Genomic DNA, 54754 nt, shown 5'->3' with positions numbered 1-54754 from the left:
CACGGCGCAGACGGATCGTCCGCGCCGCTCCGTCCGCGGTGACGCGTTGCAAAATGTGATCTCGCGCAAGGTCGAAGCAACCAAGCCTTGTACTAGCTGAGTCTCCTGAACCGACGGGAGACGTCCGACATGGCCACGACCATCGCCCCCGGAGCCGCTCCGGCCTCCGCCCTGCCGCGCTACACCCGCACGGCGCAGGCGCTGCACTGGCTGACCTCGGCCCTCGTCCTCGCCGTGCTGCCGCTGGCCTGGGTGGCCACGAGCCTCGCCCGGGACGCGGCGGCCAAGCCGGTCCTGTTCCAGTTCCACAAGTCGGTCGGGATCACGATCTTCGCGCTGGTGGTGGCGCGCCTGCTGTGGCGCGCCTTCAACCCGCCCCCGCCGGAGGCGAACGTGCCGGCGGGGCTCGCCTTGATCGGACGGGTCAATCATTGGCTGCTCTACGCGGTGTTCCTGCTCATGCCGGTGAGCGGCTTCCTGCTCAGCGCCTTCAACGGCAGCACGACGCAGTTCTTCTACCTCTTCCCCATCCCCGGCTTCGAGAAGAACGAGGGGCTGCGCACCCTCTTCCAATCGATGCATCTGGCCGGGCAATGGGCGGTCTACGCCCTGGTGTTGCTGCACATCGCCGGCACGGCGTGGCACGTCGCGATCCGCCGGGACGGCCTGCTCGACCGGATGCTGCCGGAGCAGCATCCGGAGCGTAACGCGCGCCGGGCGACGGGCCTCTGAAGGCCCGCAGCCCGGCCGGTCGCTCCCGCGCGGGCTCAGCCCTCGCGGCCGGCGCCCATCGTCGCCTGCATCCGCGAAAGCTGCGCGATGTGCCGCCGGATCAGTGGGATCGTGCTCGCCGCGATGCGGCGCAGCCCGGGGTCCTCGCCGGCCTGCGCGTAGGAGCCGTGGATGGCGAGCGCCTCCTGGTGTCCCTGGAGCGAGGCGTTGACGAACATGGCGTCGTATTCGGGGCCGCCCGGCATGCCGGAGAGCCGCGAGAGGATCTGCGCCTTCTGCTCGTCCGTGGTCATGCCGCCGGGCGGAGGCGCGCCGAGCACGCCGCCGACCACGCCTCCCACGGCCCCCGCGGTCGCTCCCGCGACGGCGAGCGGCGCGGCCACCAGGCCGCCGACGAGCCCGCCCGGTCCGGGAGGCGCCCCGGCCGCCATCGGTCCGGCCGCGCCGAGATAGGGGTCGAGCTTGCGCGCGACGTCGACCTGCTCCGTGACCTCGGCCCGGCTGAACGCCTTCACCCGCGGATTGCGGGTCTTGGCGTGGGCGTCGCGGGCCGTGTTCTCGAGGAACAGGCCGCCCTTCGTCGCCATGGCGAGGTAGACGGGCGTCGGAACGGTGCCGCCCGGCGCCGGCTGGGCCAGGGCGGTGCGGGTGACGGCCAGCGCCGCCGTCGCGGTCAGCAGGGTCGTCAGAAAGTCACGGCGATGCATGGGTTCGGGTCTCCCGGTCCGGACAACGACTCCCGAGCCCCGGTTTTCATCTGCGGCGCGGGCGTGTGACGCCGAAACCTTGGCGAAATCGGCAATGTTCCGGCCCTCTCTCCCCGGATGAACATCATCGAATACGCTGCACTGACGCTCGATCCGTGGTCGGGAGCAGTGGCCGCGCGCCCTTGATCCAGCTCAACGCTCGGTTGGCGTCCCGGCCCTAAGGATCGTCGGGCGGCTCGGGCTGAGCCGCCTGACGGGAGTCGGTCCATGAATCTCAGATCTCTCCTCACCCTCGGCGACCGTTTCAACGGAACGTCGGCCAACGGCCGGTCCGTGATGCTCCCCCTGCAGCGCGGGGCCGACGCGATCTTCGGCGATCTCCGCTCCGGCCTGCCGCAACTCCTGCAGGACATGGCCGTGCCGCGCATGGACGTGGTCGAGAAGGACGGACATCTCGAGGTGACGGCCGAACTGCCCGGCCTCACCCGCGACGACGTCAAGATCGAGCTGGCCGACGACACGCTCATCATCAGCGGCGAGAAGCGGCAGGAGAACCTGTCCAAGGATTCCCGCAAGATCATCGAGCGCTCCTACGGCGCCTTCGTGCGCAGCCTGGAACTGCCCGCGGGCATCAAGGCGGAAGACATCGAGGCAAGCATCGACAAGGGCGTCCTGACCGTGAAGCTGCCCATGGCCGCGATGAAGCCCACCGAGGCCAAGCGCATCGAGATCAAGGCCTCCTGAGGCGTCTCACGACCGGCCCCGGTCGCCGCCGTGCGGCCGGAGCGCATCGAAACGAGGGCCGGGGGGAAGCCGATCCGAGCGGATCGGGCACGGCGCCGGCCCGCTCCAGGATCGGAGATGTGCCATGACCTTCGCCAGCATCATGGTGGCCGTCGATCTCGGCCCGCAGGTGCGCCACCGCGTGCGGCTGAGCGGCCACCTCGCCGACGCCTTCCAGGCGCGTCTCATCGGCGTGGCCGCCGAGACGCCGGCCTACGCGGTCCCGCCGGTGGGCCCGACGCCCGGCAGCGCCTTCGCCCTGTCGGCCTCGAGCGAGGCCGTGCTGCAGGATCTCAAGCGGGCGCACGCGGCCTTCGAGGAGGCGGCCGGGCCGCGCGCGCGGGTCGAGTGGCGCTCGAACCTCGAATTCCCCCTGCCCTTCCTGATCGCCCAGGCCGCCGCGGCCGACCTCGTCGTGGTCGGGAGCAAGGACGAGGCCGGCGCCGGGCTCTTCGCGGTCGATCCGGGCGACGCCGTGATGCATCTGGGCCGGCCCGTCCTCGTCGTGCCCCCGGAGGTCGATCATTGCGACGCGCGCCACGTCGTGGTGGGTTGGAAGAACACCCGGGAGGCGCGCCGGGCCGTTCGCGACGCCCTGCCCTTCCTCAAGCGGGCGGCGCAGGTCGTCGTCCTCTCCGTCGACGAGGGCGACGGGGCGGCGCAGGTGCGGGACGTCGTGGGCTTCCTGGAGGCCCACGCGGTCCCCGTCACCGCCCTGCAGCGGGAGAGCGGCGGCGCGCGGGTCGGGACGGTGCTGGTCGAGGCGGCCGCCGAGCACGGGGCCGACCTCGTCGTCACGGGCGCCTACGGCCACACCCGCCTGCGCGAATGGGCCTTCGGCGGCGTCACCCGCGACCTGCAGGCCGGGGCGCCGATCTGCTGCCTGATGAGCCACTGAGAGCCCGTTCGACCTGAGCGCTGTCCCTCGACTCGCTTCGTGGCCGCATTCTGAACAACCGCCGCGGACGGGATGTCCGCATGTTTCCCCGCTCCCCCGGCCGGATTGCTCGCGCGCGCAGAGCCGTCCTACGCCCGTACGGCTTCCGGCCGATCCGTTCGGCCTCTGTCCGTCATTGCGTCGCTGACGCGCGCGATGACGAAAGCGGGCCAAATCCGAAGCGAATATCCGGAAACGGTCTCAATGGCTCATCAGGCAGCAGACGGAGGTCGTGCGCAGCATCTCGCTCGTGACGCCGCCGAAGATCCACTCGCGCAGTCGGCCGTGGCCGTAGGCGCCCATCACGATCAGGTCCGCCCCCTCGCGCTCGGCGAAGCGCAACAGGGCGTCGGCGGGGCCGAGGGCCGGGCGCGCCAGCAGGTGCGTGGTGGCCTCGCAGCCATGCCCCACCAGATAGGCGGCCGTGCCCTCGGCGCCCTCGTGGCGCGCGTCCGGCCCGACGGCCACCACGAAGGCCCGCTCGGCCCGGGTCAGGAACGGCAGGGCGTCGTGCACGGCCCGGCGCGCCTCGCGCGTCTCCTTCCAGGCTACGACGATCCGCTTGCCCGAGAGGTGCGCGAGGCCCGGCGGGGCCACGAGCACCGGCCGGCCGACCGCCATCAGAAGGGCGCCCGAGGGCACGGCCAGCAGGCCCGGATCGCCGTCCGCCGGCCCCTGGCGGCCGACGACCACGAGGTCGGCCCCGCGCGCCCGCTCGACGAGGAAGGTCAGCGGCGCGGCCAGCGCCGCTTGCCAGTCCGTCCTCGGCGCCGCGCCCGCCGCCCGTTCGAACAGGGTCCCGGCCTGCGCGATCTGCTCGCGGGCCAGGCCCTCCTCCTCCTCGAAGATCCGCTCGATCGCCAGGCCGTCGTCGGCGAGCACCGGCGCCAGGATCTCGCGCGCGGCCACGCCCGTCAGCGTCGCCCCGAACCGCTCGGCGAGGGCGGCGGCCAGCCGGACACGGTCGGCCGCCGCGTCCCCGAGGTCGAGCGAGACGACGATGTTGGAGAGTGTCATGCCGGCCTCCCGAGCCCGGTCGCGCGCCTCGTTCCGCTGGCGGGATTTCCGACGAGGCCGGACAGCGCGCGTCCGGCCCGCAAGGCCAGCGCCTCGTTGCCGATCTCGGGCGCCTCCGGGTAGCGGACCTCGATCTGCCCGAGCACGGTGCGCACGCCGCGGACCCGGAAGGCGACGCGCTCGGCGATGCATTTCTCGGCGAAGTTCCGGACATCGCCCGTCAGCGTCACGACACCGTCCTCGACGCTCACGCCGATCCGCTCCGCATCGATCAGGGGCGCGTTCCGCAATTCGGCGAGCACGTGCCGGCGCACGGTGATGTCGTCCATCGCCCGTCTCCTCGGTTCGATCGGGGATGCGGGGCGCCGGCACGCGGCGCCGCGCCCGGACCCGCGGGGATGCGCCGCCCCGGGATCGTCCGGCGCGCCCGACCCGGCCGACCCGGCCGACGGGATCCATCCTGCCGCGACGCCCCCGGAGCGCCTTGATCCACCTCAAGGGTCCGCGCCTTGCCCGGAGCCACAGGCTTCCGAGAGCGATGCCGCCCCGGGGTTGCGGTGGATCAACGCCGCCGCCTCCGGGACAGGACAGCATCGCGGGAGACACGCACCCGGAGCCCGTCATGACCCGGCCCGCCTCCACCGCGCTCGCAGGCATCCGCCGCCCCCTCGTCGGCCTCGTCGCGGAGCGCGGTCAGGGGCTCGACCCGATCCGCATGGCCGTGATCCATCCTTGCGACGCCGTCTCCTTCGTCGGGGCGATCAAGGCCTGGGAGGCGGGCCTGATCGAACCGGTGCTGGTGGGGCCCGAGGGCAAGATCCGGGCGGTGGCGGGATCGGTCGGGGTCGGCCTCGACGGGATCGAGATCGTCGATGCGCCCCACAGCCACGCGGCGGCCGAGGCGGCGGTGGCGCTCGCCGCCGCCTGCGAGGTCGCGGCCCTGATGAAGGGCGCGCTCCATACCGGGGAGGTGATGGCTGCTGCCCTGCGCAAGGGGACGGGCCTGAGGACGGAGCGGCGCATGAGCCACGTCTACGCGCTCGACGTGTCGCATCATCCCCGCCCGCTCTTCGTGACGGATACGGGCGTCAACATCGCGCCCTCGCTCGACGACAAGCGCGACATCGTCCAGAACGCGATCGACCTGTGCCACGCCCTCGGCATGGCCGAGCCCAAGGTCGCGGTCCGCTCCGCCATCGAGACCATCACGCCCCGGATCGCCTCGACCCTCGACGCCGCCGCCCTGTGCAAGATGGCCGAGCGCGGCCAGATCACCGGCGGCATCGTCGACGGGCCGCTCGCCCTCGACAACGCCGTGTCCGGGCTGGCGGCGGCGACCAAGCACATCGTCTCGCCCGTGGCCGGCCAGGCGGACGTGCTCGTCGCCCCCGATCTCGTCTCGGGAAACATGCTGGCCAAGCAGCTGATCTACCTCGCCGGAGCCGACGCCGCCGGTCTGATCCTGGGCGCGCGGGTGCCCATCGTCCTGACCAGCCGGTCCGATGGGGAGGAGGCCCGGGTCCTGTCCTGCGCCATCGCCCAACTCCTCGCGCAACATCGCAGCCGGCTCGCCTGAGGGCGCCCGGCGTCCAGAAGGCTTCGAAAGGGCTTCGCGAGGGCGCCGAGGGGCTTTGATCCGGATCATGGCGCGGCGCGGGGGGCGCTCCATCCTCGCGGCATGAGCCCGTCCTCCCCTCTGCCTCAGCCCCAGTCCTCGCCCCAGCTCTTGCCCGACGCCGACGGCGCCCCGCCCGCGGGCTGGCACGCCCTCGACATCGAGGCCGTGCGCCGCCGGCTGGCCTGCGGTGCGGAGGGCCTCACGAGCGCAGAGGCGGCACGACGCCTGCGCCGCCACGGTCCGAACCGCCTGCCGGAGCCGCCGCGGCGCGGGCTCGGGCGCATCGTGCTGGCCCAGATCGCGAGCCCGCTGATCCTGCTCCTGCTGGCCGCGGCCGTCGTCGCCACCGCGCTCGGCGACCTCAAGGACGCGGCCTTCATCGCGCTGGTGCTCGTCATCAATACGGCCATCGGCACGGCCCAGGAGGCCAGGGCCGAGGCCAGCGCCGCCGCCCTGAAGCGCGCCATCCAGGCCTCCGTGCGCGCCCGGCGGGACGGTGCGGTCCGGCGCATCGACAGCGCCGAACTCGTGCCCGGCGACACCGTGCTGGTGGAGGCGGGCGAGCGCGTCCCGGCCGACCTGCGGCTGGTCTCCGGGGTCGAGGTGCAGGCCGACGAGGCCTCGCTGACCGGCGAATCCCTGCCCGTGGACAAGCGGGCCGGGGCCGTCACGCCGGAGGGGACGGCTCTGGGCGACCGGCTCGGCATGCTGCACGCCGGCACGACGCTGCGGCGCGGGCACGGCGAGGGTCTCGTGGTCGCCACGGGGCGCGACACCGAGATCGGGCGGATCGCCGAGGCCCTGGCGGAGCCGGCCACCCGGCCGCCGCTGATGCGTCGCCTCGACCGGTTCAGCCGGGTTCTGGGGCTGATCACGCTCGGGCTCGTCGGCCTGATGATGGCGATCCAGGTCGCGGCGGGCACGCCCCTGCGCGAGACGTTCTTCGTCGCGGTGGCGCTCGCCGTCTCGGTCATCCCCGAGGGCCTGCCGGTCGCCGTCACCGTCGCCCTCTCCATCGCCAGCCGCCGCATGGCCCGGCGGCACGTCATCGTGCGCCAGCTCCCCGCCGTGGAGGGGCTCGGCGCCTGCACCGTCGTCGCGACCGACAAGACCGGGACCCTGACGCTCAATCGCCTCACCGCCCAGCGCGTCTGGCTGCCGGGCCTGGGCGAGGTCGCCCGCGACGGCGCCGCGTCCCCGGGCGAGGGGCTCGCCGCCCTCGAACGCTCCGCCGTGCTGTGCAACGACGCGACCTTCGACCCCGCCCTGGGCGAGGCGGGCAGGAGCGGCGACAGCGTCGACGTCGCCCTGCTCGAACGCGCCCGCGCCGACGGCCTCGACCCGGCGGCCCTGCGGTCGGCCTGTCCGCGGCTGGCCGAAATCCCATTCGCGGCCGAGCGCCGCTACGCCGCGAGCCTCAACCGGGACGGCGACGGCCTGCGCCTGCACGTGAAGGGGGCCGCCGAAGCCCTGGCGCCCCTCTGCCGCGGCTGCGCCGCTGCCGACACCCTCGCCGCCGCCGAGCGGATGGCGGCGCAGGGCTACAAGGTGCTGGCGATCGCGACCCGGCCGGTGAGCGGACAGGCCCACGCGCACGCCGCCGACCTCGAATCCGAGCTGTCAGACCTGACCCTCCTCGGCCTCGTCGGCTTCATCGATCCGCTCCGGCCCGAGGCGAAGGAGGCGGTGGTGGCCTGCCGCCGGGCGGGCGTGGCCGTGAAGATGGTGACCGGAGACCACGCGGCCACGGCGCTCGCCATCGCCCGGGATCTCGGCATCGCCGGGGCGGAGGGCCGCGCGGTCACCGGCGGGGATCTGCGCGCCGCCGCGGGCGATCCGACCGCGCAGGCGCGGCTTGCCGAGGCCGCCGTGTTCGCCCGGGTCGAGCCGGCGCAGAAGGTGGAGATCGTCGAGCTGCTGCAGGCGGCCGGCCACATCGTGGCCATGACCGGCGACGGGGTCAACGACGCCCCCGCCCTGAAGCGGGCCGATCTCGGCGTCGCCATGGGGCGCGGCGGCACCGACGTGGCCCGCGACGCGGCCGACCTCGTGCTGACCGACGACAACTTCGCCTCCGTGGTGGCCGGCATCGAGGAGGGGCGCGCGGCCTACGCCAACATCCGCAAGGTGATCTACCTGCTCATCAGCACGGGCGCGGCCGAGGTCATGCTGTTCCTGCTCGCGGTGGCGACCGGCCTGCCGGTGCCGCTCACCGCCGTGCAGCTGCTCTGGCTGAACCTCGTCACCAACGGGGGCCAGGACGTGGCGCTGGCCTTCGAGCGGCGCGAGGCCGGGATGCTGGAGCGGCCGCCCCGGCGCCCGGACGAGCCCATCTTCGACCGGCTGATGCTGCGCGAGACGTCGGTCTCGGGGCTCTATACGGGCGCGGTCGCCTACGCCGTCTTCGCCCTTGCGCTGGCGCAGGGCTGGAGCGAGGAGGCGGCCCGCACCGGGCTCCTGTTCCTCATGGTGCTGTTCGAGAACGTGCACGTCTTCAACTGCCGCTCCGAGACGCTCTCCGCGTTCCGGGTGCCCCTGCGCCACAATCGCTGGCTGATCGTGGCCGTGGCGGCGGCGCAGGCCCTCCACATCGCCGCCGCCTACATCCCGGGCCTGCGCGAGGTGCTGCAGATCGAGCCGATCTCGCCGGGCCTGTGGCTGCTGCTGGCCGCCCTCGCCCTCTCGATCCTGCCGGTGATGGAACTCGACAAGGCCCTGCGCGCCCGCGCCGAGCGGCGGGAGCGGCAACGGCGGCGCCCAGTAAGGACCTCCGGCCACTGACGGCCCCGCCCGGCCCGGCCCGGCCGCGGCGGGGCTTCTTTCCTGCCGGCCTTGAGCGCGCTGCCGCCGCTTCCACGGGGTGCTCCCGCCTTCAGCGCCCCGGCGGCCATTCGGGATGGTGCGGTATCGCCTCGTCGTCGACGAGCCAGGGCACCGCGTGCGCGGTCCAGATGTGCCGTTCCGGCCGCTGGCCGGGATCGGCGTCGAGGGTCGCGACCCGCACGAGCACGTGCGGCTGCGCCGGGCGGTCCGCGATGAGGTGTGTTCCGCAGGTCCCGCAGAACCAGCGGATCTTTCCCGGGGAACTCTCGAAGGCCCGCAGGCTGTCGGCCCCTTCGAGCCAGCGGAAATGGGAGCGCAGGACGCCCGCCGTGGTGGCGTAGGCACTCGCATGGGCCTTGCGGCAGGTCACGCAATGACAGTGGGTGATCGGCAGATCGAGCCGGTCGATCGCGTAGTGCACCAGCCCGCACAGGCAGCTTCCGCGCATCCGTCCCTCCCGTCCCGCCATCGGCCCTTCGGCCGTTCCTGTGTCCCGTCCCGCGAAAACTCAGCTCGGCCAGAGCACGATCTCGATGACATCGGGTTCGACGGGTACGCTGTCATCCCGGCTGCCCTGGAATTCCATCCAGCTGACGCGGACCGTGACCGTTTCCGTTTCGACGACGAAGTGGGGCCCGCCGGGCAGCGGGTAGGGCGTCGACGGGCTCGAGAGGGTGAAGCGTCGCGAGGGGAAGCGCGCCTGGATCGTTTCGACCTGCGTCCAGGGCTTCCCGCTCATCGGTTCGGCCGGCGGATGATCCGGCTCGGCATCGTAGAGGGCGATGCGGAGGTGCTGTTGCAGGCAGCCTTCCGTGTAGACCACGAGGCCGGCCGCGGGAGCGACGACGCGGCGCGTCTCCATCTCGGGCGTGATCGTCTCGGGCGCCAGAAAGGCCTCATCCTCACCGTCGATCAGGTAGAACTGCCCGTAATCGGCCTGCCATGCGAAGGTCGCCCAGCCGCGTCGCTCCATCCCAAGCTCCTATGTCCTGAAGGGCCGCTCAGGCCCTTCCATTGCCGGATCGCGGCGCCGCACGTCCTCGTCCGGTCCAGGATGGCCGATTGGCGGATGCGGCGTCCATCGCTTCCGCAGGCCCCTCCAGGCCGACGCTTGCCGCGCGGACCTCAGCACCCGGTCACGGCGTGCGTTCCGCGCCGCGGCGTCGGGCCGGGAGACGCAGCGCCGTTGTCCGGCTTGCGCTGGATCAAGGCGTCCGCGGGCCGCTGCGGCACTCTCCCGGCCGTGGACCGGACATGGGGGGAGAGACGGGAATGACGATGCCTGAGGCCGGCCTTGCGGGAATTCGCGACATCCTCGTGAGCGTCACCGAGGAGGGCCACGACGACGAGCCCCGCAACGCCCTCGCCTACGGGCTCTCCCTCGCGGGCGCGGCCGGCGCCCACCTCACCGTGCAATCCGCCGCCCGCCGCCTGACCGCGGTGGGCGGATCGGGGTGGTGGGTCCTCAACGACATCGTCGCTGCGGAGAACCGGCGCCTGGGCGCCGTGGCGCGGGCGGTGGCCGAGCGGGCCGCCGCGGACGCGGCGCAGGCCGGGGTGACCTGCACCACCGAGGCCCCCGCCCTCTCCCATCCGAATCTCGTGGCGCGGCTCACCGCCCGGGCGCGCCTCGCCGACCTGACCGTGCTGGATGCCGAGCCGCGGGAGGTCGATCTCGACCGCGATCTGATCGAGGGGATCCTGTTCCGCAGCGGGCGCCCCCTCCTCGTGGTCCCGCCGGGCTGCGACGGCTTCGCCGCTCGGCGGATCGTGGTGGCCTGGGACGGCAGCGCCCAGGCGGCCCGGGCCGCCAACGACGCGCTGCCGTTCCTCCGGGCGGCCGAGGCGGTCGAGATCGTCTCCGTGGTCGGGGAGAAGGAGCTCTCGGATTCCGCCGCCGGGGCCGAGTTCGCGCCCCACCTGTCCCGCCACGGCGTGAACGTCTCCGTGAACAACCTGCCGGTCGTGGGCGGCGTCGCGCGGACCCTGCGGGGTCAGGCCGGCCTGTTTCGCGCCGACATGCTGGTGATGGGCGCCTACCGGCATTCGCGCCTGCAGGAATGGCTTCTCGGCGGCGTGACGCAATCGCTCCTGGCGAGCAGCCCGGTGCCGCTCTTCCTCGCCCATTGATGCCGGGCCGCCGGCCGACCGGTCGTCGGCTCGCGCCTGGATCACACGGGAATCACGCCTCGACCAACCGTTGCAGGCGCCCGCGCTGGAGCGTGACCGACCGGGTGCCGGAGCGTAGCAGCGCCCGCTCGCTCTCCAGCTGCGAGACCGTCCGCGAGACGGTCTCGAGGGTAAGCCCGAGATAGTCGGCGATGTCCCGTCGGGTCATCGGCAGGTCGAAGTGGCCGGGCCGGCCAAGGCGGCGGTCGATCTCGAGGAGGAAGGCCGCCACGCGTTCCAGCGCCGAGCGCCGGCCGAGCAGCAGCACGAGATCCTCCGCGAGGCGCAGGCTGTCGGTCGCCACGCCCCAGAGCCGGCAGGCCACATCGACCCGTTGGGCCGCGACGCGCTCGATCTGCCGCCGCTTGAAGATCAGGACCCGGACCTCGCACAGGGCCTCGGCGGTGTGCCGGTGCGTCCGGCCCTGCTCGAACCCGAACAGGTCACCCGGCAGGTGGAAGCCCGTGATCTGCCGGCGCCCGTCGCTGAGCACCCGGTGGGTGCGCACCCCTCCGTCGAGGACCCTGTAGACGAACTCGGCCGCCTCGCCCTCGCCGTGCACCTCCTCCTCGCGCAGATAGGCGAAGGGCGTCCCGGGCAGGTCCGGGCAATCCGCGAAGAGGCAGCCGCCGTGGAGCTCCGCGGCCGGTGCGCGGGGGGCGGCCTTCATCGCCGGGAAGGCCGTCGGACCAATCGCGTCGGGCATCCTTGTCTCCACTCCCGCCGATCGGAGACACCGACCGGACAAGGGCGAACCTGTCGCCCGCCGCCGCCGCCGACAGTCCGGGTGGGCGCGTAAGATAAACTACGTAGGGTTGTTTTTTTAGCGCGCGATCCCGCGGCTTCGCCCCGCCCTGGGCGCCGTGCGGAGTTCCGCCGCCTCCGGTTTCAGACGAGGCCGGCCAGCACCGCCCAGCGCACCAGTTCCTGCAGGCAGCCGGCCTGGGTCTTGGCCATGAGCTTGGCCCGGTAGATCTCGACGGTGCGCGGGCTGATGTCGAGCGCCCGGCCGATCTCCTTGCTGGTGCCGCCCGCGACCAGCTGGTCGAGAACCTGCCGCTCGCGCTCGCTCAGGGTCGCCACCCGGCGCAGGAAGGCCCGCAGGACGGGGTCGGTCGCCGCGACCGGGCCGCCGCGCTCCATCGCGGCGCGCAGTGCCTGCAGCAGCGCGTCGCCGTCGAACGGCTTCTCGATGAAGTCGCAGGCGCCGAGCTTCATCGCCTCCACCGCCAGCGGCACGTCGCCGTGCCCCGTCATCATGATCACGGACAGGGTGTGACCGGCCCTGCGCAGGTGGCGCAGCAGCTCCAGCCCGTCGAGGCCGGGCATGCGGATGTCGGTGAGCACGCAGCCCACGGCGGGCGCCGCGAGCCGGTCCAGCAGGTCCGTACCGGCCTCGTAGAGCGCGACCTCGAAGCCGGAGGTGTCGAGCAGGAAGGCGACGGAATCCCGCATCGCCGGATCGTCCTCCACCACGTGCACGAGATTAGCCGGCATGGAGGCTCGCTCCCTCGCGCGCGGTCGGCAGGGTCAGCCGGAAGGTCGCGCCCCCGGCGCGGTTGCGCTCCACCGTCAGGCGGCCGCCATGCGCCTCGACGATGGACCGGCAGATCGAGAGGCCGACGCCCATCCCGCCGGGCTTGGTCGTGACGAAGGGCTGGAACAGCCGGTCCGCGACCTCCTCGGCGATGCCGGGGCCGGTATCCGACACCGCGATCTCCACGCTCCCCGGGCCGAGGGTCCGCGTCTCGACCGTCAGCTCGCGCCGCGCGCTCTGCAGCATGGCCTCGCGGGCGTTGCGGATCAGGTTGACCAGGACCTGCTGCACCTGCACCCGGTCGGCCAGCACGGCGCTGACCTGCGGGTCCAGGGCGAAGTGCGCGGTGATGCCCTGCTCGCCGGCTCCGACCAGGGCCAGGGCGCTGGCTTCCTCGATCAGCCGCGTGACCGGCTCGATCCGCTTCTCCGTCTCGCCGCGGGAGACGAACTCGCGCAGGCGCCGGATGATCTGCCCGGCCCGCAGCGCCTGCTCCGCGGTCTTGTCGAGCCCCTCCCGCGTCCGGGCGATGGCCTCGGGATCGGGGTCCGCCAGCAGCCGGCGGCAGCCATTGGTGTAGTTGGCGATGGCCCCGAGCGGCTGGTTCAGCTCGTGGGCGAGCGCCGAGGCCATTTCGCCCATCGCGCTGAGGCGCGAGATGTGGACGAGTTCGGATTGCAGCTCCCGCAGCCGGGCCTGGGTCCATTGATGCTGGGTCAGGTCGTTGATGAAGCCGGTGACGAAGACCTGCTCGCCCGAGCGCATCTCGCCGAGCGTGATCTCCACGGGGAAGGTCGAGCCGTCCCGCCGCCGGCCCGTGACGACCCGGGTGGTGCCGATGACGCGCCGCTCTCCCGTGCGCCGGTAGCGCTCGATGTGGCCCGCATGCGCGCCGCGCATCGGCTCGGGCATCAGCACGCTCACGTTGCACCCGGCGATCTCCGCCGCCGGATAGCCGAACAGGCGTTCGGCGGCCGTGCTGAACGAGTGGATGAGCCCGTCCGCATCGGTGACGACCATGGCCTCGGGCACGGTGTCGAGGATCGACTGCATGTGCGCCTCGCGGGCGCGCAGGTCGGCCTCGGCCTTCTTCTGCTCGTCGATGCCGAGGATCACGCCGCTGTGGCGCGCGGGCCGTCCGTCGGGCCCGAGCCGGACCTGCCCGCGCGAGCGCAGCCAGCGGATTCCGCCCTCCGGCCGCACGACGCGGAACTCCACCTCGTAGCCGCCGCCCTCCCCCAGCGCGCGCCCGATCGCGTCGGAGCGGGCCTGGCGGTCATCCGGATGCACCAGGGCCTGGAAGGCGGCGAAGGTGGCGAGGCGCTCGGCGGGCACGCCGAGGAGCCGGCCGCAGGTCGGCGAGAGGGTGACCTGCCCGGTCGGAAGATCGAGCGACCAGATGCAATGTCCCACTTCGTCCAGCGTCTGCCGGAGATCGTCGAGCATCATCTGAGCATCTCCGGCCCGTGCGAGGCCGATCACATCGATGGCGTTCGTCACCGTTTCCAACCCGAGTGAGGGACCAGAGCCTCGACAGGGAAACAATACCACGGGTGGTGCTGTGGGATACGATTACCGCGCGCAAGATGTTCCCTGCCTCTACACGAGGATCGGTCGCGCTTCGCGTGAATCGACGGCCCGCACGGGCGTGGTTTCGCGCGCCGGGCCGCTTCCTGCCTTGCGCCGGAGCCGTCCCTTGCCCTGGAGCCGTCCCTTGCGCTGGATCAAGGCCGGCCGCATGCGTTCGGCCGATCCTCGCATCCGATCAGACCGGAGACGGCCCATGTCCGAGACTGCCCCTTCCCCGCTCGCCACCCTGCGCGACATCCTCGTCGGCAGCACCGTCGAGAGCGGCTACGAGAAGGCTTCGGCGGCCATCGGCTACGGCCTGGGACTGGCCCGGGCGGCCGGCGCCCACCTGACGGTCCAGTCGGCCTCCTGGCGCCTGTCGGGCGACGACGGCTGGCTCGCCGATTTCGACAGCAAGGAGACGACGATCGTCGACCGCCGCCTCGACGCGCTGGCGCGTGCCCTCGCGCAGGATGCGGCCGGGGCGGCGGGGCTGGCGGGAATCGTCTGCACCACGGAGACGCCGAGCCTGTCCTACCCGGAGATCGTGAACCGTCTTGCAGAGCGGGCGCGCCTCTACGACCTCACGATCCTGGATGCGGGGCAGAGCAGCTACGACCTCGACCGCGAGACGATCGAGACGGCCCTGCTGCGCAGCGGGCGCCCGGTCATCGCCGTGCCGCCGCAGCACGCGACCTTCTCGGCGCGGCGGATCGTGCTCGCCTGGGACGGCAGCGCACAGGCGGTGCGGGCGGCCAACGACGCGCTGCCGCTCCTGCGCGCGGCCGAGGCGGTGGAGATCGTGGCGGTCCTCGGCGAGGCGGAGACCGAGGGCGCGATGCCGGGCACCGAATTCGCGCCCCACCTCGCCCGGCACGGCGTCACGGTCAGCGTCGACACGCTGGCGCTCGCGGACAGCGTCGCCGACACCCTGCGCGCCGGGGCCGTCCGGTTCGGGGCCGAACTGATCGTGATGGGCGCCTACCGGCATTCCCGCGTGCGGGAATTCTTCTTCGGCGGCGTCACGCGCTCGCTCCTCAAGAGCAGCCCGGCCCCGCTCTTCCTCTCCCACTGACCGGTCCGACGGCCCGGTCGCGGGGGCAGAGCTACCAGCAGGCCCGCGGCAGGCGCCGCTTCCAGCGCTCGGCCCGGCCCAGCCGCTCGCTGCCCTCGCGATCCATGCGCCGCCGGACGATAGCGGGCGGGGACGTCGGCTCGGGCTCGGGCGCGCGGGGCTCGACGAGCGGCCGTGCGGCGAGCGCCAGTTCGGCGACCTGACGCTTGGCGACGGGCGGCTCGGTGAGCGCCGGCTCGGCGACGGGGGCAATCGGCACCTTGCGGGGTCTGCCGCGGCGGCGCGGGGCCTCTCCGGTCGGGACGGGAGCCGGGACGCGGCGGACGCGCGGCAGAACCTCCGCGTCGACGACGGGCTCCGGCTCCGGTTCCGGCGGGGGCGGAACGAGGAGGTTGGGGAGAACCCGACGCTGCTCCGCGGCGACCTCGGCCCCGGAGGCGGCTCCGGTTTCGGCCGGTTCGAAGGGCGGCCAGGGCATCGCCGCGGCTTGGCCCGCGCGCTTCGAGGAGGCCGACGGCACCTTGGAGGGGATCGAGACGAAGCGGTTCTGTCCCGTCGACTTGGCCTCGACGGTGAACGGCCGCCGAACGCGGTTGCGCAACATACGTGTCCTGATGTTCGAGAGCTTGTGTCGTGCTCCGTGAGCACTCCCAATCTGCACATGCATAATCGCGAACAATTGTCGAGCGGTAAAGCTCGAAGAAGAGACGCGGGAAAAATCTCGCCCCAGGTCGTGGGGCCGTCGATCGAACCTTCGGCGGGCCGGCGGCAGAGCGTTTGCGCAAGCACCTGCAACGTTTCGGTCTCCGATGTCTCGGCCTCGTGTCGCCGCGCCTCAAGCGAGCGGCTCGCCCCCGGTCTCCAGGGCCCGCCGGACGAGGGCGTAGGTCAGGTCGCCCTGAACGAGGCTGTCGGCGATGAAGCGGTCGAAGGCCGCCATCCAGCGCGGCGTCAAGTCGATGAAGGCGTTGCGCGGCCCGGAGCGCACCAGGAAGGCGATCAACGATCCGTCGTTCACCAGCGGCGTCACCGCCTCGAGTTCGGCGGACGGCAACATCGTGCTCAAGGGGGCGAGAACTTGGGTGCGGTCTTCACGGCGATCAACGACGCCAATACCGGCCCTGCGGCCACCGGTGTCAGCGCCGGTGTCGATCCCGACAACGCGGGCAAGATCGAGCTCGCCGGCAAGGTCGACGGCTCCGCCTTCACCGTGCAGTCGAGCAACGCCGTCTCCAGCGGCTTCTCGGGCATCACCCAGCAGATCAACGACAACCAGGGCGCGGCGCAGACCGTGACGGTGAACGGCACCGCGATCGAGATCGCGGCCTCGGCCACGCTCGATCAGGCGATCGCGACCATCAACGCCAAGAGCGCGGCGACCGGCGTGAGCGCGGGCAAGGACACGGCCGGCACCGAGCCGACCTTCACGGGGAGTGCCCACGGCTCCGCCTTCACGATCAAGGGCTCGGAGCACAACACGCTGGGGCTCGCCAGCGCTGAGGCCTCGGTCGCCGGAACCTTCGATCCGGGCCAGACCCCGTTGATCTCGACCCTCGGCTTCCGGGGCGGCGACAGCTTCTCGGTCAACGGCCAGATCGTGAACCTCACGGCGACCGATACGATCGGCTCGCTGGTCCAGAAGGTCGGTGCGGCCGCCAACGGCGCGGTGACGGCGGGCTACGACGCGGCGACCAACAAGTTCAGCTTCACGGCGGCCGATTCGCGGACCGCGGTGCAGCTCGGGGACGGCTCGACCGCCACCGCGAAGGTCGCCAATCTCGGCTTCACCGCGACCGACTTCGCGGCGGGGTCCGGCGCGCCGTCCTCGCAGAGCGCGCTGGCCGGCAAGTCGATCACCGTCCAGGTCGGCAGCGGGGCGGGCATGAACACGGCCACCATCACCTTCGGGACCGCCCCGGGCCAGGTCTCGACGCTGGCCCAGCTCAACGAGGCGCTCGCCCCGGCCAACGCCCAGGCGCTCTCGACCCGCAACTCGCTGGCGATCTCGGCGCTGTCGCTGGCCAACCAGTCGCAGCAGGGCATCCTGCAGCTCCTGCGCTGATCCGCCTCCCTCCCCGGCGGCCGCGACGGGCCGGCTCCTTCCCGGAGCCGGCTCGTTTCCGTTGGATCGCCGCCGCCATGCGCTCCGAACGGGGATGTCGGGGAAACTTCGGGCGGGCCGGCGCCTTACTCCAGAGGACGCCAAGGAGGTTTACGATGGCAGGCACGGAAACGGACAGAGAGGCGATCGGCTCGCAGCCGCCCGGCCGCCCGCTCAGCGAGGGCCGCAAGGAGGGACCCGAGTCCGACGAGCTGCCGGATCTCGGGCCGACCGGACCGGCCTCGGCGGAAGCCGACAAGCCCGGCCCCCATACGGGCGGATATGATCGGCAATCGCCGGACCGGTCGAGCGACAACGCGAAGGGCGGCTACGGCGCGGGCTGAAACGAGGCCCGCGGACGTGCGCCGCCAGGCTGCTGCGGGAACCGGCCGGCGCGTCCCGGAAAAGGCTCCCGCGCCGACGGGGAGCGGGTGCTTCGTACGAGACGCTTGTCCCCAGGCAGGGCCGTCGTGGAAACGGGGGGTAAGTCCCTGCGATGCCGTGCGTCGCATTGCCCTTGTCCACTGCCTGTCCCCATATGGGAACGAAAGGCGAACGAGCGCCTTTACCGATTCGGTCAGGAGGGATGGGCGCAGATGGCACGCTACCGCTTCCACGCGACGAACGGGTACGAGTGCGTGTTCGACGCCCGGGGCAAGGACATCCGGGTTCCCGAGCGCCTGCCGCGGCGGGCGGACGAGGTGGCCCGGGCCGTGATGGACAGCCTCGCCGACCGGGAGGACTGGTCGGACTGGCATGTCAGCGTGCACGACCTCCGGGGACGGCGCGTGCTGGTGCAGCCCTTCATGGCCGAGGCGACCGGCCTCGCCCGGACGGGCTGACCCGCACCGAACCGCCCTCCTCCCGGAGGGAACAGCCCCGGGCTGGATCGGGCGCTGTGGCCCGGCCCCGACCCGGTCGCCCATGCAGCGGGGGCCATTGTCTCCGGCGGCCCCCGGTCCTTCAGCTCAGCGGCTTCCGCTCGATCCGGAGGACCCGCCCGCACCGTCGCCCACCCAGGCAGCGGTGCCCGCCGCCCGCAGGCCGGCGGCAAAGACCAGGGCAAGGTTTCTCGTGACCATCTCCTATCCCGCTTCCTCGCCGCCCCGGTGTCCGGGCGGCTTTGCGTAACGTCGGGCGCGGGGATGGCGTTCAGGGCCGCGCCGGCCTCTCCCTGCCCCACGGGCAAGTTTCGGCCTTCGGCGCAAAGGAAAGGGCCGGGAGCGGCACCACGCTCCCGGCCCTCGCCCGTCCGGTCCGGCCCTCTTGCCGGGCTCAGCGGGCGCCCGCGCCTCCGGCTCCCGCGGCGGGGGCCCCCGGCGCCATGGAGTTGCCGGGCGCCATCGCTCCGCCGGCGCCGGGGCTCGAGGGCTGGGTCGTGACGGTCGAACCGGTGGTCGCCCCGCGCTTCTGCGTGTCGGCGGCCGAGGAGCTGGTGGTCGATCCACCCGTCACGTTCCCGCCCGAGCCGTTGCCCCCTGGTGCACCCTGCGCCCAGGCCGGGCCGGATACCGAAAGGGCGAGGGCCGCGGTCGCGATGATCGTCGTGATACGCATGGCGTCTTCCTTCTTTGCGTTTCCTGTGCGGGTTCAACCCGCTTGATCGGTCAATTGTTCGTTCGGGCCTCGGGAATCGACCGGATCGGCCCCGGCGCGGCTCGATCGGCCAAACGTCGCGTCACGAAACGCTCGCGGCCCCGGTCTCGGCAGGGTAGGAGACCTCCGTGGCCGGGCGTTGCGCCCAGCCCGTGAAGGGCAAGGTCGATCGGTCATCGGCGTCGATGCGCCAAGGCTCCGACAGTCTAAATTCCTATCTTTCTGTTGCGGAGGGCTCGGCGGGCCATGCTCAGCATTCCCTCAGGCCATGCACAATATTGACTCTTTTTGAGCAAATCGTCAGCATTGCTGCGACGCAACATCAATTTCTGATCTTAAAATTCCACCTATGTCGGCTTCCGGGCAGAAAACGTCGCCGCGGGGCAAGCCGCAGGGGCCGCCGCGACTAGCTTTTGATCATCCTGGATAAAGGCATGCAGAGCCGCGGGCGCCGAGCAGCGATTGGCGGAATGCGCTACTCCGAAGAGGTTGGACGCAGATGGGCCGCATTACCTTAGAGGGTGTCAGCAAGATCTTCGGCGCCAACCATGTCGAGGCCGTCGATCTGATTTCTCAAGGAAAGCGCAAGGCCGAGGTGGCCGAGGCCTGCGGTGCCGTCGTCGGATTGTGCAACATCTCCTTCGAAGTCCACGAGGGCGAGATCCTCATCCTCATGGGGCTCTCCGGGTCGGGCAAGTCGACGCTGCTGCGGTGCATGAACCGCCTGGTCGAGCCGACCTGCGGCCGCATCCTCGTCGACGACGTGGACGTGACGCGGCTCGGCCGAAAGGATCTGCTGGCGTTCCGCCAGAAGACCTTCGGCATGGTGTTCCAGCACTTCGCGCTTCTGCCCAACCGCACCATCCTGGCGAATGTGGGCTTCGGCCTGGAGATCAGGAACGTTCCCGCCCGGCAGCGCACCGACTGCGCGATGCAGGCGATCGAGCTCGTCGGGCTGAAAGGCTGGGAGAGCAAGTATCCGCATGAATTGTCCGGCGGCATGCAGCAGCGGGCGGGCCTCGCGCGAGCGCTGGCGGCGGATGCCGACATCCTCCTGATGGACGAGGCCTTCAGCGCCCTCGACCCGCTCATCCGCCGCGACATGCAGGCGGAGCTGCGCGAATTGCAGCGCAAGCTCAAGAAGACCATCGTCTTCGTCTCGCACGACCTCGACGAGGCCGTGGCGCTCGGCGGCCGCATCGTCCTCATGAAGGACGGCGAGGTGGTGCAGATCGGCCAGCCCGAGGAGGTCGTGGCCCGCCCGGCGACCGAGTATGTCCGCCGCTTCGTGGAGCATATCGACCTTGCCGCGGTGATCCGGGCCGAACACGTCGCGGATCGGGCCGCCATCGTCCTGGCGCCGACCCAGACCGTGGCCGAGGCACGGGTCCGGACCGCGCAGGGCGGCGCCGGGGCCTGGCTCGTGGCCGACGGCGACGGCCGCTTCGTCGGCCGCGTCCGCGCCGACAGGCTCGCCGCCGTCCGCCCGGGTGACGCGCTCACCGGCCTGCTCGATCTCGATCCCTGCACCGTGGAGGCGGGAGCCCGTCTCGATGCGGTGCTCGGCCGGATCGCCGCCGAGGACATCGTCGCGGTCGTCGCCCCGGACGGGCGCTTGATCGGCCCGATCACGAGCCGGGACGTCGTGCGTGCCCTGGCCGCGCGTCCGGGCGCGCAGGGGCCGCAGGACGGCCTCCCCTCGTCACAATCCAACCCGGCAGGAGCGGATCGATGGACTGGAACGTCCCCAAATTTCCCCTCGACATGCTCAGTGACGACGCCCTCGACTGGCTCACCGAACATGGCTCTTGGCTGACCCGCGCCGTCAGCCGCACCGTCTCCGACTGGATCGAGACGCTGACCAACGGTCTCGTGGCGGTGCCGCCCTGGCTGGCGATCGCGGTGGCCGCGCTCGTCACCTACAAGATCGGCGGACGCAAGGTCGGGCTCCTGACCCTCGCGGGGCTGCTGTTCCTCTGGAACCTCCGGCTCTGGCAGGCGACGGTCGAGACCCTGGTGCTCGTCATCCTGGCGACGCTGGCGGCGCTGGTGATCGGCATCCCGGTGGGGATCTGGTTCGCCCTGAGCCGGCGGGCCTGGCGGACGTTCTCGCCGGTGCTCGACATGATGCAGACGCTGCCGAGTTTCGTCTACCTGATCCCGGCCCTCCCCTTCTTCGGGCTCGGCGCGGTCTCGGCCTGCTTTGCCACCATCGTCTTCTCCGTGCCGCCTGTGATCCGGCTCACGGCGCTCGGCATCCGCAACGTGCCCTCCGAACTCGTCGAGGCCTCGGACGCCTTCGGCGGCTCGGCGAGCCAGAAGCTGTTCAAGGTCCAGCTGCCGCTGGCGCTGCCGACCATCATGGCGGGCGTGAACCAGACCATGATGCTCGCCCTCTCCATGGTGGTCATCGCCGCGATGATCGGGGCCGGCGGCCTCGGCCGGGCGGTCTGGCAGTCGATCCAGCGCCTGGAGGCCGGCGCCGGGTTCGAGGCGGGCATCGGCATCGTGATCGTGGCGGTCATCCTCGACCGTTCCACGCAGGCGCTCGCCGCCCGCGCCCGCCCGCACGGTGCTTCCTAGATGAACATCCCGGAACGAATGCCTGATTACGATTGCGTACTCTTGATAAAATAATTAACATATGTTGATATATAGGGGTGATTGGCGCTCACATGCGAGCTCGACGCCTCAAGATCGGCCCTCATTGTTGACCGGCCACACCGTGGTCGGGTCGAAGGGCCGAAAGCGCGTCACGGGTCTCATCGTGGCGCCTGTCGGGAGCGACGGCCGGTGCGGCGGCCGTCGCATTCTCCCCTGCGACTGCGTCGGCATGTCCGGCGGCTGGACGCCCGCCGTCCACCTATTCTCGCAGTCCCGCGGCAAGCTCCGCTACGACGACGCCATCGATGCCTTCGTGCCGAACATCTCGGCCCAGGCCGAGCGCTCGGCCGGTGCGGCCCGCGGCGCCTACGACCTCGCGGCCTGCGTCAACGACGGCTTTGCCGCCGGTGCCGCCGCCGCGGGCTCGGACGAACGGCAGGAGGTCAGGGCGACGCCGACGCTGACCGGCTTCCAGCCGGTGCGGATCATGCCGACGGACGCGAACCCGACCAAAGTCCGCGCCTTCGTCGATTACCAGAACGACGTCACCGCCAAGGACATCAAGCTCGCGGTGCGCGAGGGTTTCCAGTCGATCGAGCACGTCAAGCGCTACACCACGACCGGCATGGCGACCGACCAGGGCAAGACCTCGAACATGAACGCGCTCGGCATCGTCGCCGGGCAGCTCGACAAGGCGCTGCCGGCGGTCGGCACCACGACCTTCCGTCCGCCCTACACCCCGGTGACCTTCGGCGCGCTCGTGGGCCCCGCCCGCCACGCCCTGTTCGATCCGATCCGCACCACGCCGATCCACGAATGGGCGCAGGCCCACGGCGCCCTGTTCGAGAACGTCGCCCTGTGGCGGCGCGCCTGGTACTTCCCGAAGGCTGGCGAGGACCTGCACGAAGCGGTCGCCCGCGAGTGCAAGGCGGTGCGCGAGGGCGTCGGCATCTTCGACGCCTCGACGCTGGGCAAGATCGAGATCGTCGGCCGGGATGCGGCCGAGTTCATGAACCGCCTCTACATCAACCCCTGGACCAAGCTCGCCCCCGGGCGCTGCCGCTACGGGCTGATGCTGAAGGAGGACGGCTACATCCTCGATGACGGCGTCGTCGCCCGCGTCTCGGACGAATGCTTCCACGTCACCACGACGACCGGCGGCGCGGCGCGCGTGCTGGCGCATATGGAGGACTACCTCCAGACCGAGTGGCCGGAGCTCGAAGTCTTCCTGACCTCGACCACCGAGCAATGGGCCGTGATCGCGCTCCAGGGCCCGAAGGCCCGCGCCGTGATCGCCCCGCTCGTCGATGGCATCGACCTCTCGCCGGAGGCTTTTCCGCACATGGCGATGCGGACGGGCACGATCTGCGGCGTGCCGACCCGGCTGTTCCGGGTGTCGTTCACCGGTGAGCTCGGCTTCGAGATCAACGTGCCCGCCGACCACGCCCGCGCGGTCTGGGAAGCGGTGTTCGAGGCGGGCCGGGCCCACGGCATCACGCCCTACGGCACCGAGACGATGCACGTGCTACGCGCCGAGAAGGGCTACATCATCGTCGGCCAGGAGACCGACGGCACGGTGACCCCGGACGATGTCGGCATGGCCGGCATGATCCCGAAGGCCAAGGGGGACTTCGTCGGCAAGCGCTCGCTGGCGCGCCCCGACGTGGTGGCCTCGGGCCGCAAGCAGCTCGTCGGCCTCATGACCGATGATCCGGGGCTGGTGCTCGACGAGGGCGCGCAGATCGTCGCCGACACGGCTCAGCCGATCCCGATGCGCATGCTCGGCCACGTCACGTCGAGCTACTGGAGCGCCAATTGCGGCCGCTCCATCGCGCTGGCCCTGGTCGAGGGCGGGCGCGAGCGGATGAACGGCCATCTCCACGTCACCACGCCGGACGGCTTCACCCGCGTCACCGTCTGCGAACCGGTCTTCTTCGACGTCCAGGGGGAGCGCATCAATGCTTGAGACCCGCTACCGCGCCGCCCGTGCCCTGCCGCTCGGCCCCCTGCCCCGCCCCGCCTCCACCGGCTCGGGCGTGTCGGTCCGGCCCGCAGGCGCCGAGGCGCGCTTCTCCCTGCGGGCGCGGCTCGGCACTCGAGCGCTTTCCGACGAAGTGGATACCGGTTCGTCGAAAGAAAGCGCGGCACAACAAAGGCTTAGAGACGCGTCCCGACCCAACGTGGTCGGGCGCAGCTCTAGCGCCGTGCCGAAGCTCGCCGGGCTCGCGCTCGACGCGCCGATCAACACGGTCGGCACAGCCGGCGAGGTCTGGCTCGCCCGGCTCGGGCCCGACGAGTGGCTCGTCGGCGGTTCCGAGGCCGATGCCGACCTGCTCCAGGGCCGCATCCACGAGGCGCTCGCCGGGCTGCCGCACTCCCTGGTCGACGTCTCGCACCGCAATGTCGGCATCGACGTCGCGGGGGCGCAGGCGGCAGCCGTCCTCAATGCCGGCTGCCCGCTCGACCTGTCCGAGGCCGCCTTCCCGCCGGGCCGCGCCACCCGCACCCTGCTCGGCAAGGCCGAGATCGTGCTGATCCGCGCCACCGACGCACCGCTCTACCGCGTCGAGTGCTGGCGCTCCTTCTCGACCTACGTCCACGGCTTCCTCAACGAGGCCGTCTTCGGGGTCGAAGGATCCGCCGCGCATTGATGCGGGCCGGGGGCGAGCCCATCTCGTCGCTGATGGCCCCCGCGCGGCCCCGGCACCCTGTCGTGACGCGCGCCTCCCCCGAACTTGCATTGGCGTGAGGGCGAGGCGCCTTCTTTGAGAGAGCAACGGACCCGATGATCAGCACCTTCGATCTGTTCAAGATCGGGATCGGTCCGTCGAGCTCCCACACCGTCGGGCCGATGGTCGCCGCGCGCCGGTTCCGCGAGACTCTGCTCGCCCGCGGCGGCGTCGCCCGGATCAGCGCCGAGATCTACGGCTCGCTCGCCTGGACCGGGCGCGGCCACGGCACGGATGTGGCGATCCTGCTCGGGCTCATGGGCCACGCGCCCGCCACCATCGATCCCGACCGGACCGCGCCGCTCGCCGACGAACTGCGCCGCACCGGCGATCTCGGCATTCCGGGCGTCCAGTTCGAGCCCGAGCGCGACCTCGTCTTCAACTTCAAGGACATCCTGCCGCTGCACACCAACGGCTTGCGCTTTCGCGCCTACGATGCCGGGGATGCGCTTCTCGAAGATCAGATCTTCTACTCGGTCGGCGGCGGCTTCGTCGTCACCGCGGCGGAGGCCGAGGCGGCGTCCACCGGGGATGCGGGGCAGGAGCCGCCCCCGCTCGCCTTCGGCAGCGGGCGCGAACTCCTCGACCTGACGCTGCGCACCGGGCTGACCATCCCGCAGATCCAGCTCGCCAACGAGTTGACCCTGCGCACGCACGAAGGGATCGACGCCGGCCTCGACGCGATCCGCGACGCGATGTTCGCCTGCATCGAGCGCGGCCTGCGCATGGACGGCGAGTTGCCCGGCGGCCTGCGGGTGCGGCGCCGCGCCAAGCGGCTCTACGAGTCGCTGGAGGCGACCAAGCTCGCCAACAGCCGCCCAGCCCACGAGATCATGGACTGGATCAGCCTCTACGCGCTGGCCGTCAACGAGGAGAACGCCTCGGGCGGCCGTGTGGTGACGGCGCCGACCAACGGCGCGGCCGGCATCGTGCCGGCGGTGCTGCGCTACACCCGCGACTTCTGCCCCGACTGGAGCGACGAGCGCGGGCGCGAGTTCCTGCTCACCGCCGCGGCCATCGGCGGGCTGATCAAGGCGCGCGCCTCGATCTCGGGTGCGGAGGTCGGCTGCCAGGGCGAGGTCGGCTCGGCCGCGGCGATGGCGGCGGCGGGGCTGACCGCCGCGCTCGGCGGCTCGGCCTTCCAGATCGAGAACGCCGCCGAGATCGCGATGGAGCACCATCTCGGCATGACCTGCGACCCGATCGCGGGCCTCGTCCAGGTGCCCTGCATCGAGCGCAACGCCTTCGGCGCCAACAAGGCGGTGGTGGCGGCCTCGCTGTCGCTCCGCGGCGACGGGCAGCACCGGGTGAGCCTCGACGAGGTGATCGAGACCATGCGCCAGACCGGCCACGACATGCAGGCCAAGTACAAGGAAACCTCGCTCGGGGGGCTCGCCGTCAACGTCGCCGCCTGCTGAGGCCCCGCGCCCGGCTGGGAGGACGGCGCGCGGCGTGCCCTGCGGCACCCGTCAACGAGGCTCGCGCGGCCTCCGCTGCACGAAGCGCCGATCGGACCCGTGTCGGCCCTTTCCCGATGACGCCGGCACTCGACCGATCCCGCAACCCCTCTTCCGGTCTCCGGAAGAGGGGTTTTCGCACGAGTTCCGGTCTCCAGCCGGTGCGGCTCGCCGCCGGCAACATGCATTTGAACAAGCAGCCTCATGCAAAATAAGTGAGCAATTCTCTAATTTCCGGGCTTTCCTGCTCAATGCATGCGCAAGGAGCAAGTCTGCTCCCAAGCTTCCGCGCTCCTCGGAGGACAGAAGAAGGATCATATGAGTTCCGACGCGGGCCGTCCTCGTCTTGATCAACGACGGCGCGATCGAGGCTCATCTCATGTTCGGCAAGGTTTTCGAAAGTGTTCGCGCCCAGCTCCGCGCTCGGGCGAACGAAGAGGCCCTGATGGACCTCAGCGATGCGGCTCTGGCCGATATCGGGCTGAGCCGGGCCGCGCTGCCGGGTCTGCGCTCCCGCATCGAGCCGGCTCCGGTCGAGGCGAAGGCCAGCGAGCCGCTGTTCATGGCCTTCGCCTTCCCGATGGCCCTTCAGCGCGCCTGAGGACCTTCAGGCCGCCGCGCTCTCCGGCAGGGCGACGGTGGCGGGCTCGTGCCCCTCGGCCCGCAGAACCTCCACAAGGTCGGCCGGAACGAGCGAGAGGGTGCGCGTGCTGACGAGCGGGTGAATGTTGACCCGCGTCTCCTCCAGCAGGCTGTCCTGAAGGAACACCCGCACGCTGCCCGGCGCGGCGTTGAGCGCCGCGAGCGGCGACACGGCCCCGCTCTCGACCCCGAGTTGCTCGCGCAGGGCCTCCGGGCTCGCGAAGGACAGCCCGCCGCGCGCACCGAGCACGGCGCGGAACGCCTTCAGGTCGACCCTGGCGTCGTGCCGGAGCGTGAGAAGGAAGTAGGTCTTCTTCCCGTCGCGCAGGAACAGGTTCTTGGTGTGGGCGCCGGCGATGTCGCCGCAGATCGCCATCATCGCCTCGACGGTGAGGACAGCTTCGTGCTCGTAGAGCTTGTAGGCGATGCCGCGCTCGCGCAGCCGCGTCAGCAGGTCGTCCGGGCTCAGGGGCATGGGAGGGTGTTCCGTCCTTCTCAGGTCTTCGATTTTGCGGCTCCGGCCGCAGCGAGCACGCCGATCTGCCGGAGATAGGCCAGGATCTCCCGGGCGGCCTCCTCGGGATCGGGCTGGATCAGGAGCCGACCGCTCGCGGCCGAGCCGCCCTCGCCGGTGGCCGCCTTCAGCCGCTCCGCCGCCGAGCCCCCCGCGGGCGCGCCCTTCACGATCTTCGGCCGGCGGCGATAGGGCCGCTCCTCGACCGCCACGGTGGGAGCCGCGATCGCGGCCGGCGTTGCGGCGAGCGTCGCTACGCTGCCGCGGCGAGCCCGGCCGAAGGCGTAGGCCAGCGGGGCGGGCGCATCGGGGTGGCAGGTGACGACGACCGGCCCCCGCACCGAGACCCGGCGCAGGGCGCCGCGCCCGAGGCTCTGATCGAGGCGCAGGCTCCCCTCGGCCTCGCGCGCCGCCGCGACCACGTCGGGCACCAGGGGTATGGAGAGGGCGCGGGCCAGCGCGTAGGGCACGAGCCCGCTCTCGTCGCCGCCCTGGCTGCGCCGCCCGGCCAGGATCAGGTCGGGGCCGGTCTCGGCGAGCCGCGCGGCGAGGGCCGGCACCGGGTCGTCGCCGGCCGCGATCCCGACATGCTCGATGCGGGCCAGCCCCTGGCCCAAAGCCTCGGCGAGGGCGGCGGCCTCCGGTCCGGCATGCAGGCCGACGGCCTCGCCGAGCCCGGCGGCCATCCGGATCGCCTGCGCCTCGACCCGCGGCAGAACGGACGCCCCGGAGACGGGATGCAGCCCGGCGGAGAGAAGGACCGCGATTCTCATGGCGCCGTCCCCTCCCCGGCAGGCTCTCTTGCCGTCGCTTCCGCCGCCTCTTCCGCGAGCAGCCGCAACAGGGCCGGCATCACGGTCTGGGCGTCCTGCACCACGGCGAGGCCGGCCCGCTCGATCATCGCCGCGTGCAGATCGGTGTTGACCGCGACCACGTGCTCGCAGCCGGCGACACCCTGGAGATGCTGCGGTGCCCCGGAGATGCCGAGCGCGAAGTAGCAGGTCGCCGCGAGCACCGTGCCCGAGGCGCCGACTTGGGCATGGCGCGGCATCAGCCCGGCATCGCACAGCACGCGGCTGGCGCCCGGCGTCGCGTGAAGCGCGCTCACCACGTGGCGGAAAGTGTCGAGATCGCTGAGGCCGTTGCCGGCCGACACGACGAATTCGGCGAGCGAGAGCGGCACGGTCGCGGGGTCGGCCGGGATGCGCGTCGCCGAGAGGATGCTTTTCGCAGGCGGCGGCGGGGCGGAGCCCTCGAAGGGCAGCGCGCGCGCCTCCCGCGGCGGGCCGGCATAGTCGGCCACCGCATCCGGCGCCACGGTGGCGAGGCGGGGCGGGGTGAGGCTCTGCTCGACCCGGCGCCCCCGGGCCGGGCGGACGAGACCCTTGGCGGCCACGGCCTCGGCATTGGTGAACAGCGCCTCTCCCAGGCCCACCGCGACGCGGCGGGCGAGATCGCCGCCGTCGAGCGATTCCGGGAACAGGACGTGGCGCGCCCCGAGATCCGCGAGCGCGGCCTCGATGCGGGCGGCGCGGGCCGCCGGGTCGTAGCCCTCTGCGGGCTCGAGCCGGAGCATCCGGTCGGCGCCCGCCGCACCGAGACCCTCGCACGCCCCTTCGACGATGACCGCGACGGCGCCCTCGCGTCCGGCGAGCGCGCGCGCCGCACCGATCACCTGCCGGTCGTGGCCCGAGAGGCGGCCGCCGGGGGCGTCCGGCACCACCGCGACGAGGAAGGCGGGCGCCTCGACGACGAGCGTCTTCGGCGCCTCGGCCGCGGGCGCGGCTCGGGGCGGAGTGGTGACGGCCTCGCCGACAGAACGGCCGCGCTGGCTGAGATCGTAGCGCGCCCGCGCAAGGCCCCCGATGCGCTGCGCCTCGCGCTCGGCCCGCGGGTCGCGGCGGGGCCGGCCGGAGCCGGTCGCGCGGCGGGTGCGGTCGTAGCGCGGGCGGGAGCCCTCGCCGGCGACGAGGGAGACCGCCCGCTCGGCCCGCGGATCGCGGCGCGGGCGGCTCATCGTCCCGCCTCCACCGCCTGGAGCAGGAGTTCGGCCACGTCGCGGATCTCCGCCCTGCGGTCGGTCACGCCCTCCAGCATCGCCGTGCAGGAGGGGCAGGCGACCGCGACGATGCCCGCACCGGTCTCGGCCGCCTGGGCCATGCGGATGTCGGGGATGCGCCGCTCACCCGGCACGTCGCTCACCGGCGCGCCGCCACCGCCGCCGCAGCACATCGCCCGGCGCCCGGACCGGGTCATCTCGCGGCGGGTGACGCCGATCGCGTCGAGCACCGCGCGCGGCGCCTCGGTCTCCCCATTGTAGCGGGCGAGGTAGCAGGGGTCGTGATAGGTCACCGAGAGGTCCGGCAGCCGGCCGGGATTGAGCTTGCCCGCCCGGATCAGCTCCAGCAGCAAGGCGGTGTGGTGCACGACCGTGTAGCGCCCGCCAAAGGCCGGGTACTCGTTGCGCAGGGCATGCAGCGCGTGCGGGTCGGCGGTGACGATCCGCTCGAAGCGATACTTGGCCAGCGTCGCGATGTTCTCCCGCGCCAGCGCCTGGAAGGTCGCCTCGTCGCCGAGCCGGCGGGCGAGATCGCCGGTGTCGCGCTCCTCCGCCCCCAGCACCGCGAAATCGACCCCGGCCTCGCGCAGGAGCCGGACGAATGCCCGCAGAGAGCGGCCGTAGCGCAGGTCGTAGGCGCCCTCGCCGAGCCAGAGCAGGACATCGACCCCCTCACGGTCCGCGATCCGCGGCAGGTCGAGGCCGGCGGCGAAGTCGGTGCGCGAGGCCAGCGGGCGCCCGCCAGGATCGCCGGATTGACGCAGCTCCGTCACCGGGACGACGGCCTTCTCGAGCAGCGCCCCGCGCTCCAGCGTCTCGTGCCGGCGCAGGGAGACCACGGCATCGACGTGCTCGATCATCATCGGGCATTCCTCGACGCAGGCGCGGCAGGTGGTGCAGGACCACAAAGTGTCGGGATGGATGCGCGCATCCGGCCCGATCAGCCGGGCCAAAGCTCCGCGCTCGCCGTGCCCCGCCCGGTCGCCGGGATAGGGATTGCCGGCATAGGCGGGCTCGGCCGGGGAGAGGCCGGCGACGAGATCCTGAATGAGTTTTTTGGGGTTCAGCGGCTGGCCGGCGGCGAAGGCCGGGCAGGCGGTCTCGCAGCGCCCGCAACTCACGCACGCGTCGTAGGACAGGAGCCGGTTCCAGGTGAAGTCGGCGGGCATCTCCGAGCCGAGCCGGGGCGCGTCGAGGTCGAGGGGCTGGAGCGCGGTGTCGGGGCGGCCCTCGAACCGGCCGGGCCGGGGATGGGCGACGAGGTGGAGCGCACCGGCCGCCGCGTGGCGCATCGGACCGTGGCGCACCTCGAAGGCGAGGCCGAGGCCGCCCGCCGCCGCGAGGGCGAGCGCGACGGAGCCGAAGACGCCGCCGCCACCCAGCGCGAGGATGAGGGCGGTGATCGTGCCGCCGACGGCGTAGGCGACGAGCAGGAAGGGCAGGACCTGGAAGCGGCCGGCGGAGAGGCGCTTCTGCTTCTGCGGATAGCGCCGGGCGCCCACCAGCAGCGAGCCGATTGCCGTCACGCCGAAGGCCAGCGCCACGAGGAACCAGTAGGGCCGGAAACCGGCCAGCGGCGGCAGGATCGCCAGGGCGGTCAGGATAGAGGACGCGAGCAGGCCGCCGGCCACGACCGCATGCATGCGCGAGGCGTAAGGATCGCGGGCCACGACGTGGTGGACGTCGACGAGGTAGCGCCGGGGCAGCTTGGCGAGCCCTTCGAGCCATGCCACGGGCGCGGCGGCGCCGACGCGCCAGAGGGCGGCGCGGCGCAAGCCCTGAACGAGGGCAAGCGCCGCCATCAGCCAGACGAGGCCGGGAAACACCGTGGTCAGGGGCACGAAGCTGGTCATGACGGTGGGCCTACGGGCTTGGCGACGGCGTGAAACTCATCGGTTTTGGATGAAGCATCCCCTCTCCCCGCTTGCGGGGAGAGGGCTTCGGCGACCTTGTCGTCGCTGAAGCGAGGCGGCAGCCGGGGGTGAGGGGGCTGGAACGGAAGAGACTCCTCCGTCGAAGCCCCCTCACCGCCACTTCGGCTTTGCCTCCGCTTCCTGTCCGCACGACAAGGTGCGGACAGGCCTCTCCCCGCGTGCGGGGAGAGGGGGGCGCCGACCCGCGCCCTCGCGTCCCATGAGGATCAAAGATCCTTGCACAACCTCAGGGCGTCGTAGATCGCCGCGTGAATGTTGCGGCCGGCCACCGCGTCGCCGATGCGGTAGAGGGCGCAGCCCTTCGACAGATCGTAGGGCTGCGGCTCGCCGCGGATCAGCGCGTCCTGGTCGGTTTGGCCCCGGTTGACGGAAGCCTCCTTCAAGCCGTGGTAGAGCGCATCGACGGGCAGCGTTCCGTGATCGACGACGATGCGGTCGACCAGGCGCTCCTCCTCGGCATCGGTCATGGTGTTGCGAAGCGCCGCGACGAAGCGGTTGCCCTCGGGGTAGATCTCGATCAGCTCCATGTTCGGCGTCATCACCACGCCGAGCTTGTAGAGTTCGCGCAGGTGGATCGGCTGGTTGGTGGTGCCGACCTCCTCCGCGACCATGCGGTCGTGGGTGGCGATCTCCACGAGGCAGCCGAGCTTGGCCAGCTGCTCGGCCACCGACGCGGCGTTGTGCCCGCCCATCTCGTCGTAGAGCAGGACCGAGCCGGTGGGCTCGACCGCGCCGGCCAACACCTCGGCGGTCGTCACCGCGTGCTGCGCGGCGCCCTTGGCGTGGCCGCGGAAGGGCGTGCCGCCGGTGGCGACGATGACGACATCGGGCTTTTCCGCCAACACGGCCTCTTCCGTCGCCTCGGTGTCGAGGCGCAGATCGACGCCGAGCTTCGTCACCTGGGACACCAGCCAGCGGGTGATGCCCGACATCGCCTCGCGCCAGCCGGCCTTGGCCGCAAGCCCGATCTGGCCGCTGGCAACCGTACTCTTCTCGAACAGCACGACCGCGTGGCCCCGCTCGGCGCAGACGCGGGCCGCCTCGAGCCCAGCGGGGCCGGCGCCGATCACCACCACGCGGCGGCGCACATCCGCCTTACGGATCTCGTGCGGCATGGTCGCCTCGCGGCCGGTGGCGGCGTTCTGGATGCAGAGCGCGTCGCCGCCGACATAGATGCGATCGATGCAGTAGCCCGCGCCGACACATTGCCGGATGTCGTCGGCCCGGCCCTCGGAGAGCTTCTTCACCAGATGCGGGTCGGCGATGTGGGCGCGGGTCATCGCCACCATGTCGACGTGCCCCTCGGCGACGGCCCTCGCGGCGGTGGCGAGATCGGTGACGCGCTGGGCGTGGAAGACCGGCACGTCGACCTCGCGCTTGATCGCGCTCGGCAGGAACAGGAACGGCGCCACCGGGAACGACATGTTCGGCAGCGAGATCGCGTGGGCGATGTGGTCGCGCGCCTGGCCCCCGAGGATGTTGAGGAAGTCCACGAGGCCGCGCCGGGCGTACTCGCTGGCGATCGCCACGCAGTCGTCCTGGCTGAGGCCGTCGGCGATCATCTCGTCGCCGGACATGCGGATGCCGATGACGTAGTCGTCGCCCGCTTCCGCGCGCATCGCTTCCAGCACCTCGATGCCGAAGCGCATCCGGTTCTCCAGGCTGCCGCCGTATCGGTCGGTGCGCTGGTTGACGGAGGGCGACCAGAACTGGTCGATCAGGTGGCCGTGGGCGGCCGAGACCTCGCAGCCGTCGAGCCCGCCCTCGCGGCAGCGGCGCGCGGCCTGGGCGAAGCTCTTGACGATGCGGGCGATGTCCTCGGCCTCCATCTCCTTCGGGATGGTGCGGGAGGCGGGCTCGCGCCGGGGCGAGGGCGAGACCGTGGGGAGCCAGTGCTCGGTGTCCCACTTGGTGCGCCGGCCCATATGAGTGAGCTGGATCATCAGCTTGCCGCCGTGCGCGTGCACCCGGTCGGAGAACTGGCGGAAGTACGGGATCACCGAATCGTCGGCGACCGAGATCTGGTTCCAGGGCGCGGCGGGGCTGTCGACGGCGACCGAGGAGGAGCCGCCGAACATGGTGAGCCCGATGCCGCCCTTGGCCTTCTCGGCGTGGTAGAGCTGGTAGCGCTCCTGGGGCTTGCCGTCCTTCCCGTAGCCGGGGGCGTGGCTCGTGGACATCACCCGGTTGCGGATGGTGAGGCCCTTGATGGTAAGCGGCTTCAGAAGCGCGTCGGCATTGGCGATCACGGGACGACTCCCGAAGGCGATTTTTTGGGGGTTTAGGAGAGGCGGCGGCGCTCAGCGCTCGACGACGAGGTCGCTGGTCGGCTTCGAGCAGCAGAGCAGCGCCATGCCGGCATCGATCTCGCGCTGGCGGATGCCGCCGGCATGGGTCATGGCGACGGTGCCGGAGGTGAGCTTCGACTTGCAGGTGCCGCACAGGCCCTTGGCGCAGGACGAGGGCAGGCGGATGCCGGCCTTGCGGGCGGCGTCGAGCACCGTCTCGTTCTCGGGGCATTCGAGCACGCGCCGGGTCTTGGCGAATTCCACCCGGAAGGTGCGCACGCCGCCCGCGGGCGCGGCCTCGGCGTCGAGGTCCTTGGCCGCCTCCGCTGCAGCCTCATGCTCGGCCTCCGGCAACTCGCCGAAATCGAAGCTCTCCTGATGGTGCCGGGCCATGTCGAAGCCGGCTTGCCGCAGCATGGCCCGCACCGCGTCCATGTAGGGCTTCGGGCCGCAGACGAAGATTTCCCGGTCGAGGAAATCGGGCACGGCCTCGCGCAAGGTTTCGAGCGAGAGCCGCCCCTTCGGACCCGCCCAGATTTCATTCGGTGAGTCGGTCTCGCAGACCGCGTGGAAGCGGAAGGCGGGATCGAGCCGGGCCATCGTTTCCAGCTCACGCCGGAAGACGATGTCGGCGGGCGAGCGGGCGGAGTGGACGAAGGCCACGTCGCGGGGCTCGGCCAGATCGTGGAAGCTGCGCGCCATCGACATCATCGGCGTGACGCCGCTGCCGCCCGAGAGCAGCAGGTACTGTTCCGCCGGATGGCTGAAGCAGGAGAACTCGCCCATCGGGCCCAGCGCGCGGACGGTGTCGCCGGGCTTCAGATTGTCGTGCAGCCAGTTCGAGACCGGGCCGCCGGGCACGCGCTTGACCGTGAACGAGACCGCATGCGGCCGGGTCGGGGCCGAGGAAACGGTGTAGCAGCGGTGGATGGTCTCGCCGCCGATCTCGAACGAGAAGGTCAGGAACTGGCCCGGCGCGTAGGCGAAGAGCCGCGGCTCACGCGGCGCCAGCACGAAGGTCTTCACGTCGTGCGTCTCGTCGCGCACGGCGAGGCAGACCAGCCTGTCGTCGGCCTCCGCATCCCAGGGCGCGGAGGCCGCCAGCCGGCGGGCGGCCGGTTCGGAGGAGGCCGGCGCCATGGCTCAGCGCCCCAGATGCGCGGCCATGCGGCCGACATACCAGTTGCAGAACTTCTCCACGAGCATCTCGGTGTGCGGCGAGTAGGGGCCGGGCTCGTAGGCCGGGCTCGAAACGCCCTGCTGGCAGATGCCGACGAGCTCGCTGTCCTGATCGTTCGTGGCCTCCCAGACGCCGGTGAGGTTGGCCAGATCGTAATCGACGCCCTCGACTGCGTCCTTGTGCACGAGCCACTTGGTGCGCAGGAGCGAGCGCTCGGCGTCGAGCGGCAGCACCGAGAAGGTGACGATGTGGTCGCCCAGGAAATGGTGCCAGGAATTCGGCTGGGTCCAGACCGAGAGGCCGCCGGCCTTGGCGCTGGTGAGGTTGCCGAGCAACCGCTTGCAGGCGGCCTTGGTGTCGAGGGTATGGGACTCGCCCTCCCCGTCCAGCGGCAGCCGCTCGGTGCGGAAGCCCGTGATCATGGTGTCGAGCTCGTCGATCTCCTTCGACGGTAGGCCTTCGGCCTCCCACTCGCCGTGGCGGGTCTTGAGCAGGCAGCCGTAGCGCTCCGCGTTGGCGCGGTCGTGCTCGTCCATCTCCTCCGGCGCGAAGCCGAAACCGTAGGCGAAGAGCGGCACGGTCAGCTCGGGATGGTTGGCCCCGCAATGGTAGCACTCGCGGTTGTTCTCCATCGTGAGCTTCCAGTTGCCGGGTTCGATGATGTCCTTCTGGAAGGCGACCTTGGTGTCGCGCACGTTGTGCGGCTCGATATAGGGCCCGAGCTTTGCGGCCATCTCGTCGAAATCGGCCGGCGGCTGGTCGGCGAGGCAGATGAAGAGCAGGCCGGCCAGCGAGCGGACGTGCACGGGCTTCAGGCCGTGGCAGCTCTTCTTGAAGTCCGGGCCCATATGCTCGGCGTGGATCAGGTTGCCGGTGAGGTCGTAGGTCCAGGAATGGTAGCGGCAGACGAGGTTGCCGACCGTGGATTTCTCGTCGTGGACGAGCCGGGCGCCGCGGTGGCGGCAGACGTTGTGGAAGGCACGGATCGCGTCGTCGTCGTCGCGCACGATCGCGACCGAGGTCTTGCCGATGTCGACGACCATCACGTCGCCGGCCTCCGGCACGTCGGGCTCGACGCCGACATAGATCCAGTGACGGCCGAAGATGATCTCCATGTCGGCCTCGAACACTTCGGGGCTGAGGTAGAAGGGGGCCGCGAGGGTGTAGCCGGGGCGGCGCTCGCGCAGCAGCCGCTGCAGCGGGGTCGGCGTCACATCGAGCATGGGGACCTCCCGAGCCGTATCTGGCCCCAGGACTATCGCGGCTCGAACCTTTTCCCGCTGCCACGGCAGCGACACTTCCTTGGCTCGCCGCGACGTGCCTCGCGCGTTCCGCGCCACCCACCGGAGCGGCGGCTTTCGGGGCCGGGAGAGGCCGCGCAAGGAGGGCCGAGCTTGGCCCCGCCCGAGGCGGGTAGCGCGAATCGCAGCTTGGCAGTACGCTCAGTGGGTGCGGCCCGGCGCGTCGGGCCGCAGAAGAGGGGAAGTCCGGGATCATGACGATGGACGGTCGGGGCGCCGATGCCGGCGGGAGGCATGAATCCGCGAGGCATGAATCCGCCCTGCTCAGCCGCCGCTCGTTCCTGATCGGATCGGCCGCCGGGGCCGGTACGCTGGGACTGGGGCTGGGCGGTTGCGCCACCTCCGACGGCCTGCTGCTCGCCGAGGCCGCGACGATCTACGGGCCGATGCCGGAGGAGAAATTCCCGATCCCGGCGGTCGATGTCCGCAAGGTCAATCCGAAATACTATCGCCGCACGGTCCGTTACGAGACCAAGGAAGCGCCCGGCACGATCGTCGTCGATCCCCGCAACTTCTACGTCTACCGCATCGAGGAAGGCGGGGCCGCGACCCGTTACGGCGCCAATGTCGGCCGCGACGGGTTCCTGTGGAGTGGCGACGCCTATGTCGGGCGCAAGTCCGAATGGGCGACCTGGACCCCGCCCAAGGAGATGATCCGGCGCCAGCCCGAGGCGGCCAAATACGCCCGCGGAATGCCGGGCGGCCTCGACAACCCCCTCGGCGCCCGCACGCTCCATCTCTACCAGAACGGCGCCTATACGCTCTACACGATCTACGCCAGCAGCGATCCCGAATCGATCGGCTCGGGCATCACGAGCGGCTGCGTCGGCCTGCTCAGCCAGGACATGATCCACCTCTACGCCCGCACGCCGGTCAAGACGAAGGTGGTGGTTCTGCCGGCCTAGGGAAAAGCGTCGGCTTTCCGTCGCCCCCCGAAGCAAAAGCCCCGAGTCCGCGTGGGAAAGACAGGGCGATCGCGTCGAGCGATTTCCCTCCGTGTGGGACCGTGCGGTTCGGGCCGCAGAGGGCGCCGGTCGGCTTGTTTCGTCCCGAGGGAAAGGGGGCGAGCTGACGCGAGAACACTCCAAGGGCTGCCTAATGATGCCGGGCCAAGTCAGTGGCCGAATGAATCGATGCCGTTCGGGCATCTATCGCCGGGAATGGGATATCCCATGCTCAAACCCGCTCGGCCGGTGCAGCGGCCGGGCGAACGATCGTGCCGGTCGCCGAGGGGGCGCTCGCCTGGGTGGCCGAGATGCGCTCGGCGCAGTCCGTTCGGCCTTTCGAAGCGCCCCGGCTACGTCGCCCCGCCCGGCTCCGACATCGTCCTGTGCCGCTCCGCCTTCGCGGCGTCGGGCAGGACGCGGTTCAGCACCGCGGCCTCGAAGCGTGTCGCGGCGCTGCCGGCGACGACCTTCTCCCGGCCCGCCATCATCGCCTCGTAGCCGGCCCTGGCCACCTCGGCCGGATCGCTCTTCGGGCCGGCGCCGATGCGGGTGTCGTCCATGCCCGCACGGTGGAAGAAGTCGGTCTCGGTCTGCCCCGGCAGGAGCGCCGTGACCGTGACGCCGGTGTCGCGCAATTCGTTGCGCAGCGCCTGGGCAAAGGAGAGGACGAAGGCCTTGGAGGCGCCGTAGACGGCTTCGAACGGCACCGGCGTGGTGCCCGAGATCGAGGCGGTGAACAGGACGCGTCCGCTTCCTCTGGCGACCATGCCGGGCACGACGCACTTGGCCAGATGAACGGTCTCGACGACGTTGATCCGCATGAGGTCGCGTTCGTCCTCCCAGCGGTTTTCCGTGAAGGGACCGCCGAGCCCGATGCCGGCATTGATGGCGATCGCTTCCAGCGGTCGCCCGGCGGCCAGGATCGCGGCCTGCAGCGCCTGGACCCCCTCCGGCGTCGACAGATCGGCGCGGCAGGCTTGGACGGACGACCCGGCCGCGCGCATCCCGTCGGCCACCGCCTCGATGCGCTCGCTGCGGGCGGCGATCAGAAGATCGTAGCCGTCGGCCGAAAACAGCTTCGCCAGCTCAAGTCCGATGCCGCTGGAGCCGCCCGTGACCACGGCCAGCCCCCGGCCCTCCTGCGCTCCCATCGTCGGTCCATCTCCGAAGGCTGCCATGGTTCTGTGCAGGCGCAACCGTCCGTCCGATCGAGAGGATCCCGCGCCGACGGCCGGACCTTGCGGGCACGGCGTGCAGGGCAGGCCGCGTGTCCGCCGGAGCCTCATCGGGCTCGGCTCGGAAACTTTGGCCCAGAAAACCTCAGCCCAATAAACCTCAGCCCAATAAACCTCAGCCCAGGAATTCCTGCAGGGCGGCGAGCACGAGGTCCGGCCGCTCCTCCTGCAGGGTGTGGCCGCAATCGAGCGCGTGGCCGGAGACGTCGGTCGCCTTCTCGCGCCAGGTCTCCAGCACGTCGTAGCTCCGCCCCACCGTGCCCTTCGCGCCCCAGAGCGCCAGGAGAGGCAGCGTGATGCGCCGGTCGGCATCGGCCGCATCGTGCTCCAGGTCGATGGTCGCGGCCGCCCGGTAATCCTCGCAGATGGCGTGGCGGGTCGCGGGATCCCGGTAGACCCGCAGGTACTCGGCGAAGAGCTCGGGGCTCGGGCTGCCCGGCGTCTTCGACTGCCCGTCGACATGTGTGCGCAGGAAGAATTCCGGATCGGCGCCGATCAGGCGCTCCGGCAAGGGCGCAGGCTGGATCAGGAAGAACCACCAGAAATAGGCCGTGGCGAAGGCCTTGTCGGTGCGCGCGTACATCGTGGCGGTCGGCGCGATGTCGAACAGGGCGAGCCGGGTGAGCGCGCCGGGATGGTCCAGCGCCATGCGATGCGCCACGCGCCCGCCCCGGTCGTGCCCGACCACGGCGAAGCGCGCGTGGCCGAGGCGCCGCATCACCGCGACCGCGTCGGCGGCCATGGCGCGCTTGGAATAGTTGGCGTGGCGCGCACCGCCCTCCGGCTTCTCGGAATCGCCGTAGCCGCGCAGGTCCATCGCCACCACGCTGAACCGCTCGGCCAGGGCCGGGGCGACCGCGTGCCAGGTCGCGTGCGTCTGCGGATGACCGTGCAGCAGGAGGAGCGGCGGCCCCGAGCCAGCGACGGCGGCGCGGATCCGCATGCCGTCGGCCTCGATGTCGCAAAGGTCGAAGCCGGTGAGGAACGGGTCGGTCGTCATGCCCGCATCTTAGCGCATCGCCGGAGATGGCGGATCCAGGACGACGCCCGCGCTACGGCCGGGCCACATGGTTCGAGCCGGATCGGTCGTCGATGCCGCAACCATTGAGTCGTCCTGCGGACTTGGATGCCGGAGCCGGCGGAAGTGGGCATTCCGACCCGCCAGAATAAAGTCATATGAATCAATTTCTTTAATGTATCGGCGGCTCGATCTGTCGCGTTTCACCGCAGCGCGCGGCGTTCAGAGCAAAAGGGCATTCGGTGCCCTCCCCTCCATCGGATGCACCGCGTCACATCCGGTGACGCATCCCCCGGTGATGGTGCCGGTGCATCGTCCGCCACCCGTTGTGGGACATGCGGGCCTGCGTGACGTTGCTTTCGGCCTGGATGCCAACGGGTGCCATCGGGGCTGCCGAAGCGGTGCCGGCCGCGAAGCCTCCGAGCAGGATTGCCAGCGCGAGCGCGGTCTTCTTCATTACCGTCTCCTTGGGAGCGCATGGCCGTCCCAGGCAGGCTGGATAGGTGATTGTCCTGGGCCAAGATCCCCGCCCGAGAGCATTTTCCTCCGACGATAGGAGCCAAGGCGTGCCCCACCAAGAGCCGTATCCGACCCGATCGCATCAGGCCTCCGTCTCCAGGTCCTTGTTTCAACACGCTTTCTTTCGCCGAGCCGGCGTCAACGTCGTCGGAAAGCGCTTTAGATCATGCTCGCTTGCTTCCTAGCGCTTTTTGCCCAGCTCGGCCGCGATGTCCTTGGTCATGCGGCCGACCTTTCGATGCGCTGCGATGAGTTGATCCTGCGTGACGCCCCAGCGCTTCATCCAGAACTCGACCGCTTTGCGCTCGCTGAGATCGAGGCGGTCCTTGTCGATGAAGCCGCGCTTGTCCTTGAGGCCGGCCATGAATGATCCAGTGAAGTAGTCGGAGGATGTCGATCGGATGAGGTGGGGGAAGCCGCCCGTAACGCAAGACGCGCTGTTGAAACCCGTCGTCGCGGACCTCGCTGAGCCCGCCTCCGGCACCCCTGTCCGCCAGATCGAGGCGAGCCGCTCGGCTTTTGCTACGGACAGCTCATGCGATGAGCCGTCCCTAAGGCGGCGCGCGGCGTCGAACGGCCGGTCAAGCCTCACGGACGTGAGGCGCACGGCACGCTGCTTCAGCCCGGCTGGCGCGAATGCCGTCGTAAATATCCGAAATCATTGGCGGAAGGGGTGGGATTCGAACCCACGGTGGGGTTGCCCCCACGGCGGTTTTCAAGACCGCTGCCTTAAACCACTCGGCCACCCTTCCCCGGCCGCGCCAGCCCGGAGATCGGGGTCGGTGCGGCTCGCTTCTGTCTATGGCCCCGCGGGGATGGGCGTCAACGCTCGCGGCACTTCCCGCCGGACACACCCGCGGATGGTGCCGGGGTTCGTAGGGCTCAGGCCGCGCGCAGGCGGGTGAGCTGGTCGAGAAGGGCGCGGTCGTGGAGGAGCGCGAAGCGCTCCTTGGGGCCGAGCCAGGCCTGCGCCTCCGGAAGGGTCTCGGCCTCCACGATCTTGGCACGCGCCAGCGCGTGGTCGGGGTCGATCTGTCCGCGGGGATGGGGCGTGTGCGGGGGCAGCATCGCCGCGTGGGCCTGGGCCAGCGCGGCATCGGCCTGGAGGGCCTGGAGCGCGTCCGCGTCGTCGAAGCCGCGGGCGGCGTTGCGGCGGGCGAGTTCGCCCGCGCGCAGGGCGATGGCCGGCGGAGCCTGCTCCTCGGGGGTCACCAGCAGGCCGCGCGCCTTCAGGGCGAGGCCCAGCGCGAGCTGGCCGCTCGCCCAGGAGAGCGGGATCGCCAGCACGAGGCCGAGGATCGTCGGCGACATCCAGAGGAACAGGGAGGTGGCGATGGCGAACGCCGCGATGCCCGTGACGATCCCGAGTCCCGTGTGCCAGCGGTGGCGGCGCACGATGTCGGAGAAGGGAATCGAGCCGTCGTCGCGCCGCTGCGGGTTCCAGCCGGTGTCGCGCCCGGCCAGGATCTGGAAGACCGAGCCCGATTGCACCACCATCGCGATCGGCGCGATCAGCGCCGAGAGCAGGATCTCGATGAGGAAGGACAGCGTCAGCCGCCCGGCCCCACCGCAGGCCCGGCGCGTCCCGGAATCGAGAAGCGCGAGGACGAGTCCCAGAAACTTCGGGGCGAGCAGGATGCCCATGGTGAGCGCGAAGAGCTGGAGCGCGCGCACGGGATCGAAGCGCGGCCAGACCGGGTAGAGGCCGAACTCGGCGGAAAAGTATTCCGGGCGCACCCAGGCGGTCTGGAGCACGATGATGATGCCGATCACGAGCTGGGCGAGCCAGAGCGGCGAGGCGACGTAGCCGGCGATGCCCGTGGCGAAGTGCTGGCGCGAGGCCGCCGCCAGACCCGCCGCGCCGATGACGCGGGCGTGCTGGAGGTTGCCCTGCGCCCAGCGCCGGTCGCGCACGGCCAGATCGATCAGCGAGGGCGGGCTCTCCTCGTAGGAGCCCTCCAAGTGCGGCAGCATGGTCACGCCCCAGCCGGCGCGCCGGATCAGCGCCGCCTCGACGAAGTCGTGGCTGAGGATGTGGCCGCCGAAGGGCGGGCGGCCCTTGAGATCCGGCAGGCCGGCGGCCTCGGCGAAGGCCTGCATCCGGATGATGGCGTTGTGGCCCCAGTAATTGCCGTCGCGGCCCGACCAGACCGAGAGGCCGGTGGCGATCACCGGCCCGTAGATGCGCGCGGCGAATTGCTGGAGTCGGGCGAACAGGGTGTTGCGGTTGATGATGAGCGGCAGGCTCTGGACGATGCCGGCGCTCGGATCGGCCTCCATGGCGGCGGCGAGGCGCACGATGCAGGTGCCGGTGAGCAGGCTGTCGGCGTCGAGCACCAGCATGTGGTCGTAAGCTGCGCCCCAGCCGGTGACGAAGTCGGCGATGTTGCCGGCCTTGCGGTGGTGGTTCTTTGCGCGGTGCCGGTAGTGGAGGCGGGCATGCGGCCCGAGCTCCTCGCGCAGGCGGAGGAAGGCGCGCTCCTCGGCGATCCAGGCGTCGGCCTGCGTGGAATCGGAGAGCACGAACCAGTCGAAGTGGCGCCCGAGGCCCGTCGCCTCGACGGCCTCGTGCATCGCCTGGAGCCCGGCGAAGACCCGGGCGCTGCCCTCGTTGTAGACCGGCATGACGATGGCGGTGCGCCCGGTCAGCGTGGCCGGGAGCGGCGTTTCGCGCCCGCCCCGGACCAGGGCGGCAAAGCCCAGGAGCGCGGCGGTGAAGGCGAGCGCGATCCAGGAGAAGTTCAGCACGAACAGCACGAGCAGCACGTACTGGAGCCAGGTGGCGCCGCCGGAGACCGAGATCACTTCGTACATCTGCCACGCGCCGTAGGCGGTGAGCGCGGCCGCCCCCCCGAACACGAACAGGCGCGCGGCGAGCGGCCCCCCGCCCCCGCGGCGGGTCGCGGGCATGGCCCGGCGCAGGTCCTGCACCGGCATGGCGAGCGGCGCCCGCGGCGGCATGGCAGGGGAGACCGGTCCGGGGCGCTCCGGGGCACCCGGTTCCGCCGCCGGGGCGGGGCGCGGATCGATCTCGGCGGTGTCGGTCATCGGCGCTCCGGAGGGCGAAGGAGTCACGGCGTCCAGCGGTACAGCCACGTTTCCGTGATCTGCCGCCCCCCGGTCTTAAGGGCAAGGCGCAGCTCGGAGGCCTTCTCGCTGCCCGGATCGAGCTCGAAGGCGACGCGCACGGTGCGGGCCTGGGGCTTGGCGATCCAGCGGGTCGCGCCCTCCACGATCCGGCCCGGGCTCGCGATCAGCACGGTGTCGAGGGGCACCAGCGCGCCCTCAGGCGTGAACAGGGCGTCGCCCGTGAAATCGACGAGGAACAGGCGGCGGGGATTGGCCGTGCCGCGCCCGCTGCGGGTGGAGGAGACCCGGGCGTAGGGCCCGGGCGCGGGCTCCCGGCCCCAGTTCTGGCGGTAGTCGAGGCGGATCTCCTGGCCCGCGGGCAGGCTCGCCTTGGGGCGCCAGTAGGCGATGACGTTCTCGTTGACCTCGGCGTCGCTCGGGATTTCCAGGAGGGTGACGGCGCCCTCCCCCCACAGGCCCTCGGCGCCCGCGGATGCGCCCGGCTCGATCCAGAGCGAGGGGCAGCGCTCCCAGCGCCGGAGGTCGTCCTCGAAGGTCGCGGGCGAGAGGTCGCGCTGGATCAGGCCGAAGCCCTGGGGATGGTTGTCGATGAAGCTCGAGATCTGGAGCGTCTCGGGGTTGCGCACCGGGCGCCAGATCGTCTCGCCGCCGCCGTTGCGGATCTGCAGCCCGCCCGCGGCGTAGGCCGCGGCGCGGGCGTCGTCGGCGCCGCGCCGGTCGTGCGGGCCGAACAGGAACGGCGCCTGCATGCCGCTCAGGCCCAGGTGATCGATTGCCTTGCGGGTGACCAGGGTCGCGGTGATCGCCGCCGTCGAGGTCTCGCCGGGGCGCAGTTCCATGCGCAGGCTCGCGGCGAGCGAGTCGGAATCGATCAGGGCGTGGACCACGAGGGGACCGCCGGGCTCGCGCGGGCGCTCCACGAACAGGGCGCGCCAGCGGGGGAATTCCTCGCCGCGCGGATCGGCCGGGCGCAGCATCAGCGCGCGGCCGTCGACGCCGAATTCCTGGCCCTGCCCGACCAGCCGGAAGAAGCAGGCACCCTGGATGATCGCGAAATCCTGGTGGTTTTCGCCGAAGCGGGCGCGGATGCGGATGCCGGAGAAGCCCGGCTCGCGGGCGGTCTCGGGCAGCGCCGCCTCGGCCGCCTCGGAGCCGCCCTCGTAGCTCGCCCGGTCGTAGGCGACGGGGCGCACCACCCCGTCCTCGACGAGGAACAGCGCCACCCGGTCGGTGTAGTAGAAGCCGCGCAGCAGAGGCTCGACGGCGAAGCCGTGCGGCTCGCCGCCCCAGATCAGGCTGCCCGGGCGGATGCGGATCGCCTCGTACTGCTCCCGCGACAGGTTCTTCAGCGCGTCCGGCACGTCGTTGGTGGGCAGCGCCGCGAACGGGCGGTTGCCGAGCGCCCGGGCGAGGTCGGGCACGGTGGCGTCGGAGAAGGGCGAGCCGGCCGCGGGCAGGGCCGGCGCGGGCTGCTGGGCGAGCGCGCCTCCCGGCAGCACGGACAGGGCGGCCCCGGCCGCGGCGCCCCGGATCAGGGCGCGCCGGTTGAGGCTCCCCTCACCCGCATCGCGGTTCGAAAGATCGGTCGGATGCGTCATGCCCTCGCCGGTACTCGTCCCTGGAACGGTTTCAGATACGATCTCAACGCCTGAACCGGGCGTTAAGGTTGCCGGTTTGCCCGGCCTTCACGGTCGTTCCACCCGCGTCTCCGGGTCGGTGCGGGGGGCGCGCTCCCTCACGCCTCCCCTGACGGCCCCGGCGGCGCCGAACGCCCGTGGACGTTCCGCACCCGGCCGGCGTAAGAGGGGCGCGCAGATCGTTCGAGCGCCCACGTGCCTTTTTTGGCCCCGATGGCGCCGCGGGCATTTTGCGAGGAACCTCCCGCCGGGTCTTCGATCCGAACGGCCGCCGTCTCGCGACCCGTCGCGGGCGGGCATGCCCTCCCATCGCCGCGCGAGCGGCGACCCGCCGTCTCGCGTCCCGCGCGTCTCCTGTCCAGCCCCGAGCCGACATTCCTGCCGATGATTCTCACGCAGATCACCCATCACGACCTCGACGGCTACGGCGCCTCGACCGTGGCCGCCGCCTTCGCGCCCGTGTCGCGGGTCGTGCACGTCGCCCGCTATTCCGATGTCGGCCCGGTGGTGGAGGACGAGCTGAAGCGCCTGCGCGCGGTCGCCGCGCCCGAGACGCTGCTGATGACCGATCTCGGGCTGGAGGAGCCGACCATCGCCTTCCTGCGCCGCTTCGCCACGATGAATCGCGGCCGGGCCGAGGATGCGCGCCACCGCCTGGTCGTGCTCGACCACCATGCCTCCTCGATCGACCAGCTGCGGCGCCAGAACCTGGAGGTCGCCGCCGACCCGGAGCGCGAGGGGCTGCTGCGGGCGGATCTGGCGGACCCGGAGGTGTTCGTGCTCATCGACGAGGCGCATTGCGCCACGCGGATGACGCACGACCAGCGCGCCCTCTACGCGCCCGAGGCCGCCTCCCCCGGCGAGAGCGCGGCGGCCGACCTCGCCACCCTGATCGAGGCGATCGAGGCGCTCGACCTCTGGAAGAAGGGCGAGCCGGCCTTCGCGGGCGGCCTCGCCCTGGACGAGATGTTCTGGGACAGCGTGAGTACGCTGGTGCCGGCGAGCCACCCCTGGCACGACCGCTTCGTCTCCGACCTGCTCCTGGCCGCCGCCGGCCGCTTGCGGACGGGCGCCACGCCGGCCGAGCTGGAGCGCCGCTCGGGCGAACTCCGCGCCGGCCTCGTCGATGCCCTGCTCGCGGACGAGCCCGGCGACGACAGGACCCTCACCGCGCGCCAGCGCCTCGCCCGGGCGCTCGCCCGCTCCGACGCGCTGTTCCACCGCCTCTCGGACGGCACGCTGCTCTCCTTCGGCCTCGATTCCGGCACCTTCCAGCGGGTCTCCGATCAGGTGATGGAGGCGGGCCGGGCCAAGCGGGTGGTCAACGTGCAGCGGGCGGGCACGCTCTCCTTCCGCTCCATCGACGGCACGGCGCTCGACGGCGCCCGCGCCTTTCGCGGCGGCGGCCACCGGGACGCGGCCGGCGGCAAGCTGCCCCAGGGCAGCGCCCATTCCCGCGAGGACGCGGTGGCCCAGGTCGAGCCGGTGCTCAACCCCCCGCCCCCCGACCCCTCCGCCAGTCCCTTCGCCGCGCTGAAGAACTGGAAGGGCTGAGGCGTCGCCGTCCGCGCGGCGCCCGTCAGATCCCTAAATCGAAGGGCAGGTCGAACAGCGTCGAGTGATCGACGTAGCTGACCCTGAGGGTGTGGTGGCGGGCGCCCTCGGGGAGGGTGTCGGTTTCGCGCAAGCTGCGGATCATCTCGCGGGCCGCGCGGAAGGCCATGCCGCAATCAGGGCAGTCGCGCGTTTCCGCCGGGCCGATGCTTCGGCCGTTCCGGCACAGCTCGAAATGGAAGAGAGGCATCCAGCGCCGGTCTCCGAGGAGAGGTCGGCCCCGCTCGTGCAAGCCTTGCGCCGCGACGGCCAGAGCAACGCCCGCGTGCGGGTGCGTATCCGATTCCGGCGCGAGGCGACGGTCGCGGTCCCGGCAGATAGAAGACGAAAGGACGGATGGCAGGACGATCCTGTGCCTGAGCGCGGGATAGATGAGCAACGCGACAAGACGAGCTGGTATTCTGGCATCAATCTAAGAATTCGTGGTCGAAAACTTCAGCTTACAGACTGAACATCTCTCTCACGCGACGGTTTTGCTTCCATCCTCACGATGGAGAAGCGGATGCGAATCTCGATGATCGTTGCGGCCGTTCTGGCGGCTTCGCTGGCAGGCCCGGCCCTGGCGCAGGGCGGCTCCACGGGCACCTCCGCGACACCGGAGAACAGCGCCTCGCCCGCCCGGGAAGCCGACAAGATGAAATCCGGCGACAAGGCCGGCTCGGCGCCCAACTCCTCCAATCCCGGCGCCAGCGCCGGCTCGGACGGCAACCAGACGCAGGACTCGCGCACCACGAAGACCAAGGAGCGCTGAGCGCCCCGCGACGCGAAAAAGGCCCGTCGGCTCTCGCCGACGGGCCTTTTCTGCAGGGGCCACACTCTCGCGCGCGATCTGGGAGCTTCTGCCCCGCCCTCGGAGCGGCGGGGGAACTCGACCGGACGCAGCGTCTCTAGAGAGCCACTATCCCTGCCGGTTCTAGTTGGGTGGCGTGTCCTGGTCCGCTTCGGCGGTACGCGTGGGGGAGACGGAAATGCCGTGATGTCTCATGGCCGACCTCCTTTCTCAGGACGGCGCCGTGAAGCGCCATGAGCACAGGCTAGGACGGCTTCCCCCCGCCGCGCAAGCCCCTTCTTTCTCCGGCTCAGAAATCTTCGGTGCCCGCGCCTTCGGCCCCGCCCGGCCTTCGTCCGGGGCGCCTGCGCGTCTCGTGCCGGCCCCTTGCCGGCTCCCCTGCTGACCCTTGCGGGACGGCGCCCCGCACACGATCTCGCGGCTGGGAGGGGGAGTTCAGACCGGGCGCCGGCGACGGCGCGAGAGAAGGTGCGCCTCCACGGCGCAGCGCGACCATGTCCTCCTCCCTGCCTCCCCTCTCCGTCCTCGATCTCGCCCCCGTTCCCGAGGGCGCCACACCGGGTCAGGCGCTCGCCAACAGCCTCGATCTCGCCCGGCACGCGGAAGGCCTCGGCTACCGGCGGTTCTGGCTCGCCGAGCACCACAACATGACCGGCATCGCCAGCGCCGCCACCGCGGTGGTGATCGCCCACATCGCCGCGGGCACGCGGCGCATCCGGCTCGGCGCGGGCGGCATCATGCTGCCCAACCACGCGCCGCTGGTGATCGCCGAGCAGTTCGGCACGCTGGACGCCCTTCATCCCGGCCGGATCGATCTCGGCCTCGGCCGGGCGCCGGGGACGGACGGGCCGACCTTGCGGGCACTGCGCCGCGACTACGAATCGGCCGAGCGCTTCCCCCAGGACGTGCTGGAGCTTCAGGCCCTGCTCGGGCCGGTGCAGGCGGGCCAAAGGGTGCAGGCGGTGCCCGGCGCGGGCTCGCGGGTTCCGCTCTGGATCCTGGGTTCGAGCTTGTTCGGGGCGGAACTCGCCGGCATGCTCGGCCTGCCCTACACCTTCGCCTCCCACTTCGCCCCCGACGCGCTGCTGCCGGCGCTGGCGGCCTACCGCGCCCGCTTCCGCCCTTCCGAGCAGCTTCAGAAGCCCTACGCCATGGTCGGCATCAACGTCGTGGCGGCGGAGACGGATGCGCAGGCGCGCCGGCTGTTCACCACGCCGCAGCAGCAATTCGCCCGGCTGGTGCGCGGCACCCGCGGCCTCCTGCCCCCACCCATCGACGACATCGAGAGTGCGTGGAGCCCGGCGGAGAAGGCCCAGGCCTCGCGGATGCTGGCGCGCTCGCTCGTAGGTTCGCGGGAGACGATCCGCGCCGGTCTCGAGGCGCTGGCGGCGGAGACCGGCGCCGACGAGGTGATGGTGGCGAGCGCACTGCACGACCACGGGGCGCGGCGCGCCTCCTACGCGATCCTCGCCGAGGCGCATGGCGGCCTCGGGGACGCGGCGGCGGAGGGGTCAGCGGCGGAGCTCTCGGCGGCGGCGGAGCTCTCAGCGGCTTGAGCGCGGTGCCTCCGCCTTGCGCGGGGCGGGTGGAGATTCCGGGGGCGGGCGCAGCTGGCTGGAATGACGCAAGGCCGGCGCCGGGGCCTCGGCTGCGGCGACAGGGCTCTCGTCGTCCGTCACGCGGGCCAGGGCGATACCGAGCGCGAAGCCGCACAGGCCGAGGAGGATCGCGATGGCGGTGCGCTTGAACATGGCCCGACCCGTCCGGACGCGGGGCTCGTCGAAGCGGATAGCCTGCGGCGGATTCGTTGACGGATCCTACTGCGGTGGGCGCAAATCTTCTTTTCGTCCCCTGCCGAGTCTGGCTTCGATCAGTGCGCCCCGCCGGTCTCGACGAACTTGAACAGGAACACGGCGGCGATCACCCACACCACCGGCTTCACCTCGCGGCCGCGGCCGGTCAGGGCTTTGAGCACCGCGTAGGTGATGAAGCCGAAGGCGACGCCGTTGGCGATGGAGTAGGTGAAGGGCATCAGGAGCGCGGTGACGCAGGCCGGGATCACCTCGGTGACGTCGTCCCAGTCCAGCGCGGTCAGCTCCCGCAGCATCAGGCAAGCGACGTAGAACAGGGCCGGCGCCGTGGCGTAGGCCGGCACCGAGCCGGCCAGCGGCGCGAAGAACAGGCAGCCCAGGAACAGCACGGCGACGGTGGCGGCGGTGAGTCCGGTGCGCCCGCCCTCCTCCACCCCGGCGGCGCTCTCGAGATAGGCGGTGGCGCTCGAAGTGCCCAGCAGCGAGCCGGTGAAGATCGCCACGGAATCGGCCATCAGCGCCCGGTCGAGCCGGGGCGCGCGGCCCGTCTCCGGCAGGAGCCCGGCGCGGTTGGCCACCGCCATCAGCGTGCCGGTGGCGTCGAACAACTCGACCAGGAACAGCACGAGGATGACGTTGAGGAGCCCCCCGGTGAGCGCGCCGGGGATGTCGAGGGCGAACAAGGTCGGCAGGATCGAGGGCGGGGCCGAGACGATCCCCTGGAAGGCGTTGCCGGCGAAGGCGAAGCTCAGGCCCGTGACCGTCAGGATGGTGAGGAGCAGCGCCGCCCGCACCCGCCGCGCCGAGAGCACCGCCACCATCAGGAAGCCGAGAGCGGCCAGCACCGTGCCGGGCTGGCGCAGGTCGCCGAGCGTCACGAAGGTGGCGGGGCTGGCCGCCACCACGCCGGCGTTCTTGAGGGCGATGATCGCCAGGAACAGACCGATGCCGACGGTGAGCGCGATGCGCATGGAGCGGGGGATGCCCGCCACGATGATCGCGCGCAGGCCGGTCAGGGTCACGACGAGAAAGCAGAGGCCGGAGATGAACACCGCCCCGAGCGCCGCCTGCCAGGTGTAGCCCATGCCCTGGACGACGACGTAGGCGAAGTAGGCGTTGAGCCCCATCCCCGGGGCGAGCGCCACCGGCCAGTTCGCGGCGAGCGCCATCACCCCCGAGCCGAGCGCCGCGATGAGGCAGGTCGCCACGAAGACCGAGCCCTTCGGCATGCCGGCATCGGCCAGGATGCTCGGATTGACGAAGACGATGTAGGCCATGGTGAGGAAGGTGGTCAGCCCGGCGAGCAGCTCCGTGCGGACGGTGGTGCCGTGCGCCTCCAGCGCGAAGAGGCGCTCCAGCAGGGGTTTCCGGGACGGCTCCGCGGGGGCCGGGTCGCGCTTCATGTCCATCGCCTCACCGACCTCTTCGGATGTCCGAAAGGGTTCCGCCCGCGTGATGGGGCGCTAGCAGCTTCTTCCGGGGGAGGTCGCGCTCCCGGATCGCTTCGGCTTCGCCTCGCGACGACGGACCGAACCGGAGACCGTCCCATCCTACACGCATGATCCGTTCCGCTGCGCCATAGGGGCGCGGGGGCCATCCGGATCAACCTCAACGCCTCTCGCGTTCGCCTGACAGTTTTCGATCCATTCCAGACTGGCCGCGCCCCGCGCGGCCGGTCCGGATGCGCGGGACGGCAGGCTTGATGAGCGACCATTCGACGAGAGACCGACGCTTCGACCCGACGCGCCGCACGGTGATGGGCACTTGCGCCGCCCTGGCGACGCTCGGCTCCTCCCTTCAGGGCCGGGCGCAGGCCGCCCCGGCGGCGGTCGATCCGCAGCCGCAGACCATGCCGGTTTCGCTCGAGATCAACGGGCAGCGGCACGCCCTCACCCTCGACACCCGCACGACGCTGCTCGACGCCCTGCGCGAGCATCTCGACCTCACCGGCTCGAAGAAGGGCTGCGATCACGGCCAGTGCGGCGCCTGCACGGTGCTGGTCAACGGCCGGCGGATCAATTCCTGCCTCAGCCTCGCCGTGATGCACGAGGGCGACAGCGTCACCACCATCGAGGGGCTGGCCCAGGGTGAGACCCTGCACCCGCTCCAGGCCGCCTTCCTGCACCATGACGGCTACCAGTGCGGCTACTGCACGCCGGGCCAGATCTGCTCGGCGGCCGGCATGCTTTCGGAGGTCGAGGCAGGCTGGCCGAGCCACGTCACCGACGACCTGACGCAGAAGGCCTCGCTCACGGACATAGAGATCCGTGAGCGGATGAGCGGCAACATCTGCCGCTGCTCGGCCTATCCCAACATCGTCGCGGCGATCCGCGACGCCAGCTCCAAGATCTGAGGAGGCGAACCCCATGAAGGCTTTCGCCTATGAGCGTCCCGCCACGGTTCAGGACGCGGCGCGCCTTGCCGCCGAGCGGCCCGGCGCCCGCTTCATCGCCGGTGGCACCAACCTGCTCGACCTGATGAAGCTTCAGATCGAGACGCCCGCCACCCTGATCGACGTCAACCGCCTGCCGCTGGCCGAGGTCACCGACACGAAGGATGGCGGCCTGCGCATCGGCGCGCTGGTGCGCAATTCCGACCTCGCTGCGCATCCGCGGGTACGGAAGGACTACGCGGTGCTGGGCAAGGCCCTGCTCGCGGGCGCCTCGGGTCAGCTGCGCAACAAGGCGACGACCGCCGGCAACCTGCTGCAGCGGACCCGCTGCTACTACTTCTACGACACGACCAAACCCTGCAACAAACGCGAGCCGGGCTCGGGCTGCGCGGCCATCGGCGGGTTCAACCGGATCATGGCGGTGCTGGGCGCGAGCGAGTCCTGCATCGCCACCAACCCCTCCGACATGAACGTGGCGATGCGCGTCCTCGACGCGACGGTGGAGACCGTGGATCCGAAGGGCGCCACGCGAACGATCCCGATCGCCGAGTTCCATCGCCTGCCCGGCGACACGCCGCAGATCGAGACCAACCTCGAGCCCGGCGAACTCATCACCGCCGTGACGCTGCCGAAGCCCATCGAGGGCGTGCATCTCTACCGCAAGGTCCGCGACCGGGCCTCCTACGCCTTCGCCACGGTGTCGGTGGCCGCCATCATCGCCAAGGGCGAGGGCAACCGGCCGAGACTGGCCAAGCTCGCCTTCGGTGGGCTGGCGCACAAGCCCTGGCGGGTCGAGGCGGCCGAGGCCGCGCTGGTCGAGACCGGCTCGGCCGATGCCGCGTCCGATCGGGTGCTGGAGGGTGCCCGCGGCCAGGGCTCGAACGACTTCAAGATCCCGCTCACCCGCCGGACGCTGCGCGCCACCGTCACCGACGCCCTGCGAGCCTGAGGACAATCCCGCTATGGACATGAACCAGCCGATCGGCGCGACGCCCCTCGACGGCAAGGCGGAGGGGCTCGTCGGCCGCCCCATCGACCGCATCGACGGGCGCCTCAAGGTCACGGGCCGTGCGCCCTACGCCTACGAAACCCGCGACCTCAAGAACCCTGCCTACGGCTTCCTCGTCGAGGCCGGCATCGCGAAGGGCCGCATCCGCAGCCTCGACGTCTCCGCGGCCAAGCGCGCGCCGGGCGTCCTTCTCGTCATGACCCACGAGAACGTGCCGGAGCAGGGCGAGAAGAAGGAGCAGGTCTACCCCCAATTGCAGGGCACCGAGATCCGCTTCCACGGCCAGCCCATCGCCTTCGTGGTGGCGCAAAGCTTCGAGCAGGCCCGCGCGGCGGCAGCCCTCGTGAAGGCCGAGTACCACGTCGAGAAACCCGAGGCCTCGCTGAAGGCGGCCCGGCCCACGGCCGTCGAGCCGAAACCGGCGCAGACGCCGCCTGATTCCAAGCTCGGCGACTTCGACGGCGCCTTCGCCGGCGCTCCGGTCAAGCTCGACGTGGAATACACCACGCCGGTGCAGATCCACGCGCAGATGGAGCCGCACGCCACCATCGCCTCCTGGGAGGCGGGACCGGACGGTGAGCGCGTCACGCTGTTCACCGCCAACCAGATGCTCAACCGCGGCCAGACCTCGCTCGCCTCAGTCTTGAAGCTCAAGCCCGAGAACGTCCGGCTCGTCTCGCACTATATCGGCGGCGGCTTCGGCTCGAAGCTCCAGCCGCAGCCCGAGGCGATTCTCTCCGCGCTCGCCTCGAAGAGCCTCAAGCGCCCGGTCAAGGTCGCGTTGACCCGCCAGCAGGAATTCCACGTCGCGACCCACCGCACGGACACGATCCAGCGCATTCGCCTGGGCGCCGACGAGAACGGCCGGCTGACCGCGATCGCCCATGAATCCTGGTCGGCGACCGCGCCGGGCGACGTGTTCTACGAGACCTCGGCCGTCGTCACCCGCTCGCTCTACGCGGCGCAGAACCGCCTGACCCGGCACCGGCTCGCCAACCTCAACGTGCCGATCGCCTCCGCCATGCGGGCGCCGGGCGAGGCGGTCGGCCAGCTCGCCTTCGAATGCGCCATGGACGAGTTGGCCGAGCAGCTGAAGATCGACCCGATCGAGCTGCGCATCCGCAACGAGCCGGAGCAGGACCCGGAGAAGAAGGTGCCCTTCTCCACCCGCCAGCTCGTCGCCTGCATGCGGGAGGGCGCCCGGCGCTTCGGCTGGGACAAGCGCGGGGCGACCGGCGCGACGCGGGACGGGCAATGGCTCGTCGGCATGGGCATGGCGGCGGCCTCGCGGCTCAACCCGCTGATGCCCTCGCAGGCCGGCGTGCGGCTCAACCCCGACGGTACGCTGACCGTGCGGATGGCGATGACCGATATCGGCACCGGCACCTACACCATCCTGGCCCAGATCGCGGGCGAGATGATGGGCTTGCCGATCGAGCGCATCCGCGTCGAGATCGGCGACACCGCCTATCCGAAGGCCGCCGGCTCCGGCGGTTCGTTCGGCGCGGGCTCGGCCGGCTCGGCGCTGTACGTCGCCTGCGACAACCTCCGCCAGTCGCTGCTGCAATCGGCCGGCATGACGCCCGAGGGCGCCGTGTTCTCGGAAGGGCGCGTCACTTCCGGCAACCGCTCGGAGGCGCTGACGGATCTGGCCGGAGCGCAGGGCGTCGAGGCCAAGGGCGAGATCAAGCCCGGCGCGATGAAGGAGCAGTACTCGCAGCACTCCTTCGGCGCGCATTTCGCCGAGGTCGGCGTGGATATCGACACCGGCGAGATCCGGTTGCGGCGGATGCTCGGCGTGTTCACCGGCGGGCGCATCCTCAATCAGAAGACCGCCCGCTCGCAAGCACTCGGCGGCATGATCTTCGGCATCGGCGCGGCGCTGATGGAGGCCGCCGAGACCGATACCCGCTACGGCTACTTCGTGAACCACGATCTGGCCGAGTACCATGTGCCGGCCCATGCCGACGTGCCGGCCATCGACGCGGTGTTCCTGCCCGAACTCGACGACAAGGCGAACCCGCTCAAGAGCAAGGGCTTGGGCGAGGTCAGCATCTGCGGCGCCGGGGCGGCTCTGGCGAACGCCGTCTACAACGCCACGGGCCTGCGCATCCGCGACTACCCGCTCACCCTCGACAAGGTGCTCGACGGCTGGACCGAGCGGGAGGGCGCGGCCCAGCGCCGGACCTGAGGTCTTCCCGAATGGAGGCACCCGGATTGCGGATCGCGGTCCGGGTGTCCACCGCGGAGCGATCGGTTTCGCCGAACCTTCCCTTGCCCGGTCCCGGCCGGAACGAAGTCCTCGTCCATGTCCCGTTTTCCGGCCCAGACCTGACCGGAATTCGCCGCTCTGGTCGCTCCGTCACGGGGACGACTGTTCGTCGGCCCCCTCCTCCCACGTCGCCGGATCGAACGGATCGACCAACGCAACCCCGGAAGCCCTGAAGTCCCCGAGGTTGCGCGTCGCCACCCCGAACCCATGGACGAGGGCGGTCGCCAGGATCGCCTTGTCGCCGTCCCGCAGCGAGGGAAAGTCGACCGAGACGTCCGCCCACTTTTCCGCGACATCCGCGTCGATGGCCACGATGCGGTCGGCGTACCGTCCGCGGAGCGTCTCGTACCAAGCCATCTTGGCGGCGAGAATCGGCTCGTCTCGCCTTCTGACCCGTATGTCTCGCGTGGCCTCGAGCTTCCGCTTTTTCAGGATCAGCCCACGCCGCATCTCCGCGATGGTCACTGCACTGATACGAATGAGCGCGGCATTCTCCATCAGCCAGCGGACCTCGGGCGCCTTCTCGTCCGAAGACTTCCTGGAGAGGACGTTCGTGTCGATGAGATAGCCCCTCGGCGGCTCAGCCACCGGACGACAGGCTCATACCCAGGCCGGAATCGAAATCGTCCTCGCTCAGAGGCGATGACAGCAGGAAACGCGCGAATTGCGCGTCGGCCTGCGCCTTCAACGCCCGATAATGCTCCGGCGAGAGCACGATGCCGACGCATTCCGAGTGACGCATGACGGCCTGCGGCTCGGACGAGGCCGCCTCGACGAGCTTGGCGAAATTCTGCTTTGCCTCGGCGGCCTGCCACGTCTTCATCGTAAGCTCCCACCTTCGACATGATAGATCTTGGACATAATGTCCAGAATTGTCGGCAGCAAGGCATGGGCGGCGTGGCGGTATTCGGCGCCTGTCACACGGATTGTGTCGGCGATGATCGGGTTGGTGGCGATTGCATCAAAGGGGATCAGTGCCACCCTTGCCCACCCCCGGCCCCGCTGGCAGGCTCCTTGCTGAGACCTCGGGACGAGGGGCGCCGGCGGA

At 71.2% G+C, this 54754-nt stretch carries 52 protein-coding genes, 1 tRNA gene and 1 pseudogene; 23 read left to right on the top strand and 31 right to left on the bottom strand.

Translation table 11 applies throughout. From position 1 onward, the window contains the following. Positions 1 to 129 precede the first annotated feature (129 nt). Positions 130 to 732: a cytochrome b gene (locus tag BY998_RS12720; RefSeq protein ID WP_110351980.1), complete on the top strand. Its 603-nt coding sequence runs from the start codon at positions 130 to 132 to the stop codon at positions 730 to 732. Between the two features lie 35 nt (positions 733 to 767). Here the strand turns inward: BY998_RS12720 and BY998_RS12715 are convergent, their stop codons facing one another. After that, complete coding sequence (locus BY998_RS12715) at positions 768 to 1439, bottom strand: DUF4142 domain-containing protein (RefSeq protein WP_110351979.1); 672 nt, start codon at positions 1437 to 1439, stop codon at positions 768 to 770. A 267-nt stretch (positions 1440 to 1706) separates the two neighbouring features. On the opposite strand from BY998_RS12715, the gene BY998_RS12710 reads away from it, so the two are divergent. After that, positions 1707 to 2183, top strand: a complete 477-nt coding sequence (locus BY998_RS12710) for an Hsp20/alpha crystallin family protein (protein ID WP_110351978.1) — start codon at positions 1707 to 1709, stop codon at positions 2181 to 2183. A 124-nt stretch (positions 2184 to 2307) separates the two neighbouring features. Next, positions 2308 to 3120: a universal stress protein gene (locus BY998_RS12705; RefSeq protein ID WP_110351977.1), complete on the top strand. Its 813-nt coding sequence runs from the start codon at positions 2308 to 2310 to the stop codon at positions 3118 to 3120. Positions 3121 to 3360: 240 nt separating this feature from the next. On the opposite strand, the gene BY998_RS12700 is transcribed toward BY998_RS12705, so the two are convergent. Together BY998_RS12700 and BY998_RS12695 are read right to left on the bottom strand one after the other, a co-directional pair. Further along, positions 3361 to 4176 (bottom strand): universal stress protein, encoded by an 816-nt coding sequence (locus BY998_RS12700; protein ID WP_110351976.1) that lies wholly within the window; start codon positions 4174 to 4176, stop codon positions 3361 to 3363. Further along, a complete protein-coding gene (locus BY998_RS12695; protein ID WP_110351975.1) occupies positions 4173 to 4505 on the bottom strand; it encodes a BON domain-containing protein in 333 nt (110 codons plus the stop codon). The genes BY998_RS12700 and BY998_RS12695 overlap by 4 nt, the downstream gene beginning before the upstream one ends. Before the next feature lie 365 nt (positions 4506 to 4870). Here BY998_RS12695 and BY998_RS12690 point away from each other — a divergent pair. Next, positions 4871 to 5752: pseudogene (locus BY998_RS12690) on the top strand (bifunctional enoyl-CoA hydratase/phosphate acetyltransferase); the annotation flags it as partial. Between the two features lie 102 nt (positions 5753 to 5854). Next, complete coding sequence (locus BY998_RS12685; protein ID WP_110351973.1) at positions 5855 to 8575, top strand: HAD-IC family P-type ATPase; 2721 nt, start codon at positions 5855 to 5857, stop codon at positions 8573 to 8575. A gap of 91 nt (positions 8576 to 8666) precedes the next feature. Here the strand turns inward: BY998_RS12685 and BY998_RS12680 are convergent, their stop codons facing one another. Next, positions 8667 to 9065, bottom strand: coding sequence for a GFA family protein (locus tag BY998_RS12680; RefSeq protein ID WP_110351972.1), 399 nt, complete (start codon positions 9063 to 9065; stop codon positions 8667 to 8669). Between the two features lie 60 nt (positions 9066 to 9125). After that, entirely contained in the window at positions 9126 to 9590 is a 465-nt protein-coding gene (locus BY998_RS12675) for a hypothetical protein (protein ID WP_110351971.1), read from the bottom strand. Positions 9591 to 9889: 299 nt separating this feature from the next. Here BY998_RS12675 and BY998_RS12670 point away from each other — a divergent pair, with 299 nt between their 5' ends. Further along, positions 9890 to 10747: a universal stress protein gene (locus tag BY998_RS12670; protein ID WP_181425509.1), complete on the top strand. Its 858-nt coding sequence runs from the start codon at positions 9890 to 9892 to the stop codon at positions 10745 to 10747. 52 nt (positions 10748 to 10799) lie between these two features. On the opposite strand, the gene BY998_RS12665 is transcribed toward BY998_RS12670, so the two are convergent. The 3 genes from BY998_RS12665 to BY998_RS12655 form a co-directional block, all read right to left on the bottom strand. Beyond that, the gene (locus tag BY998_RS12665; RefSeq protein ID WP_110352030.1) at positions 10800 to 11456 is read right to left on the bottom strand and encodes a helix-turn-helix domain-containing protein; all 657 of its coding nucleotides are present in this window, start codon (positions 11454 to 11456) and stop codon (positions 10800 to 10802) included. Positions 11457 to 11674: 218 nt separating this feature from the next. Continuing rightward, entirely contained in the window at positions 11675 to 12283 is a 609-nt protein-coding gene (fixJ, locus tag BY998_RS12660) for a response regulator FixJ (protein WP_110351970.1), read from the bottom strand. After that, positions 12273 to 13772 (bottom strand): PAS domain S-box protein, encoded by a 1500-nt coding sequence (locus BY998_RS12655; RefSeq protein WP_110352029.1) that lies wholly within the window; start codon positions 13770 to 13772, stop codon positions 12273 to 12275. The genes fixJ and BY998_RS12655 overlap by 11 nt, the downstream gene beginning before the upstream one ends. Before the next feature lie 334 nt (positions 13773 to 14106). On the opposite strand from BY998_RS12655, the gene BY998_RS12650 reads away from it, so the two are divergent. Continuing rightward, the gene (locus BY998_RS12650; RefSeq protein WP_110351969.1) at positions 14107 to 14967 is read left to right on the top strand and encodes a universal stress protein; all 861 of its coding nucleotides are present in this window, start codon (positions 14107 to 14109) and stop codon (positions 14965 to 14967) included. A gap of 31 nt (positions 14968 to 14998) precedes the next feature. Here the strand turns inward: BY998_RS12650 and BY998_RS12645 are convergent, their stop codons facing one another. Further along, positions 14999 to 15571, bottom strand: a complete 573-nt coding sequence (locus BY998_RS12645) for a DNA-binding protein (protein ID WP_110351968.1) — start codon at positions 15569 to 15571, stop codon at positions 14999 to 15001. A 231-nt stretch (positions 15572 to 15802) separates the two neighbouring features. Beyond that, the gene (locus tag BY998_RS12640) at positions 15803 to 16033 is read right to left on the bottom strand and encodes a hypothetical protein (RefSeq protein WP_146221775.1); all 231 of its coding nucleotides are present in this window, start codon (positions 16031 to 16033) and stop codon (positions 15803 to 15805) included. 12 nt (positions 16034 to 16045) lie between these two features. On the opposite strand from BY998_RS12640, the gene BY998_RS12635 reads away from it, so the two are divergent. The 3 genes from BY998_RS12635 (at position 16046) to BY998_RS12625 (ending at position 17910) form a co-directional block, all read left to right on the top strand. Continuing rightward, positions 16046 to 17029: a hypothetical protein gene (locus BY998_RS12635; RefSeq protein WP_110351966.1), complete on the top strand. Its 984-nt coding sequence runs from the start codon at positions 16046 to 16048 to the stop codon at positions 17027 to 17029. A gap of 155 nt (positions 17030 to 17184) precedes the next feature. Beyond that, complete coding sequence (locus tag BY998_RS12630; RefSeq protein WP_110351965.1) at positions 17185 to 17412, top strand: hypothetical protein; 228 nt, start codon at positions 17185 to 17187, stop codon at positions 17410 to 17412. A gap of 252 nt (positions 17413 to 17664) precedes the next feature. Continuing rightward, positions 17665 to 17910, top strand: coding sequence for a hypothetical protein (locus BY998_RS12625; protein ID WP_110351964.1), 246 nt, complete (start codon positions 17665 to 17667; stop codon positions 17908 to 17910). A 433-nt stretch (positions 17911 to 18343) separates the two neighbouring features. Here the strand turns inward: BY998_RS12625 and BY998_RS12620 are convergent, their stop codons facing one another. After that, positions 18344 to 18625: a hypothetical protein gene (locus BY998_RS12620; protein ID WP_110351963.1), complete on the bottom strand. Its 282-nt coding sequence runs from the start codon at positions 18623 to 18625 to the stop codon at positions 18344 to 18346. A gap of 538 nt (positions 18626 to 19163) precedes the next feature. Here BY998_RS12620 and BY998_RS12615 point away from each other — a divergent pair. The 6 genes from BY998_RS12615 (at position 19164) to BY998_RS12590 (ending at position 26055) form a co-directional block, all read left to right on the top strand. Further along, a complete protein-coding gene (locus BY998_RS12615) occupies positions 19164 to 20480 on the top strand; it encodes a betaine/proline/choline family ABC transporter ATP-binding protein (RefSeq protein WP_110351962.1) in 1317 nt (438 codons plus the stop codon). Next, on the top strand, positions 20396 to 21247 hold the full coding sequence (locus BY998_RS12610; RefSeq protein ID WP_110351961.1) for a proline/glycine betaine ABC transporter permease: 852 nt from the start codon (positions 20396 to 20398) through the stop codon (positions 21245 to 21247). The genes BY998_RS12615 and BY998_RS12610 overlap by 85 nt, the downstream gene beginning before the upstream one ends. A 250-nt stretch (positions 21248 to 21497) precedes the next feature. Continuing rightward, complete coding sequence (locus BY998_RS12605) at positions 21498 to 23234, top strand: glycine cleavage T C-terminal barrel domain-containing protein (RefSeq protein WP_245421579.1); 1737 nt, start codon at positions 21498 to 21500, stop codon at positions 23232 to 23234. Continuing rightward, positions 23227 to 23919: a sarcosine oxidase subunit gamma family protein gene (locus BY998_RS12600; protein ID WP_110351960.1), complete on the top strand. Its 693-nt coding sequence runs from the start codon at positions 23227 to 23229 to the stop codon at positions 23917 to 23919. Before BY998_RS12605 ends, BY998_RS12600 begins: the two co-directional genes overlap by 8 nt. 134 nt (positions 23920 to 24053) lie before the next feature. Beyond that, complete coding sequence (locus tag BY998_RS12595) at positions 24054 to 25415, top strand: L-serine ammonia-lyase (RefSeq protein WP_110351959.1); 1362 nt, start codon at positions 24054 to 24056, stop codon at positions 25413 to 25415. Positions 25416 to 25833: 418 nt separating this feature from the next. Beyond that, positions 25834 to 26055 carry a DUF1127 domain-containing protein gene (locus BY998_RS12590; RefSeq protein WP_110352028.1) on the top strand — a complete coding sequence of 74 codons (222 nt, stop codon included), beginning with the start codon at positions 25834 to 25836 and terminating at the stop codon, positions 26053 to 26055. Between the two features lie 6 nt (positions 26056 to 26061). On the opposite strand, the gene BY998_RS12585 is transcribed toward BY998_RS12590, so the two are convergent. The 7 genes from BY998_RS12585 to BY998_RS12555 all read right to left on the bottom strand — a co-directional run bounded on the left by BY998_RS12585 (position 26062) and on the right by BY998_RS12555 (position 35294). Beyond that, positions 26062 to 26571 (bottom strand): prolyl-tRNA synthetase associated domain-containing protein, encoded by a 510-nt coding sequence (locus tag BY998_RS12585; RefSeq protein WP_110351958.1) that lies wholly within the window; start codon positions 26569 to 26571, stop codon positions 26062 to 26064. Between the two features lie 20 nt (positions 26572 to 26591). Continuing rightward, complete coding sequence (locus BY998_RS12580) at positions 26592 to 27383, bottom strand: electron transfer flavoprotein subunit beta (RefSeq protein ID WP_110351957.1); 792 nt, start codon at positions 27381 to 27383, stop codon at positions 26592 to 26594. Next, on the bottom strand, positions 27380 to 28627 hold the full coding sequence (locus BY998_RS12575) for an electron transfer flavoprotein subunit alpha/FixB family protein (protein WP_110351956.1): 1248 nt from the start codon (positions 28625 to 28627) through the stop codon (positions 27380 to 27382). The genes BY998_RS12580 and BY998_RS12575 overlap by 4 nt, the downstream gene beginning before the upstream one ends. Continuing rightward, positions 28624 to 30522 (bottom strand): (Fe-S)-binding protein, encoded by a 1899-nt coding sequence (locus BY998_RS12570; protein ID WP_110351955.1) that lies wholly within the window; start codon positions 30520 to 30522, stop codon positions 28624 to 28626. Before BY998_RS12570 ends, BY998_RS12575 begins: the two co-directional genes overlap by 4 nt. Before the next feature lie 287 nt (positions 30523 to 30809). Further along, positions 30810 to 32852 carry an NADH:flavin oxidoreductase gene (locus BY998_RS12565; RefSeq protein ID WP_110351954.1) on the bottom strand — a complete coding sequence of 681 codons (2043 nt, stop codon included), beginning with the start codon at positions 32850 to 32852 and terminating at the stop codon, positions 30810 to 30812. 51 nt (positions 32853 to 32903) lie between these two features. Then, on the bottom strand, positions 32904 to 34031 hold the full coding sequence (locus BY998_RS12560) for a hybrid-cluster NAD(P)-dependent oxidoreductase (RefSeq protein WP_110351953.1): 1128 nt from the start codon (positions 34029 to 34031) through the stop codon (positions 32904 to 32906). A 3-nt stretch (positions 34032 to 34034) separates the two neighbouring features. Further along, positions 34035 to 35294: an aromatic ring-hydroxylating dioxygenase subunit alpha gene (locus BY998_RS12555; protein WP_110351952.1), complete on the bottom strand. Its 1260-nt coding sequence runs from the start codon at positions 35292 to 35294 to the stop codon at positions 34035 to 34037. A gap of 272 nt (positions 35295 to 35566) precedes the next feature. Here BY998_RS12555 and BY998_RS12550 point away from each other — a divergent pair, with 272 nt between their 5' ends. Further along, positions 35567 to 36277, top strand: coding sequence for a L,D-transpeptidase (locus BY998_RS12550; RefSeq protein ID WP_110351951.1), 711 nt, complete (start codon positions 35567 to 35569; stop codon positions 36275 to 36277). A gap of 392 nt (positions 36278 to 36669) precedes the next feature. Here BY998_RS12550 and BY998_RS12545 read toward each other — a convergent pair whose 3' ends face one another. The 7 genes from BY998_RS12545 to BY998_RS12515 all read right to left on the bottom strand — a co-directional run bounded on the left by BY998_RS12545 (position 36670) and on the right by BY998_RS12515 (position 43779). Continuing rightward, a complete protein-coding gene (locus BY998_RS12545; protein ID WP_110351950.1) occupies positions 36670 to 37470 on the bottom strand; it encodes an SDR family NAD(P)-dependent oxidoreductase in 801 nt (266 codons plus the stop codon). A 199-nt stretch (positions 37471 to 37669) separates the two neighbouring features. Beyond that, complete coding sequence (locus tag BY998_RS12540) at positions 37670 to 38554, bottom strand: alpha/beta hydrolase (RefSeq protein ID WP_110351949.1); 885 nt, start codon at positions 38552 to 38554, stop codon at positions 37670 to 37672. Between the two features lie 289 nt (positions 38555 to 38843). Continuing rightward, positions 38844 to 39029 carry a hypothetical protein gene (locus BY998_RS12535; RefSeq protein ID WP_110351948.1) on the bottom strand — a complete coding sequence of 62 codons (186 nt, stop codon included), beginning with the start codon at positions 39027 to 39029 and terminating at the stop codon, positions 38844 to 38846. A 243-nt stretch (positions 39030 to 39272) separates the two neighbouring features. Next, complete coding sequence (locus BY998_RS12530; RefSeq protein ID WP_048430974.1) at positions 39273 to 39455, bottom strand: DUF3606 domain-containing protein; 183 nt, start codon at positions 39453 to 39455, stop codon at positions 39273 to 39275. Positions 39456 to 39753: 298 nt separating this feature from the next. Beyond that, positions 39754 to 39843 (bottom strand) — tRNA-Ser (locus BY998_RS12525). 130 nt (positions 39844 to 39973) lie between these two features. Then, positions 39974 to 42139 carry a glucans biosynthesis glucosyltransferase MdoH gene (mdoH, locus tag BY998_RS12520; protein WP_110351947.1) on the bottom strand — a complete coding sequence of 722 codons (2166 nt, stop codon included), beginning with the start codon at positions 42137 to 42139 and terminating at the stop codon, positions 39974 to 39976. A 23-nt stretch (positions 42140 to 42162) separates the two neighbouring features. Further along, on the bottom strand, positions 42163 to 43779 hold the full coding sequence (locus tag BY998_RS12515) for a glucan biosynthesis protein D (protein WP_110351946.1): 1617 nt from the start codon (positions 43777 to 43779) through the stop codon (positions 42163 to 42165). Between the two features lie 423 nt (positions 43780 to 44202). Here BY998_RS12515 and BY998_RS12510 point away from each other — a divergent pair, with 423 nt between their 5' ends. Next, positions 44203 to 45372 (top strand): dimethylmenaquinone methyltransferase, encoded by a 1170-nt coding sequence (locus BY998_RS12510; RefSeq protein ID WP_110351945.1) that lies wholly within the window; start codon positions 44203 to 44205, stop codon positions 45370 to 45372. 25 nt (positions 45373 to 45397) lie between these two features. Here the strand turns inward: BY998_RS12510 and BY998_RS24740 are convergent, their stop codons facing one another. Then, positions 45398 to 45811, bottom strand: coding sequence for a hypothetical protein (locus tag BY998_RS24740; RefSeq protein ID WP_245421577.1), 414 nt, complete (start codon positions 45809 to 45811; stop codon positions 45398 to 45400). Positions 45812 to 45946: 135 nt separating this feature from the next. Between BY998_RS24740 and BY998_RS12500 the strand changes: the two genes are divergently transcribed. Both BY998_RS12500 and BY998_RS12495 read left to right on the top strand, forming a co-directional pair. Then, a complete protein-coding gene (locus tag BY998_RS12500; protein WP_146221774.1) occupies positions 45947 to 46183 on the top strand; it encodes a hypothetical protein in 237 nt (78 codons plus the stop codon). A gap of 533 nt (positions 46184 to 46716) precedes the next feature. After that, positions 46717 to 47778, top strand: a complete 1062-nt coding sequence (locus BY998_RS12495) for an LLM class flavin-dependent oxidoreductase (protein WP_110351942.1) — start codon at positions 46717 to 46719, stop codon at positions 47776 to 47778. Here the strand turns inward: BY998_RS12495 and BY998_RS12490 are convergent. Continuing rightward, a complete protein-coding gene (locus BY998_RS12490; protein WP_110351941.1) occupies positions 47767 to 47973 on the bottom strand; it encodes a hypothetical protein in 207 nt (68 codons plus the stop codon). The two genes, BY998_RS12495 and BY998_RS12490, sit on opposite strands and share 12 nt — an antisense overlap. Positions 47974 to 48092: 119 nt before the next feature. Beyond that, positions 48093 to 49442 carry an NCS2 family permease gene (locus BY998_RS12485; protein WP_110351940.1) on the bottom strand — a complete coding sequence of 450 codons (1350 nt, stop codon included), beginning with the start codon at positions 49440 to 49442 and terminating at the stop codon, positions 48093 to 48095. 293 nt (positions 49443 to 49735) lie between these two features. Between BY998_RS12485 and paoA the strand changes: the two genes are divergently transcribed. The 3 genes from paoA to BY998_RS12470 are packed head-to-tail and all read left to right on the top strand — an operon-like array spanning position 49736 to position 53625. After that, entirely contained in the window at positions 49736 to 50386 is a 651-nt protein-coding gene (gene paoA / locus BY998_RS12480; RefSeq protein ID WP_110351939.1) for an aldehyde dehydrogenase iron-sulfur subunit PaoA, read from the top strand. 13 nt (positions 50387 to 50399) lie between these two features. Further along, positions 50400 to 51374 carry a xanthine dehydrogenase family protein subunit M gene (locus BY998_RS12475; protein ID WP_110351938.1) on the top strand — a complete coding sequence of 325 codons (975 nt, stop codon included), beginning with the start codon at positions 50400 to 50402 and terminating at the stop codon, positions 51372 to 51374. A 13-nt stretch (positions 51375 to 51387) separates the two neighbouring features. Continuing rightward, positions 51388 to 53625, top strand: a complete 2238-nt coding sequence (locus BY998_RS12470; protein ID WP_110351937.1) for a xanthine dehydrogenase family protein molybdopterin-binding subunit — start codon at positions 51388 to 51390, stop codon at positions 53623 to 53625. A 171-nt stretch (positions 53626 to 53796) separates the two neighbouring features. Here the strand turns inward: BY998_RS12470 and BY998_RS12465 are convergent, their stop codons facing one another. The 3 genes from BY998_RS12465 to BY998_RS24365 are packed head-to-tail and all read right to left on the bottom strand — an operon-like array spanning position 53797 to position 54687. Next, on the bottom strand, positions 53797 to 54294 hold the full coding sequence (locus BY998_RS12465; RefSeq protein ID WP_110351936.1) for a PIN domain-containing protein: 498 nt from the start codon (positions 54292 to 54294) through the stop codon (positions 53797 to 53799). Continuing rightward, on the bottom strand, positions 54287 to 54529 hold the full coding sequence (locus tag BY998_RS12460; protein ID WP_110351935.1) for a type II toxin-antitoxin system Phd/YefM family antitoxin: 243 nt from the start codon (positions 54527 to 54529) through the stop codon (positions 54287 to 54289). Before BY998_RS12460 ends, BY998_RS12465 begins: the two co-directional genes overlap by 8 nt. Further along, positions 54526 to 54687, bottom strand: a complete 162-nt coding sequence (locus tag BY998_RS24365) for a hypothetical protein (protein ID WP_181425508.1) — start codon at positions 54685 to 54687, stop codon at positions 54526 to 54528. Before BY998_RS24365 ends, BY998_RS12460 begins: the two co-directional genes overlap by 4 nt. Between the last annotated feature and the right edge of the window lie 67 nt (positions 54688 to 54754).

The organism is Methylobacterium sp. B4, from assembly GCF_003201865.1.
In the GTDB taxonomy this organism is placed as follows: domain Bacteria; phylum Pseudomonadota; class Alphaproteobacteria; order Rhizobiales; family Beijerinckiaceae; genus Methylobacterium.
Note: the sequence above shows the minus strand (reverse complement) of the source record. Positions and strands in the feature narration are given on the sequence as shown.

What these genes read in the sequence shown, in the direction of transcription:
- BY998_RS12720 (WP_110351980.1), top strand. Translation starts at nt 130, where the DNA reads ATGGCCACGACCATCGCCCCCGGAGCCGCTCCGGCCTCCGCCCTGCCG.
- BY998_RS12715 (WP_110351979.1), bottom strand. Translation starts at nt 1,439, where the DNA reads ATGCATCGCCGTGACTTTCTGACGACCCTGCTGACCGCGACGGCGGCG.
- BY998_RS12710 (WP_110351978.1), top strand. Translation starts at nt 1,707, where the DNA reads ATGAATCTCAGATCTCTCCTCACCCTCGGCGACCGTTTCAACGGAACG.
- BY998_RS12705 (WP_110351977.1), top strand. Translation starts at nt 2,308, where the DNA reads ATGACCTTCGCCAGCATCATGGTGGCCGTCGATCTCGGCCCGCAGGTG.
- BY998_RS12700 (WP_110351976.1), bottom strand. Translation starts at nt 4,176, where the DNA reads ATGACACTCTCCAACATCGTCGTCTCGCTCGACCTCGGGGACGCGGCG.
- BY998_RS12695 (WP_110351975.1), bottom strand. Translation starts at nt 4,505, where the DNA reads ATGGACGACATCACCGTGCGCCGGCACGTGCTCGCCGAATTGCGGAAC.
- BY998_RS12685 (WP_110351973.1), top strand. Translation starts at nt 5,855, where the DNA reads ATGAGCCCGTCCTCCCCTCTGCCTCAGCCCCAGTCCTCGCCCCAGCTC.
- BY998_RS12680 (WP_110351972.1), bottom strand. Translation starts at nt 9,065, where the DNA reads ATGCGCGGAAGCTGCCTGTGCGGGCTGGTGCACTACGCGATCGACCGG.
- BY998_RS12675 (WP_110351971.1), bottom strand. Translation starts at nt 9,590, where the DNA reads ATGGAGCGACGCGGCTGGGCGACCTTCGCATGGCAGGCCGATTACGGG.
- BY998_RS12670 (WP_181425509.1), top strand. Translation starts at nt 9,890, where the DNA reads ATGACGATGCCTGAGGCCGGCCTTGCGGGAATTCGCGACATCCTCGTG.
- BY998_RS12665 (WP_110352030.1), bottom strand. Translation starts at nt 11,456, where the DNA reads ATGAAGGCCGCCCCCCGCGCACCGGCCGCGGAGCTCCACGGCGGCTGC.
- fixJ (WP_110351970.1), bottom strand. Translation starts at nt 12,283, where the DNA reads ATGCCGGCTAATCTCGTGCACGTGGTGGAGGACGATCCGGCGATGCGG.
- BY998_RS12655 (WP_110352029.1), bottom strand. Translation starts at nt 13,772, where the DNA reads ATGATGCTCGACGATCTCCGGCAGACGCTGGACGAAGTGGGACATTGC.
- BY998_RS12650 (WP_110351969.1), top strand. Translation starts at nt 14,107, where the DNA reads ATGTCCGAGACTGCCCCTTCCCCGCTCGCCACCCTGCGCGACATCCTC.
- BY998_RS12645 (WP_110351968.1), bottom strand. Translation starts at nt 15,571, where the DNA reads ATGTTGCGCAACCGCGTTCGGCGGCCGTTCACCGTCGAGGCCAAGTCG.
- BY998_RS12630 (WP_110351965.1), top strand. Translation starts at nt 17,185, where the DNA reads ATGGCAGGCACGGAAACGGACAGAGAGGCGATCGGCTCGCAGCCGCCC.
- BY998_RS12625 (WP_110351964.1), top strand. Translation starts at nt 17,665, where the DNA reads ATGGCACGCTACCGCTTCCACGCGACGAACGGGTACGAGTGCGTGTTC.
- BY998_RS12620 (WP_110351963.1), bottom strand. Translation starts at nt 18,625, where the DNA reads ATGCGTATCACGACGATCATCGCGACCGCGGCCCTCGCCCTTTCGGTA.
- BY998_RS12615 (WP_110351962.1), top strand. Translation starts at nt 19,164, where the DNA reads ATGGGCCGCATTACCTTAGAGGGTGTCAGCAAGATCTTCGGCGCCAAC.
- BY998_RS12610 (WP_110351961.1), top strand. Translation starts at nt 20,396, where the DNA reads ATGGACTGGAACGTCCCCAAATTTCCCCTCGACATGCTCAGTGACGAC.
- BY998_RS12605 (WP_245421579.1), top strand. Translation starts at nt 21,498, where the DNA reads ATGTCCGGCGGCTGGACGCCCGCCGTCCACCTATTCTCGCAGTCCCGC.
- BY998_RS12600 (WP_110351960.1), top strand. Translation starts at nt 23,227, where the DNA reads ATGCTTGAGACCCGCTACCGCGCCGCCCGTGCCCTGCCGCTCGGCCCC.
- BY998_RS12595 (WP_110351959.1), top strand. Translation starts at nt 24,054, where the DNA reads ATGATCAGCACCTTCGATCTGTTCAAGATCGGGATCGGTCCGTCGAGC.
- BY998_RS12590 (WP_110352028.1), top strand. Translation starts at nt 25,834, where the DNA reads ATGTTCGGCAAGGTTTTCGAAAGTGTTCGCGCCCAGCTCCGCGCTCGG.
- BY998_RS12585 (WP_110351958.1), bottom strand. Translation starts at nt 26,571, where the DNA reads ATGCCCCTGAGCCCGGACGACCTGCTGACGCGGCTGCGCGAGCGCGGC.
- BY998_RS12580 (WP_110351957.1), bottom strand. Translation starts at nt 27,383, where the DNA reads ATGAGAATCGCGGTCCTTCTCTCCGCCGGGCTGCATCCCGTCTCCGGG.
- BY998_RS12575 (WP_110351956.1), bottom strand. Translation starts at nt 28,627, where the DNA reads ATGAGCCGCCCGCGCCGCGATCCGCGGGCCGAGCGGGCGGTCTCCCTC.
- BY998_RS12570 (WP_110351955.1), bottom strand. Translation starts at nt 30,522, where the DNA reads ATGACCAGCTTCGTGCCCCTGACCACGGTGTTTCCCGGCCTCGTCTGG.
- BY998_RS12560 (WP_110351953.1), bottom strand. Translation starts at nt 34,031, where the DNA reads ATGGCGCCGGCCTCCTCCGAACCGGCCGCCCGCCGGCTGGCGGCCTCC.
- BY998_RS12555 (WP_110351952.1), bottom strand. Translation starts at nt 35,294, where the DNA reads ATGCTCGATGTGACGCCGACCCCGCTGCAGCGGCTGCTGCGCGAGCGC.
- BY998_RS12550 (WP_110351951.1), top strand. Translation starts at nt 35,567, where the DNA reads ATGACGATGGACGGTCGGGGCGCCGATGCCGGCGGGAGGCATGAATCC.
- BY998_RS12545 (WP_110351950.1), bottom strand. Translation starts at nt 37,470, where the DNA reads ATGGGAGCGCAGGAGGGCCGGGGGCTGGCCGTGGTCACGGGCGGCTCC.
- BY998_RS12540 (WP_110351949.1), bottom strand. Translation starts at nt 38,554, where the DNA reads ATGACGACCGACCCGTTCCTCACCGGCTTCGACCTTTGCGACATCGAG.
- BY998_RS12535 (WP_110351948.1), bottom strand. Translation starts at nt 39,029, where the DNA reads ATGAAGAAGACCGCGCTCGCGCTGGCAATCCTGCTCGGAGGCTTCGCG.
- BY998_RS12530 (WP_048430974.1), bottom strand. Translation starts at nt 39,455, where the DNA reads ATGGCCGGCCTCAAGGACAAGCGCGGCTTCATCGACAAGGACCGCCTC.
- mdoH (WP_110351947.1), bottom strand. Translation starts at nt 42,139, where the DNA reads ATGACCGACACCGCCGAGATCGATCCGCGCCCCGCCCCGGCGGCGGAA.
- BY998_RS12515 (WP_110351946.1), bottom strand. Translation starts at nt 43,779, where the DNA reads ATGACGCATCCGACCGATCTTTCGAACCGCGATGCGGGTGAGGGGAGC.
- BY998_RS12510 (WP_110351945.1), top strand. Translation starts at nt 44,203, where the DNA reads ATGATTCTCACGCAGATCACCCATCACGACCTCGACGGCTACGGCGCC.
- BY998_RS12500 (WP_146221774.1), top strand. Translation starts at nt 45,947, where the DNA reads ATGATCGTTGCGGCCGTTCTGGCGGCTTCGCTGGCAGGCCCGGCCCTG.
- BY998_RS12495 (WP_110351942.1), top strand. Translation starts at nt 46,717, where the DNA reads ATGTCCTCCTCCCTGCCTCCCCTCTCCGTCCTCGATCTCGCCCCCGTT.
- BY998_RS12490 (WP_110351941.1), bottom strand. Translation starts at nt 47,973, where the DNA reads ATGTTCAAGCGCACCGCCATCGCGATCCTCCTCGGCCTGTGCGGCTTC.
- BY998_RS12485 (WP_110351940.1), bottom strand. Translation starts at nt 49,442, where the DNA reads ATGGACATGAAGCGCGACCCGGCCCCCGCGGAGCCGTCCCGGAAACCC.
- paoA (WP_110351939.1), top strand. Translation starts at nt 49,736, where the DNA reads ATGAGCGACCATTCGACGAGAGACCGACGCTTCGACCCGACGCGCCGC.
- BY998_RS12475 (WP_110351938.1), top strand. Translation starts at nt 50,400, where the DNA reads ATGAAGGCTTTCGCCTATGAGCGTCCCGCCACGGTTCAGGACGCGGCG.
- BY998_RS12470 (WP_110351937.1), top strand. Translation starts at nt 51,388, where the DNA reads ATGGACATGAACCAGCCGATCGGCGCGACGCCCCTCGACGGCAAGGCG.
- BY998_RS12460 (WP_110351935.1), bottom strand. Translation starts at nt 54,529, where the DNA reads ATGAAGACGTGGCAGGCCGCCGAGGCAAAGCAGAATTTCGCCAAGCTC.